The organism is Loktanella sp. SALINAS62 (assembly GCF_018263905.1).
Classification (GTDB): domain Bacteria; phylum Pseudomonadota; class Alphaproteobacteria; order Rhodobacterales; family Rhodobacteraceae; genus Loktanella.
Genome location: NZ_JAAFZU010000055.1, coordinates 1 through 57,671, shown reverse-complemented (window position 1 = coordinate 57,671; position 57,671 = coordinate 1). Strand labels below are relative to the sequence as shown.

At 60.7% G+C, this 57,671-nt stretch carries 53 protein-coding genes, 1 tRNA gene and 1 pseudogene (1 of these 55 running past the window's edge); 40 read left to right on the top strand and 15 right to left on the bottom strand.

Going from position 1 to position 57,671, the window contains the following annotated elements; genetic code table 11:
- From GZH79_RS14750 to rarD, 7 genes are all read left to right on the top strand, one after another.
- On the top strand, positions 1-1,080 hold the final stretch of the coding sequence (locus tag GZH79_RS14750; protein ID WP_211644532.1) for a sarcosine oxidase subunit alpha family protein. The gene continues 1,929 nt to the left of window position 1, outside the view; the window shows 1,080 of its 3,009 coding nt (coding positions 1,930-3,009); its start codon lies off the left edge, out of view; it ends in the stop codon at positions 1,078-1,080.
- Entirely contained in the window at positions 1,073-1,648 is a 576-nt protein-coding gene (locus tag GZH79_RS14745) for a sarcosine oxidase subunit gamma family protein (RefSeq protein ID WP_211644531.1), read from the top strand. The genes GZH79_RS14750 and GZH79_RS14745 overlap by 8 nt, the downstream gene beginning before the upstream one ends.
- A gap of 80 nt (positions 1,649-1,728) precedes the next feature.
- Complete coding sequence (locus GZH79_RS14740; protein ID WP_211644530.1) at positions 1,729-2,328, top strand: superoxide dismutase; 600 nt, start codon at positions 1,729-1,731, stop codon at positions 2,326-2,328.
- A gap of 74 nt (positions 2,329-2,402) precedes the next feature.
- Positions 2,403-3,371: a threonine/serine dehydratase gene (locus tag GZH79_RS14735; RefSeq protein ID WP_211644529.1), complete on the top strand. Its 969-nt coding sequence runs from the start codon at positions 2,403-2,405 to the stop codon at positions 3,369-3,371.
- A gap of 62 nt (positions 3,372-3,433) precedes the next feature.
- Complete coding sequence (locus tag GZH79_RS14730; protein WP_211644528.1) at positions 3,434-3,655, top strand: hypothetical protein; 222 nt, start codon at positions 3,434-3,436, stop codon at positions 3,653-3,655.
- Positions 3,648-4,100, top strand: a complete 453-nt coding sequence (locus GZH79_RS14725) for a host attachment family protein (RefSeq protein ID WP_211644527.1) — start codon at positions 3,648-3,650, stop codon at positions 4,098-4,100. Before GZH79_RS14730 ends, GZH79_RS14725 begins: the two co-directional genes overlap by 8 nt.
- Positions 4,101-4,208: 108 nt before the next feature.
- Positions 4,209-5,117, top strand: coding sequence for an EamA family transporter RarD (gene rarD, locus GZH79_RS14720; protein WP_211644526.1), 909 nt, complete (start codon positions 4,209-4,211; stop codon positions 5,115-5,117).
- Here the strand turns inward: rarD and GZH79_RS14715 are convergent.
- Positions 5,054-5,611 (bottom strand): TIGR00730 family Rossman fold protein, encoded by a 558-nt coding sequence (locus tag GZH79_RS14715; RefSeq protein ID WP_211644525.1) that lies wholly within the window; start codon positions 5,609-5,611, stop codon positions 5,054-5,056. The two genes, rarD and GZH79_RS14715, sit on opposite strands and share 64 nt — an antisense overlap.
- 97 nt (positions 5,612-5,708) lie before the next feature.
- On the opposite strand from GZH79_RS14715, the gene GZH79_RS14710 reads away from it, so the two are divergent.
- The 4 genes from GZH79_RS14710 to GZH79_RS14695 all read left to right on the top strand — a co-directional run bounded on the left by GZH79_RS14710 (position 5,709) and on the right by GZH79_RS14695 (position 10,501).
- On the top strand, positions 5,709-6,989 hold the full coding sequence (locus tag GZH79_RS14710; RefSeq protein WP_211644524.1) for a LysM peptidoglycan-binding domain-containing protein: 1,281 nt from the start codon (positions 5,709-5,711) through the stop codon (positions 6,987-6,989).
- Positions 6,990-7,037: 48 nt separating this feature from the next.
- Positions 7,038-8,864, top strand: coding sequence for an ABC transporter ATP-binding protein/permease (locus GZH79_RS14705; RefSeq protein ID WP_211644523.1), 1,827 nt, complete (start codon positions 7,038-7,040; stop codon positions 8,862-8,864).
- Positions 8,861-9,199 carry a hypothetical protein gene (locus GZH79_RS14700; RefSeq protein WP_211644522.1) on the top strand — a complete coding sequence of 113 codons (339 nt, stop codon included), beginning with the start codon at positions 8,861-8,863 and terminating at the stop codon, positions 9,197-9,199. Before GZH79_RS14705 ends, GZH79_RS14700 begins: the two co-directional genes overlap by 4 nt.
- Positions 9,200-9,292: 93 nt before the next feature.
- Positions 9,293-10,501: a multidrug effflux MFS transporter gene (locus tag GZH79_RS14695; RefSeq protein ID WP_211644521.1), complete on the top strand. Its 1,209-nt coding sequence runs from the start codon at positions 9,293-9,295 to the stop codon at positions 10,499-10,501.
- A 4-nt stretch (positions 10,502-10,505) separates the two neighbouring features.
- Here the strand turns inward: GZH79_RS14695 and GZH79_RS14690 are convergent, their stop codons facing one another.
- Positions 10,506-14,141 (bottom strand): efflux RND transporter permease subunit, encoded by a 3,636-nt coding sequence (locus tag GZH79_RS14690; protein ID WP_211644520.1) that lies wholly within the window; start codon positions 14,139-14,141, stop codon positions 10,506-10,508.
- The gene (locus GZH79_RS14685; protein ID WP_211644519.1) at positions 14,138-15,370 is read right to left on the bottom strand and encodes an efflux RND transporter periplasmic adaptor subunit; all 1,233 of its coding nucleotides are present in this window, start codon (positions 15,368-15,370) and stop codon (positions 14,138-14,140) included. Before GZH79_RS14685 ends, GZH79_RS14690 begins: the two co-directional genes overlap by 4 nt.
- Before the next feature lie 250 nt (positions 15,371-15,620).
- On the opposite strand from GZH79_RS14685, the gene GZH79_RS14680 reads away from it, so the two are divergent.
- Genes GZH79_RS14680 through der form a run of 3 tightly spaced genes read left to right on the top strand, consistent with a single transcriptional unit; the run spans position 15,621 to position 19,137 of the window.
- Complete coding sequence (locus tag GZH79_RS14680; protein WP_211644518.1) at positions 15,621-16,283, top strand: hypothetical protein; 663 nt, start codon at positions 15,621-15,623, stop codon at positions 16,281-16,283.
- 36 nt (positions 16,284-16,319) lie between these two features.
- Positions 16,320-17,621, top strand: a complete 1,302-nt coding sequence (locus tag GZH79_RS14675) for a PQQ-binding-like beta-propeller repeat protein (RefSeq protein WP_349291214.1) — start codon at positions 16,320-16,322, stop codon at positions 17,619-17,621.
- Positions 17,622-17,670: 49 nt separating this feature from the next.
- Positions 17,671-19,137: a ribosome biogenesis GTPase Der gene (gene der, locus GZH79_RS14670; protein WP_211644517.1), complete on the top strand. Its 1,467-nt coding sequence runs from the start codon at positions 17,671-17,673 to the stop codon at positions 19,135-19,137.
- On the opposite strand, the gene GZH79_RS14665 is transcribed toward der, so the two are convergent.
- Both GZH79_RS14665 and serS read right to left on the bottom strand, forming a co-directional pair.
- Positions 19,134-19,853: a hypothetical protein gene (locus GZH79_RS14665; protein WP_211644516.1), complete on the bottom strand. Its 720-nt coding sequence runs from the start codon at positions 19,851-19,853 to the stop codon at positions 19,134-19,136. The two genes, der and GZH79_RS14665, sit on opposite strands and share 4 nt — an antisense overlap.
- A 41-nt stretch (positions 19,854-19,894) precedes the next feature.
- Positions 19,895-21,187: a serine--tRNA ligase gene (gene serS, locus GZH79_RS14660; protein WP_211644515.1), complete on the bottom strand. Its 1,293-nt coding sequence runs from the start codon at positions 21,185-21,187 to the stop codon at positions 19,895-19,897.
- A 228-nt stretch (positions 21,188-21,415) separates the two neighbouring features.
- On the opposite strand from serS, the gene yajC reads away from it, so the two are divergent.
- Genes yajC through GZH79_RS14615 form a run of 9 tightly spaced genes read left to right on the top strand, consistent with a single transcriptional unit; the run spans position 21,416 to position 27,406 of the window.
- Complete coding sequence (yajC, locus tag GZH79_RS14655; RefSeq protein WP_211644514.1) at positions 21,416-21,697, top strand: preprotein translocase subunit YajC; 282 nt, start codon at positions 21,416-21,418, stop codon at positions 21,695-21,697.
- A 36-nt stretch (positions 21,698-21,733) separates the two neighbouring features.
- Positions 21,734-23,365, top strand: a complete 1,632-nt coding sequence (gene secD, locus GZH79_RS14650; RefSeq protein ID WP_211644513.1) for a protein translocase subunit SecD — start codon at positions 21,734-21,736, stop codon at positions 23,363-23,365.
- A gap of 4 nt (positions 23,366-23,369) precedes the next feature.
- The gene (secF, locus tag GZH79_RS14645; RefSeq protein ID WP_211644512.1) at positions 23,370-24,341 is read left to right on the top strand and encodes a protein translocase subunit SecF; all 972 of its coding nucleotides are present in this window, start codon (positions 23,370-23,372) and stop codon (positions 24,339-24,341) included.
- Positions 24,341-24,694: an Mth938-like domain-containing protein gene (locus tag GZH79_RS14640; protein WP_211644511.1), complete on the top strand. Its 354-nt coding sequence runs from the start codon at positions 24,341-24,343 to the stop codon at positions 24,692-24,694. Before secF ends, GZH79_RS14640 begins: the two co-directional genes overlap by 1 nt.
- 5 nt (positions 24,695-24,699) lie before the next feature.
- A complete protein-coding gene (gene ccmA / locus GZH79_RS14635) occupies positions 24,700-25,314 on the top strand; it encodes a heme ABC exporter ATP-binding protein CcmA (protein ID WP_211644510.1) in 615 nt (204 codons plus the stop codon).
- Positions 25,311-25,967 (top strand): heme exporter protein CcmB, encoded by a 657-nt coding sequence (gene ccmB, locus GZH79_RS14630; RefSeq protein WP_211644509.1) that lies wholly within the window; start codon positions 25,311-25,313, stop codon positions 25,965-25,967. The genes ccmA and ccmB overlap by 4 nt, the downstream gene beginning before the upstream one ends.
- Before the next feature lie 42 nt (positions 25,968-26,009).
- On the top strand, positions 26,010-26,741 hold the full coding sequence (ccmC, locus tag GZH79_RS14625; RefSeq protein WP_211644508.1) for a heme ABC transporter permease CcmC: 732 nt from the start codon (positions 26,010-26,012) through the stop codon (positions 26,739-26,741).
- A complete protein-coding gene (gene ccmD, locus GZH79_RS14620; RefSeq protein ID WP_211644507.1) occupies positions 26,734-26,874 on the top strand; it encodes a heme exporter protein CcmD in 141 nt (46 codons plus the stop codon). The genes ccmC and ccmD overlap by 8 nt, the downstream gene beginning before the upstream one ends.
- On the top strand, positions 26,867-27,406 hold the full coding sequence (locus tag GZH79_RS14615) for a DsbE family thiol:disulfide interchange protein (RefSeq protein WP_211644506.1): 540 nt from the start codon (positions 26,867-26,869) through the stop codon (positions 27,404-27,406). The genes ccmD and GZH79_RS14615 overlap by 8 nt, the downstream gene beginning before the upstream one ends.
- Positions 27,407-27,585: 179 nt before the next feature.
- Here GZH79_RS14615 and acnA read toward each other — a convergent pair whose 3' ends face one another.
- On the bottom strand, positions 27,586-30,363 hold the full coding sequence (gene acnA / locus GZH79_RS14610) for an aconitate hydratase AcnA (RefSeq protein WP_211644505.1): 2,778 nt from the start codon (positions 30,361-30,363) through the stop codon (positions 27,586-27,588).
- 229 nt (positions 30,364-30,592) lie between these two features.
- On the opposite strand from acnA, the gene GZH79_RS14605 reads away from it, so the two are divergent.
- Positions 30,593-31,288 (top strand): DUF1223 domain-containing protein, encoded by a 696-nt coding sequence (locus GZH79_RS14605; protein WP_211644504.1) that lies wholly within the window; start codon positions 30,593-30,595, stop codon positions 31,286-31,288.
- On the opposite strand, the gene GZH79_RS14600 is transcribed toward GZH79_RS14605, so the two are convergent.
- The 4 genes from GZH79_RS14600 to purB form a co-directional block, all read right to left on the bottom strand.
- Positions 31,285-32,166, bottom strand: coding sequence for a lysophospholipid acyltransferase family protein (locus GZH79_RS14600; protein ID WP_211644503.1), 882 nt, complete (start codon positions 32,164-32,166; stop codon positions 31,285-31,287). The two genes, GZH79_RS14605 and GZH79_RS14600, sit on opposite strands and share 4 nt — an antisense overlap.
- A gap of 39 nt (positions 32,167-32,205) precedes the next feature.
- Positions 32,206-33,252, bottom strand: a complete 1,047-nt coding sequence (locus tag GZH79_RS14595; RefSeq protein ID WP_211644502.1) for a FliG C-terminal domain-containing protein — start codon at positions 33,250-33,252, stop codon at positions 32,206-32,208.
- Between the two features lie 71 nt (positions 33,253-33,323).
- Complete coding sequence (locus GZH79_RS14590; RefSeq protein ID WP_211644501.1) at positions 33,324-33,479, bottom strand: hypothetical protein; 156 nt, start codon at positions 33,477-33,479, stop codon at positions 33,324-33,326.
- A gap of 69 nt (positions 33,480-33,548) precedes the next feature.
- Complete coding sequence (gene purB, locus GZH79_RS14585) at positions 33,549-34,856, bottom strand: adenylosuccinate lyase (RefSeq protein ID WP_211644500.1); 1,308 nt, start codon at positions 34,854-34,856, stop codon at positions 33,549-33,551.
- Between the two features lie 75 nt (positions 34,857-34,931).
- Between purB and GZH79_RS14580 the strand changes: the two genes are divergently transcribed.
- The gene (locus GZH79_RS14580) at positions 34,932-35,351 is read left to right on the top strand and encodes a DUF6314 family protein (protein WP_211644499.1); all 420 of its coding nucleotides are present in this window, start codon (positions 34,932-34,934) and stop codon (positions 35,349-35,351) included.
- 65 nt (positions 35,352-35,416) lie between these two features.
- Positions 35,417-36,016 (top strand): biotin transporter BioY, encoded by a 600-nt coding sequence (locus tag GZH79_RS14575; RefSeq protein ID WP_211644498.1) that lies wholly within the window; start codon positions 35,417-35,419, stop codon positions 36,014-36,016.
- Between the two features lie 76 nt (positions 36,017-36,092).
- Here GZH79_RS14575 and GZH79_RS14570 read toward each other — a convergent pair whose 3' ends face one another.
- The 4 genes from GZH79_RS14570 to GZH79_RS14555 all read right to left on the bottom strand — a co-directional run bounded on the left by GZH79_RS14570 (position 36,093) and on the right by GZH79_RS14555 (position 40,974).
- The gene (locus tag GZH79_RS14570) at positions 36,093-36,851 is read right to left on the bottom strand and encodes a GGDEF domain-containing protein (protein ID WP_211644497.1); all 759 of its coding nucleotides are present in this window, start codon (positions 36,849-36,851) and stop codon (positions 36,093-36,095) included.
- Positions 36,852-36,910: 59 nt separating this feature from the next.
- Positions 36,911-39,379, bottom strand: a complete 2,469-nt coding sequence (locus GZH79_RS14565; RefSeq protein WP_211644496.1) for a penicillin acylase family protein — start codon at positions 39,377-39,379, stop codon at positions 36,911-36,913.
- Between the two features lie 68 nt (positions 39,380-39,447).
- Positions 39,448-39,795, bottom strand: coding sequence for a DUF4345 family protein (locus GZH79_RS14560; RefSeq protein ID WP_211644495.1), 348 nt, complete (start codon positions 39,793-39,795; stop codon positions 39,448-39,450).
- 135 nt (positions 39,796-39,930) lie between these two features.
- Positions 39,931-40,974 (bottom strand): ABC transporter substrate-binding protein, encoded by a 1,044-nt coding sequence (locus tag GZH79_RS14555; RefSeq protein ID WP_211644494.1) that lies wholly within the window; start codon positions 40,972-40,974, stop codon positions 39,931-39,933.
- 317 nt (positions 40,975-41,291) lie between these two features.
- On the opposite strand from GZH79_RS14555, the gene GZH79_RS14550 reads away from it, so the two are divergent.
- From GZH79_RS14550 to GZH79_RS14495, 12 genes are all read left to right on the top strand, one after another.
- Positions 41,292-41,819, top strand: a complete 528-nt coding sequence (locus GZH79_RS14550; protein WP_211644493.1) for a DinB family protein — start codon at positions 41,292-41,294, stop codon at positions 41,817-41,819.
- A 97-nt stretch (positions 41,820-41,916) separates the two neighbouring features.
- Positions 41,917-42,900: an acryloyl-CoA reductase gene (acuI, locus tag GZH79_RS14545; RefSeq protein WP_211644492.1), complete on the top strand. Its 984-nt coding sequence runs from the start codon at positions 41,917-41,919 to the stop codon at positions 42,898-42,900.
- A gap of 93 nt (positions 42,901-42,993) precedes the next feature.
- On the top strand, positions 42,994-44,712 hold the full coding sequence (locus GZH79_RS14540; RefSeq protein ID WP_211644491.1) for a BCCT family transporter: 1,719 nt from the start codon (positions 42,994-42,996) through the stop codon (positions 44,710-44,712).
- Between the two features lie 125 nt (positions 44,713-44,837).
- The gene (locus GZH79_RS14535; RefSeq protein ID WP_211644490.1) at positions 44,838-46,478 is read left to right on the top strand and encodes a BCCT family transporter; all 1,641 of its coding nucleotides are present in this window, start codon (positions 44,838-44,840) and stop codon (positions 46,476-46,478) included.
- A gap of 91 nt (positions 46,479-46,569) precedes the next feature.
- Positions 46,570-47,994 (top strand): deoxyribodipyrimidine photo-lyase, encoded by a 1,425-nt coding sequence (locus tag GZH79_RS14530; protein ID WP_211644489.1) that lies wholly within the window; start codon positions 46,570-46,572, stop codon positions 47,992-47,994.
- A gap of 123 nt (positions 47,995-48,117) precedes the next feature.
- Entirely contained in the window at positions 48,118-49,323 is a 1,206-nt protein-coding gene (locus GZH79_RS14525) for a cyclopropane-fatty-acyl-phospholipid synthase family protein (RefSeq protein WP_211644488.1), read from the top strand.
- A 29-nt stretch (positions 49,324-49,352) separates the two neighbouring features.
- The gene (locus tag GZH79_RS14520) at positions 49,353-49,793 is read left to right on the top strand and encodes a TrgA family protein (RefSeq protein ID WP_211644487.1); all 441 of its coding nucleotides are present in this window, start codon (positions 49,353-49,355) and stop codon (positions 49,791-49,793) included.
- A 2-nt stretch (positions 49,794-49,795) separates the two neighbouring features.
- The gene (locus tag GZH79_RS14515) at positions 49,796-50,932 is read left to right on the top strand and encodes an NUDIX domain-containing protein (RefSeq protein ID WP_211644486.1); all 1,137 of its coding nucleotides are present in this window, start codon (positions 49,796-49,798) and stop codon (positions 50,930-50,932) included.
- A 32-nt stretch (positions 50,933-50,964) separates the two neighbouring features.
- Positions 50,965-51,993: a cysteine synthase A gene (locus GZH79_RS14510; RefSeq protein ID WP_211644485.1), complete on the top strand. Its 1,029-nt coding sequence runs from the start codon at positions 50,965-50,967 to the stop codon at positions 51,991-51,993.
- Between the two features lie 2 nt (positions 51,994-51,995).
- Complete coding sequence (locus tag GZH79_RS14505; RefSeq protein ID WP_211644484.1) at positions 51,996-54,479, top strand: DUF3772 domain-containing protein; 2,484 nt, start codon at positions 51,996-51,998, stop codon at positions 54,477-54,479.
- Complete coding sequence (locus tag GZH79_RS14500) at positions 54,476-55,198, top strand: alanyl-tRNA editing protein (protein ID WP_211644483.1); 723 nt, start codon at positions 54,476-54,478, stop codon at positions 55,196-55,198. Before GZH79_RS14505 ends, GZH79_RS14500 begins: the two co-directional genes overlap by 4 nt.
- A complete protein-coding gene (locus tag GZH79_RS14495) occupies positions 55,198-55,554 on the top strand; it encodes a hypothetical protein (protein ID WP_211644482.1) in 357 nt (118 codons plus the stop codon). Before GZH79_RS14500 ends, GZH79_RS14495 begins: the two co-directional genes overlap by 1 nt.
- Here GZH79_RS14495 and GZH79_RS14490 read toward each other — a convergent pair.
- Positions 55,551-56,660 carry an AI-2E family transporter gene (locus GZH79_RS14490; protein WP_211644481.1) on the bottom strand — a complete coding sequence of 370 codons (1,110 nt, stop codon included), beginning with the start codon at positions 56,658-56,660 and terminating at the stop codon, positions 55,551-55,553. The genes GZH79_RS14495 and GZH79_RS14490 overlap by 4 nt on opposite strands.
- Before the next feature lie 154 nt (positions 56,661-56,814).
- Here GZH79_RS14490 and GZH79_RS14485 point away from each other — a divergent pair.
- Positions 56,815-56,904, top strand: a tRNA-Ser gene (locus GZH79_RS14485).
- Between the two features lie 177 nt (positions 56,905-57,081).
- A pseudogene (locus GZH79_RS14480) lies at positions 57,082-57,671 on the top strand (integrase); the annotation flags it as partial.

The following is a 57,671-nucleotide window of genomic DNA, read 5'->3' as shown; positions in this document are numbered from 1 at the left end:
GCCGAAACCGTGCATGACGCCGTCATGCGTGAGGTCAAGAATACGCGCGAAAACATTGGGCTACTGGACGCCAGCACATTGGGAAAGCTGATCGTCAAGGGACCGGATGCGGGCAAGTTTCTGGACATGATGTATACCAACATGATGTCCAATCTTGCGGTTGGGAAATGCCGCTATGGCCTGATGTGCAGCGAAAACGGATTCCTGATGGACGACGGTGTCGTCGCCCGGATGGACGATGATACATGGCTTTGCCACACCACCACCGGCGGTGCGGACCGTATCCATGCCCACATGGAAGACTGGTTGCAGTGCGAATGGTGGGATTGGCAGGTCTATGTCGCCAACGTGACCGAACAATTTGCCCAATACGCCGTTGTGGGTCCCAAAGCGCGAACCTTGCTGGAAAAGCTGGGTGGCGATCTGGATCTGTCGAAAGACGGGCTGCCCTTCATGCAGTGGACCGAAGGCCGGTTGGGTGATTTCGACGCCCGCATTTTCCGTATCAGTTTCAGCGGCGAATTGTCGTTCGAAATCGCGGTGCCCGCGTCGCAGGGGGCGGCATTCTGGGATGCCTTGACCGCGGCAGGGCAGGATCTGGTTGTCATGCCATATGGCACCGAAGCGCTGCACATCATGCGCGCCGAAAAAGGGTTTATCATGATCGGGGACGAAACCGACGGTACGGTGATCCCGCAGGACCTGAACCTTGACTGGGCCATCAGCAAGAAAAAGACAGACTTTCTGGGCAAACGCGGCCAGTTGCGCGACCATATGCAAAGCCCGGATCGCTGGAAGCTGGTGGGTCTGGAAACGCTTGACGGGTCGGTGCTGGCCGACGGTGCCTATGCGCCGGACATCGGTGAAAACGACAACGCGCAGCGCAATACCCAAGGGCGCGTCACATCGACCTATCATTCGCCGACGCTGGGTCGGGGTATCGCCATGGGACTGGTGAAAAACGGCCCCAACCGCATGGGAGAGGTCATCGCCTTTACCAAGGACGGCGGCGGCACGCAGGAGGCGCGGATCGTCGATCCGGTGTTCTTCGACAAGGATGGAGAAAAGCAGAATGTCTGAACCGATCAGTGCCTTGCGCCAGCGCGAAACCAGCGGGTCGGTTCAGATCCGTGACACCGGGCTGCGCGGCATGATTACCCTGCGGGGTGATCTGTCACATGGCAAACTGGGCAGCACGCTGAAGCAGATCACCGGGCAAAAGATGCCGGGGCGCAATGCCGTGACGCTTGGTGCCGATACCGGGCTGGCGTGGATGTCGCCCGACGAATTGCTGGTGATGGTGCCCTATGCGGGCGTCCGCGACGCGCTTGACAAGATCGCCAAAACGATGGCGGGCCAGCATCATCTGGCCGTCGACGTGTCCGATGCGCGGTCTGTCATGCTGGTCGAAGGCCCATTTGCCCGTGAAGTCATCGCCAAACTTGCGCCGGTGGATCTGCACCCCGATGTCTGGCAGCCCGGCACGATCATCCGGTCGCGCCTGGGTCAGGTCGCAGCCGCGTTCTGGCTGCGCGACCCGCAGACAGTGGAAGTCATCTGTTTCCGGTCTGTCGCGGATTACGCGTTCGATCTGCTTGCCGCATCCGCCAAGGCCGGTCCGGTGGGGCATTTTCAGCGCGGAATATAAGCAGCCCCGACGGGTTGACCCCGCAGACAATCGCGCTCTTATTCCGTGAGTAGAATACCAGAATAACGAAGGGGACCAAAATGGCTTTCGAACTTCCTGATCTTCCGTATGCCCACGACGCGCTGGCGTCCAAAGGCATGTCCAAGGAAACGCTGGAATACCATCACGACAAGCATCACAACGCCTATGCCACAAAGACCGCCGATATGGTCAAGGGCAGCGAATGGGATGGCAAGTCGATCGAAGAGATCGTCAAGGGCACCTTTGACGCATCTTCCGTCACGCAGTCCGGTCTGTTCGACAACGCGTCGCAGTACTGGAACCACTGCCAGTTCTGGGAAATGATGTCACCCGGCGATTCGAAGATGCCGTCAGAGCTGGAAAAGGCGATCACGGACAGCTTTGGTTCGGTCGATGCGTTCAAGGACGAATTCAAGACCAAGGGCGGCGGTCAGTTCGGCTCTGGCTGGGTCTGGCTGGTCAAAGACACCGACGGCGGCCTGAAGGTCACCAACACCGCCAACGGCATCAACCCGCTGTGCTACAACCAGACAGCCCTGTTGGGCTGCGACGTGTGGGAACACGCCTATTATCTGGATCACCGCAACGCGCGTCCGGCCTATATCGATAACTTCCTGAACGAACTGGTCGATTGGGACAACGTCGCAGGCCGGATGTAATCCGCGACTGCGATTGATAAGACGGGGGCCCGTGCGATCCGCGCGGGCCCTTTTGCATTTAATGGACAGACCCAATGACCGGACCGACCCAGACCCAGATCGCACAGGCCGCAGCCGATACCCGCGATCTGCTGATCCGCACCCCCGTGTTGCCGCTGACCGCAACCCGCTGGGACGGCATCCTGCCGGACGCCGCCAGCATCACGGTCAAGCTGGAGCTGTTCCAGCAGGCGGGTAGTTTCAAGGCGCGGGGCGTCTTGCTGGGCATTCGGGCGCTGACACCCGCGCAGCGCGCCGCCGGTGTTGTGGCGGCATCCGGGGGCAATCATGCGTTGGCGGTCAGTTGGGCCGCACAGGCGGCAGGCGTCAGCGCCCGCATCGCCATGCCGCGCACCGTCGATCCGTTGCGCATCGACGGCTGCCGCGCACTGGGCGCTGATGTCAGCCTGCACGATGATATGGCCGCCGCTTTTGATGAAATGGACCGCGTCGTGGCCGACGATGGCCGCGCGATCCTGCATCCGTTCGAAGGCGCGCACATGACGCTTGGGGCCGCCGTGTGCGGGGCCGAATATCTGGAACAGGTGCCCCAACTGGATACGCTTGTGGTGCCGGTCGGCGGCGGTGGGCTGATCAGTGGCATGGCGGCGGCGGCCAAGGCGCACAACCCCGACATACAGGTCATCGGCGTCGAACCCGTGGGGGCCGACAGCATGACCCGGTCGCTGGCGGCGGGCCATCCCGTCCGTCTGGACCGGATCGACACCATTGCCGACAGCTTGAGCGCGCCGCGCGCCATGCCTGCGTCCTTTGCCGTGGCACAGGCCCATATCGACCGGATGGTGCATGTCACCGATGACCAGATGCGCGCGGGTATGCGCGATTACCTCAGCGTGTTGCGATTGCTGGCCGAACCCGCCTGTGCTGCATCATTGGCCGCCATCTGCGGGCCGCTGCGGCACGATCTGGCGGGGCGGCATGTCGGCATCATCGCCTGCGGATCGAACATATCCTTGCCGCGCTACCAGCAGCTTTTGGCATAGATTTCGGAACTTTTACGGGCGTTTTCCTGTTGGTCCTGTGCAACTGACAAAGAGGTAACACCGTGGCAGAGCGTGAAAAATCAAAAGACGGACGATCCGAAACCGAAGAATTGATCGGCAAACCCGGCGAAGCCCCCGATGGGGCCGGCACAGACGGCGGTGCGCTGCCCCGCCGCGTCGGCAAACGCGACGAAGAGGATCGGGTGCTGGACAGCCCCGATACCAAGACGGACGCGCGCAAATCGGACAAGATCGCCACAGGAACGGATACCCGCAATGACTAAGATCAAAAACGGTACGTGGGTTGTCGTGGCCGACGGTGAAAAGGCGCTTTTCCTTGAAAACGTCACCGACGGCGATGATCCAAATCTGGAAGTCATCCGCAAGGAAGAACAGGACAACCCCAAGGACATCGACCAGTCAGCCAACCGGCCCGGTCGTGTCGGTCAAAGCGTCGGCGAAGGCAAAAGCGCCTATGACGACACCGACTGGCATGAATTGGCCAAGGACCGGTTCGCCGCCGATCTGGCCGATATGCTGTACGAACGTGCCCACAAGGGCAAATTCGAAGAGATCGTGCTGGTCGCATCCCCAAGTGTACTTGGCGAATTACGTGGCAAGCTGCATCAGGAAGTCAGCGACAAGGTTGTGGGCGAGATCAGCAAGACACTGACCAACCACACGGTCCGCGATATCGAAAAAATCGTAAAGGCAGACCTCGCCGCGTGATCGCGACCGCACGACATGCAGACCGTCCCCCGCCGGGGGCGGTCTTTGCCTTGCGCGGGGGACGAATATAAGTCAGCCCTTGATCCATCGCTTTTCAGGGACACAAGCATGGTCAAGGGGATTGCCGCGCTGGTTGCGGCCTGTTCGATCTGGGGGCTTTCGCCCCTGTTTTACTGGATGCTGTCCGATGTTCCGGCGATCGAGGTGCTGTGCTACCGCACGCTGTGGTCCCTGATCTTTTTTGCGGGACTTCTTGCTGTGCGGGGGCGGCTGGGTCGTGTCGGGCACGCCTTGCGCCAGCCCCGGACGCTGCTGGTGCTGATCGCCGCCAGCGTGATGATATCGCTGAATTGGTTCGGTTTTATCTGGACGGTGTCAAAGGGCAACGGGCTGGAAGCGTCCTTGGGCTATTATATCTTTCCGTTGCTGTCCGTGGTGCTGGGGGCTGTGTTTTTCGGTGAACGACTGGTGCGGGCGCAGGCCGTCGCGGTGGCGCTGGCGGCAGTTGCCGTGATCGTCCTGACGTGGGGTTTGGGCGTGCCGCCGTGGATCGCGCTGTCGCTTGCGCTGACATTCGGCGCGTATGGGGTGCTGAAAAAAGGATTGAGCGTTGGACCCGTGACGTCGGTCACGGCAGAGGTTTTGATCATTGCGCCGCTTGCAATCGGCTGGCTGGTCTGGCGCGGCACCACATGGCCGGGGCAGGGCGCGGATTGGGACACCCATGCGCTGCTGATGTTGTCCGGACCGCTGACGGGGCTGCCGCTGGTCCTGTTTTCCTACGCCACGCAGCACGTCCGCCTGTCGACCGTGGGGATCGTGCAATATCTGAATCCGTCGCTGCAATTCGCCTGTGCTGTGCTGTTCTTTGGCAATGCGATCACGCAGTGGCATGCCATCGCCTTTCCGCTGATCTGGGCGGCGCTGGTGATCTATTCCTACACCGCCTACCGTCAGGACAGGGCACGCCGCAGGGCGGTGTCCAGTGCTGCGACGCTGTCGACGACGGTGACATAGGCGCGTGTGTCGTCCCCGGCAAAACCGCGACTGACCACATGATCGAGCAACGTCACCAACGGGTCCCAATAGCCTGCGATGTTCACCAGCAGGATCGGTTTGTCGTGCAGGCCCAGTTGGCGCCATGTCAGCACCTCAAAAAACTCGTCCAGCGATCCTGCACCACCGGGGAGCACCACAACGGCATCGGCGTTCATCAGCATGACCTTTTTGCGTTCGTGCATGGTTTCGGTCACAACGAATGTGTCCAGATCACGTTTGCCCACCTCCCGGTCCAGCAGGTGTTGCGGAATGACACCCATCGTCGCACCACCTGCAGCCTTTGCGCTGCGCGCGACCCGTCCCATCAGCCCCACATCCCCCGCGCCGTAAACCAGCCGCCAGCCCTGTGCAGCCAGTGATCGCCCGGTATCTTCGGCGGCTTGGGCGAATTTGGGATCGTTGCCGTCGCGGCTGCCACAATAGACACAGACGGCGCGCGATACTGTTACCATTTTACTCTCCTGATACCTGCCGGGCTTTGCCTGCGGCTCTGGGCTTGCTATTGTGCCACAGCCTGTGCGGACTGCGCAGAATTGGCAAGGACAGCAAATGGCAAGCAACAACGCGAAACGACTGGGCGGTGCGGCTGTGGCAGTTGCACTTGCGCTGCTGATTATTGCGTTCTTGCCGCCCCCTGCGCAAGATACGACGCCCCCGTTGGCCGACGAAGGATCAGGGGGTGATCCTGCACCGGGCGCTGGTGCCGACCCCGCAGACGGGATTGCTGCGCAAACGCCTGACGCCGATGATGCAGTGGCCACATCCGATGCGCCAAGGGTCGATACCTTTTTGCTGGGGCCAGACGGTCTGGCCGTCATCGCGGGCCGCGCGCGACCGGACACCGATGTGGCCCTGATGCTTGACGGGATAGAAATCGGTCGCGTCCGCACCGATGCCAGCGGCGCGTTTGCCGGAACCGCCGATATCGCTGCCGCCCCGGACACACGCGCCCTGACGTTCGAGGTCGACGGCGCCCCCGCAGGCGGTGACACCGTGCTGGTGCGCGCGGGTACCGGCGGCCCCGCTGTCACAGCAGACCCCGCCGCCACGCCCAAAACACCGGATGCGGGTGACGTGTTGGCCGATGCCACCGAATCGGATGCCCAGACGGATCAAACAGCACCCGATGACCCCGTGGCCGTGGTCACCGCGCCACAGGCGACCCCCACTGATACGCTGGATGCGCCCGACGCGGTGACAGGACAGGTCGATGTGGCGGACACGAACGCCCCGGTCGACACACCCGCCGCAGACCCCGCCGCCACGGATGCACCGGACGAACAGCAACCGGCCCCGAATATCATCGTCACGGCAGACGGTGTGCAGATCGCGTCCGTGGACCAGACCGCGCCGGACCGTGTGGCATTGGACGCCATCACCTATGACGATAGCGGAGAGGTGCAGTTGGCAGGCCGCGCCCCCGAACAGGGCAACCTGCGGGTCTATCTGGACAACGCGCCCGTCCGCGACGGGATCGCCACCGCCACCGGCAACTGGGAACTGACGATGCCCGACGTGGCGCCCGGCACCTATACCTTGCGGATTGATGAAATCGCGCCTGACGGCAGCGTTGCCAGCCGCGTCGAAACCCCGTTCCTGAAAGAAGCACCCGCCGACATCCGCGCCTTGCGTGACGGCGGGCCTGATGTGCAGCGGATTGCAATCAGCACGGTCCAGCCGGGCATGACGCTTTGGGGCATCGCCACGGATCGGTTGGGGGACGGATTCCTCTATGTCTCGATCTTTGAAGCGAACAAGGATCAGATCCGCGACCCCGATCTGATATATCCCGGACAGGTCTTTAGCGTGCCAATCGACGACGAAGGCTGACATTCCCGCGCTGGCTGACTAGGTAGAGCCGACCGCCAAAGGAATATCATGCGCCGCCTGACCAAAACCGACACCAATTTCGACCCCAACGCCCGTGTGCAGGGCATGAACGTCATACGTCGGGTCATTCCCTACCTGTGGCCCGATGGCGAAGGCGCGATCAAGCGGCGCGTCATTGCGGCCATTGCCGTGCTGTTGCTGGCCAAGGTGATCGCGGTCGGCACACCGTTTTTCTACAAGGCCGCCGTTGACAGCTTGTCGGGTGAAATGCGGGACGACGCGTGGCTGATCGGTCTGGGGGCCGTGGCGCTGACGGTGATCTACGGGGTCTCGCGGCTGGCGAACGTCGGTTTGCAGCAATTGCGCGACGTGATCTTTACGCCGGTCGGACAACGCGCGCTGCGCGCATTGGCGCTGGAAACATTTACCCACGTCCACCGCCTGTCGATGCGGTATCACATCACCCGCAAGACCGGCGGGCTGAGCCGGGTGATGGAACGCGGGGTCAAAGGCGTCGATTTCCTGCTGCGGTTCCTGCTGTTCAGCATCGGGCCGTTGCTGCTGGAATTGCTGATGATTTCGGTCGTGCTCTTTTTCCTGTTCGACGTCTGGTATCTGGTCGTCGTCGTCGGCACGATTGCTGTTTACGTGACTTTTACCTTTCGCGTGACCGAATGGCGGGTGAAAATCCGCAAGGTGATGAACGAACAGGATACCGACGCCAACCAAAAGGCGATCGACAGCCTGCTGAACTTTGAAACCGTCAAATACTTTGGCGCGGAATCACTCGAAGCTGGACGTTACGACAACGCCATGCGCCAGTACGAGGCTGCGGCGATCCGCACCAATCATTCGCTGGCATTTCTGAACTTTGGTCAATCGCTGATCATCACCACGGGTCTGGTGCTGGTCATGGTCATGGCGGCCATCGGTGCCGCAAACGGTGCGCTGACCGTGGGCGATTTTGTCATGGTCAACGCCTATATGATCCAGATTACGATGCCGCTGAACTTTCTTGGGACTGTTTACCGCGAAATCCGGCAGGCGTTGATCGACATGGGCGATATGTTCGACCTGCTTGAACAACCGGCAGAGGTGAACGACAAACCCGGTGCCGCGAAATTGCGCGTGACCGGCGGACATCTGGAATTGCGCAACGTCCATTTTGGCTACGATCCGGAACGTCCCATCCTCAAAGGTGTGGATCTGGATGTCAAACCGGGCCAGACCGTTGCGATCGTCGGATCGTCGGGGTCGGGCAAATCTACCATTGGCCGTTTGCTGTTCCGGTTTTATGACGTGACGGGCGGCGCCGTCCTGATCGACGGTCAGGATGTGCGCGACGTGACCCAGGACAGCCTGCATGCGCAGATCGGGGTCGTGCCGCAGGACACGGTGCTGTTCAACGATACGATTCACTACAACATCGCCTATGGTCGCCCCGACGCGTCGGAATCGGACATCCGCGAAGCCGCGCGCGCGGCCAAGATCCACGATTTCATCATGGACCTGCCGCAGGGCTATGACACGACGGTCGGTGAACGCGGGCTAAAGCTGTCGGGTGGTGAAAAGCAACGGGTCGGCATCGCGCGCACCTTGCTGAAAAACCCACCGATCCTGTTGCTGGACGAAGCGACCAGCGCGCTGGACACCGATACGGAACGCGAAATCCAGTCGGAATTGCGCGCGATGGGGCAGGGCCGCACGGTGCTGACCATCGCGCACCGTCTGTCCACCATTCAGGATGCAGACCTGATCGTCGTCCTTGAAAACGGAGAGATCGTCGAACAGGGCACCCACGACGGTCTGGTCGTGCAGAACGGGCGCTATGCCCATCTGTGGAACCGTCAGGCACAAGAAGAAGACGCGGCGTGAGCCGCAAGGATTACCCCGCAACGCCCGATGGCCGCTATTTTGTGTCAAAGGGCCGGTTGTGGCGCAAGACCGACCCGGCACTTGACGACAGCACCCGGCGCGCGGCGGTCAAACGTCTGATGCAGGCGCGCCGTGCGGTCGGGCTGGCCACGACAGACACGGACACCCGCGCTGCCCGTGCGGACGTGGATGCAGTCAAACACGAGCTGGGCGAACGCGGACCGGTCTGGTGGGACGACGGCGCCCCGGACGAAGGCGGGCTGCATCCCAAGAATTCCAGCTACGCCGATTGGTGGGCGGCACTGGATGTTGACGCCCGCGACAGGGGCGCATAGCGCAGCAGCGCACAGGCCAGTGTTGGATGACGCGGGATTGCCCAAGGCGCAAACCGGGCATATGCGGTCATTAACCAATCCAAAGGAATCCCGATGTCACTGTTGCGCGCCGCCCTTGTTCTGGGCCTGTTGTCGGCTGTTGGTCCATTCGCCATCGACATGTATTTGCCTGCTTTGCCGCAACTTGCCGCGTCGCTTGGCGTGAACGAAACGGCGGCGCAGATGACGCTGACCAGTTATTTCGTGGCCTTTGGTCTGGCGCAATTGTTCTATGGGCCGTGGTCGGATCAGGCCGGGCGCAAGGCGCCGCTGTTTGCAGGTCTTGCGGTTTTCGTGATCGGCGGGGCCATCTGTGCGCTGGCCGACAGCATCGGCACGCTGGTCGCCGGGCGCGCCATTCAGGGGATTGGCGGGGCGGTCCTGATGGTGGTGCCGCGCGCGATCATCCGCGACATGCACACCGGGGCTGCCGCGACCAAGATGATGGCACTGGTCATGCTGGTGATTTCCGTGTCACCGATGCTGGCACCTTTGGCCGGGGCAGGGATCATCGCCTTTGGTGACTGGCGCATGATCTTTTGGGTGCTGTGCGGTGCTGCTGCACTGTCGATCATCCTGACCGCAACGGCGCTGCCCGAAACGCTGCCCGCGGACCGGCGGGAAAAGGTCGATTTCGCCCACCTGCGCCGCGGGGCAAAGGTTTTGCTGACCGATCCGGTCTTTATGGGGCTGACCTTTATCGGCGGCTTTGGCATGGCAAGCTTTTTCGTCTTTATCGCCAGCGCGTCATTTGTCTATGTCGAACAGTTCGGCCTGACGCCGACGGGGTTCAGCCTGGCCTTTGCCATCAATGCCTTGGGTTTTTTCGCAGCCAGTCAGGCGGCCGGACCGCTGGGCGACCGGTTCGGCATGGTTCCGGTCATGCGTTCCGGCGTGATGGCCTTTGCCGGATTCACGCTGCTGCTGCTGGGCGTCACGCTGACGTTCGGGGCCGATCTGTATGTCATTGTCGCGCTGCTGTTTTGCGCGAATGCCGGTCTGGGCGTCGTCATCCCTGCAACCATGGTGATGGCGCTGGACGCGCACGGCCGCATCGCGGGGCTTGCGTCATCGCTGGGCGGCACGATGCAGATGCTGGCGGGCGGTGTGATGATCGCGGTGACTGGCCTGTTCTTTGACGGGACCGCCACGCCGATGGTTGCGGCGATTGCGCTTTGCGCCGTGATTGCACTGGGGCTGGCGTTGGTGACGCTGAACCGGATTACACCGGCCCCGGCCACGCCTGCGGCACCGATGGTATAGGCCGTCATTCAGCCGCCCGGATCGTCCCACTGACGGGGCGGACGGGCGGTTCGTCCTCTGTCCAGACGAATTCGGGTGATTTCACCCGCTTAGCAGCCCTGTTCAACGCCCAGTCCTGTCCGGCGCGGCTGCGTTTTCCGCCAATCACGCGTGACATCGCGCGGAACGACCAGACCGCATAGGTCGATGCCCAGACCCGCACCGCCAGCATCGCGGGCGTGAACACAAGCGTCAGCACCGTCGCAATCCCAAGACCGAACACCACAGCCGTTGCCAGTTGTTTCCACCACAGGGCGGTCGGGCTGTCGATCGTGTAGCCGCCATTCACAAAATCAAAGCTTAGTCCGAACATCATCGGCGCAAGCCCTGCCATCGTGGTGATCGTGGTCAGCAGGACGGGCCTGATGCGGTCCTCTGCCGTGCGGATAATGGCCGTGTTGCGCGGCATGTAGGCGGAATATTCCTGATAGGTGTCGATCAGGATGATGTTGTTGTTCACCACGATCCCTGCCAACGCCACGATCCCTGTACCCGTCATGATGATCGAAAATGGCTGGCCCATGACCAGCATGCCGACCAGCACGCCCGCGACCGACATAACCACCGCCAGCAACACCAGCACTGAATTGTAGACACTGTTGAACTGCGCCAGCAAAATGATGAACATCAGCCCCAACGCCCCGGTAAATGCGGTCTGCAAAAAGGCCGCGGATTCAGCCTGATCTTCCTGATCGCCTGTCCATTCCCAGCCGATGCCTGCGGGCAGGGGCGCGGTTTCCAACCATTGGGTCAACGTGGCGATGCGTTCGTTGGCCGTCAGCACGTCCAGTTTCAGCGCGCCCTGCGCCACCAGATATTGCAGGCTTTCGTCTGCATCATAGTTCGCCTGTGTAACGACCTGTGCTTTACCCTCGGGGTCGGTCAGGACCACCAGATCATCACCAATGTCAGCTTTGACGTCGAAATAGCGTTTCTGGTTCACCCGGTCGATTTGAGCCAGTTTCGGGACAGGCTGACGCGTGATGAAATTCGACAGTGGCACAAGCCCGTCGTTGGTCTGCACGCGTAGCGTATCTAGTGTGGACAGGTTGCGGTCCGCCTCTGGCAGACGGGCCCTGATCTCGATCTCTTCGTCAGAGCTATCGACAGGCATCGTGTCCAGCAGCAGCCCGCGCGTCACAAGCTGCACCATACCGCCGACGGCCTGCACATCCGCGCCAAAGCGCCCGGCGGCGCGGGTGTCCACGTCGATCTGCCAATCGATACCGGGCAGGGGCAGCGTGTCCTCGATCTGCGTAAGTCCGGGGGTCGTTTCGAACCGGGCGCGCGCAGTCTGGGCTGCGGCGCGCAGATCGTCCCAGTCGTCCCCGGTCAGACGCAGATGCACCGGTTTGCCCGATGCCGGACCACGGACCTGCACCAGAATATCTGTGCGAATGCCGGGGATCAGGTCCAGTTGTTCCTGAAGCTGTGCAAGCACCAGATCACCATCCAGATCGGGACGGTCGGCGCGGTCTTCCCACGGGATCGTTTCCAGTTGCACCTGACCGATGGTGTCACGCGGTGCGGATGCGCCGGACGCATCGGTGTTCAACCCGCCATCACCCGCAAAGGCAAACGCGTTGTCGATGCCGGGATGTGCCAGCACGACGGTTTCGACCTGACGGACCAGATCGTCCTTTTGGCTAAGCGACAGGTTGCCGCGTGCGCGCACGTAGACGATGGCCTGCTCTGGTTCGGAATCGACGAAGAATTCGACCCCGTTGTTGTTCTGTCCGAAATAGCTGAATGTCGCGATCACAAGACCCACAACCGCGCCAATCGTGACCAACGGCATGATCGGATTGGCCGTCAAGAACGCGATCAAATGGCCGAACGGCGATCGTTTGTAACCGGATTCGATTCGTGTCCTGCGGCGCGGCACATATACGGCGGCCATGGTGATCGACGTGGCGAACGCGCCCGAAACAAACAGCACCGCCCCCAGCAGGGTCGTCAGCGTCGTGCGGGCCAGCAGTGGATCACCGAACAGATAGCCCGGGTTCAGGGTCTGCATGGCCCCCACGAAAACCAGCATCAGCGCGAGCCCAAACAAAACCAGTCGCACGACCCAGGGCAGCGACCGTTTAAGCGCGTCAGACGCATTACCGAACATCCGCGAAAGCCGTCCGGTGACACCCCCCAGAACTGGCAGATACACCAGCGCCACCACCAGCGATGCCGACAGCACAAAAATCAACGTGGTCGGCAGCATTCCCATGAACTGCCCCGGCACGCCGGGCCAGAACAGCATCGGCAGAAACGCGCAAAGCGTCGTCGCGGTCGAAGAGATGATGGGCCAGAACATCCGCTTGGCCGATTCGGCATAGGCGGTCATCGGGCCGGCCCCGTCCTGCATCCGTTTGTCGGCGTATTCGACGACCACAATGGCCCCATCCACCAGCATTCCCACGGCAAGGATCAGGCCAAACATCACGATATTGGATACTGTGATGCCCATCAGTGCCAGCAGCGCGAAACACAGCAGAAATGATGTCGGAATCGCAAAACCGACCAGCAGCGCCGGGCGTGGCCCAAGCGCTGCAAGCACCACGATCATCACCAGTGCGATTGCGGTCAGGACCGATCCTTCGAGTTGGCTGACCATTGATGCCACATTGCGCGATTGGTCATTCGAGGTGCCGACCTGAATGGCGTTTTGCAACTCTGCAGGCCAGCTTGCACGTTCGGCGGCGATTTCATCTTTGACGCGCGCGGCGGTGTCGATCAGGTTGAAACCCTTGCGTTTCACGATCTGCAGCGCGACCGTGGTTTCGCCGTTGAAACGCGCGGTGCCGGTCCGGTCCTCGAACGTCAGGCGAATCTCGGTCAGATCACCCAGCGTGACGACGCTGTCGCCATTGCGCTTGACCACAAGGTCATAGACATCCTGCGCCTCGCTGAACGACGACGGGATCTTGACCGCGAATGAACCGCCCTCGGTTTCGATCTCGCCTGCGGGGATCAGCAGGTTGTTGTTTGTCACAGCGCCGATCAAATCGCCTGCGGTGATGTTGTAGGTTTCCAGCCGCAACGGATCGATCACGACTTCCAGCATTTCATCGCGTTGTCCGGCAAGCCCTGCTTCCAGCACGGCATCCATGCCTTCGAGCCGGTCCTGCAAATCCTTTGCCACCCGCAAAAGCGTGCGTTCGGGCACGTCGCCTGTCAGGTTGACGATCAGGATGGGAAATTCGGAAAAGTTGATTTCCGCGACGGTGTATTGCTCTGCACCGGCGGGAAAAGACGCTTCTGCCGCGTTCATGGCGTCGCGCACATCGGCCAGCACGGCGGTCTTGTCCCAGCCGAATTCGAATTCCAGCGCCACACCGGCATAGTTTTCGGCCGCCGTGGACGACATCGTTTTCAATCCGTCGATATCCGACAGTTCGGTTTCCATCGGCTTGACCAGCAAGGTTTCGGAATCCGCAGCCGAAATACCGGGAAACACGACCGACACGAAAATCGCCGGAATTTCGATGTCCGGCTCGCCTTCTTTCGGCAGGCTCAGGTAGGAAAAACCGCCGACAAGCAGGGACAATGCGATGAACGCAATGACCATGCGCGCCCGTGCGGCGGCCCAATCCACCAACCCGGTCATTGGGACGGGTCCACGTAGCTGGGTGCAATCGGCACCCCATCGACGACGTAATCCTGCCCCACGGTGATGATGTCTGCCGTGTCATCCAGTCCGGTCAGCCAGACGCCATCGCCCGTGTCGCGCAACAGCGTCACAGGGGTAAACACGGCCCTGTCGCCATCGCCCACCAGCCGCAGTCCCAGCGCACCATCGTTGTCGAGCGTCAGGGCCGACTGCGGCACCAGATGCGCGGTCCGGCCTTCGGTGGCGATGGTGATGTCTGCGGTTTCACCATCGCGGATTGCCAGATCGGGGTTCGGCACCGTCGCTTCAACGCGAAACGTGCGCGTCACAGGATCAGCCGCGCGGGCAATAAATGTCACGCGGCCCTGTGCCGTCACGCCCGACGCCAACGCGGCGCGAACAGGGGCATCCGGCGCGATGCGTGACACGTCCAGTTCAGGCACGAAACCCACCACCTTGATCGGGTCAAGCTGCACCACGACACCGCAGGGATCACCCGGACGCAGCAGGGTGCCCAGTTCGGCAGTATCGGTTTCCAGCAATCCGCCAAAGGGCGCGCGGATCGTCAGTCGTTCGATTTCACGGGTTGCGGCGTCAACGGCAGCGGCGGCGGATTCGATGCCAGCTTGGGCGGCGGTCAGCGATGATTTCGCCCGTTGGATCGCGGCGGTGGCCGATTGTGATGCCGCTTCGGCGCTGGCGACGCGGGTGTCGGACGCGAATCCGTCCACACTCAGACTGCGGGCGGCGTTTTCGGTAATGTCGGATTCGCGTCTGCGGGCTTCGGCCTCTGCCAATGCGGCTTCGGCTTCGGGAACGCGACTGCGGGCTTCGGAAAGACGTGCCTGCGCTTCGGCCAATGCGCTTGTGCGGGTGCCGGGGTCCAGCGTGCACAGGATATCGTCGGCTGAAACAAATTGTCCCTTGCGCTGTGGCGTGCCGATGATTTTACCGGTGGTTTCAGTGGCGACCGTGACCTGACGCGCGGCTTCGGTGCGACCACGCAGGACGACCGCATTTTCGATCACTTGCGCCGTCGAGCGGAGTGCGACGACGCGGATCGGGTCACGGGCAGTGACGTCGGTCGGCGATGTTTCGGTGCTTGCGATGGTATCTTGCGGTCCAGCCTCACGACCTGCGAATGCCATGAGGGTGTCGCGCTGCAGCACCAGAAAATACAACGAAGCAGCAACAGCTGTTGCAATAAGAATCGATATGATGCGCATTTTAATGTCCGGTATTCGTTGCACGGCGCAGGTTCCGCACAGATCGCATGACTTATCTAGGTCAAGGCCAGCGTCGACTCAAGTCCGTGACTTGGATGCACTACCCTGCGCATGTCGGGGTGCACTGAAAATGCGGCAGAAAGGCGCGGCGTCCAAGGCGTAGCCCTTGGCAAATCGGCGCGCATCACGGTATGAAGCGCAAAATTGCTGGATCGGCCATGCGTCTGGTCGATCACGAGGGGGCCAATACATGAGCGAGACCGACAGCTTCATCAACGAAGTCACCGAAGAGGTCCGCCGCGACCGGCTTTACGGCATGATGAAACGATATGGCTGGATCGCGGTGCTTGCCGTGATCCTGCTGGTCGGCGGTGCGGCATGGGTTGAATATACCCGCGCCCGCGATGCGGCCGCTGCACAGGCGACAGGCGATGCCGTATTGTCTGCACTGGAACAGAACGATCCCGCCGACCGCGCCGCAGCACTGGCCGCCATTGAACGCGACGGCGCCGCCGCATCCATCGTCGCATTGTTGACCGCGGCCACACAAGCCGAAGCCGACGACGCCGCCGCCGCCACACAGACGCTGCAGGACTTGGCGACCGATGGCGATGTGCCGCAAATCTATCGCGATCTGGCCGCGTTCAAGGCAGCTGTGATCGGGGGCGACATGGATGACGCGGCACGGCGTCAAACCTTTGAATCGCTGGCTGCACCGGGTCAGCCGTTCAGCCTGCTGGCACAGGAACAGCTTGCGCTGCTTGATCTTGCGGCGGGCGACCGTGACGTGGGCGTGGCAAAGCTGACCGCCATCATTCAGGATGCGGGCACAACGCGAGGCTTGCGTGACCGGGTGCAAACATTGATGGTTGCGCTTGGGGCGCCGCTTCCTGACGCAATACAGAGCCAATAAGCAGCTTAGCCAGCAAGAACCGAAGGGGCGGACGACGTGACAGCCAAGACACTTTGCGCCAGCCTGCTGGCTGTGATGACCCTAACCGCCTGCGGTGAAGACGATATCATTCTGCCCGGCGCGCGCGAACCGATCAGACCAGAAGCCGTCACCGTCAATCAGGCCCTGCCGATCAACCTGCCAGCGCCGCAGCCGCGATCCAGCTGGACGCACCGCAATGGCGACACCGACCATGCGACGCCGCAGGCCGTGTTGTCGGCAGCACCCTCACTGGCGTTTGCGGTGTCGATCGGGGCAGGCGACAGCACCCGCGCGCGCATCACGGCGGAACCCGTGGTTGCAGGCGGCGTCGTCTATACGATGGATGCGCAATCGCGGATCACCGCGACCACCACGGGCGGCGCGCCGGTCTGGTCGGTTGTGCTGACGCCGCCGTCGAACATCCCCAGCGACGTGTCGGGCGGCGGTTTGGCCTTTGGTGGCGGGCGATTGTATGTGACGACGGGTTTCGGCCAGTTGTTCGCGCTGGACCCGGCCACGGGCGGACAATTCTGGACGCAGGATCTGGACGCACCGGGCACATCCGCCCCAACGGTCTTTGGCGATCTGGTTTATGCTGTCAGCCGTGATGGCACCGGTTGGGCCATCGACACGGTGGACGGGCGCATCCGCTATCAGGTGGGGGGTGTGCCGTCGGTGTCGTCCTTTGCCGGCGGTGCCGGGCCTGCGGTGACATCCGATCTGGCGGTGTTTCCGTTTTCGTCCGGTCAGGTGATCGGGGTCTTCCCGCAGGGTGGTATCGAACGCTGGTCGCAGATCGTGTCCGGCGACCGCCTGGGTGAAGCCGTTTCTAATATTTCTGACATCGCCGGTGACCCGGTGATTGATGGCGACCGGGTTTACGTAGGCAATTTTTCGGGCCGCACGGCGGCCTTGGATGCAGCCACCGGCGATCGGATCTGGACGATCGAGGAAGGTGCCGTTGGTCCGGTCTGGCCTGCGGGCGGTTCGGTCTTTATGGTCAATGACCTGAACCAGTTGATCCGTCTGGATGCGGCGACGGGCGCGACGATCTGGCGGGTGGCTTTGCCGGACTTCGTCGATAACGGCGGATTTTTCCGCAGCAAACGCACCGTTTTTGCGCATTATGGTCCGGTCATGGCCAGCAACCGCCTGATTGTCGCATCGTCTGACGGACAGTTGCGGTCGTTCGATCCCCGGTCGGGCGCGCTGCTGTCATCCATCGCCATTCCCGGCGGTGCTGCATCGGCCCCCGCGCTTGCGAACGGTGTTCTGTATCTGGTCAGCAAAGACGGGCAACTGCTGGCTTTCCGTTGACGCAAGTCCGGTGTAAGACCCGGAGCTTGACCCAGCCGGAGCCTTTGCCATGACCTTTACCCTTGCCCTTGTGGGCCGCCCGAATGTTGGCAAATCGACGCTGTTCAACCGGCTGGTCGGTAAGAAACTGGCGTTGGTCGATGACCAGCCCGGTGTGACGCGCGATCTGCGCGAAGGTCCGGGGCGGATTGCGGATGTGAAATTCACCGTGATCGACACCGCCGGCCTGGAAGAAGCAACCGACGAATCGTTGCAGGGCCGGATGCGGCGTCTGACCGAACGTGCCGTGGAAATGGCCGATGTCTGCCTGTTCATGATCGACGCCCGGGCCGGTGTGCTGCCCGCCGACGAGGTGTTCGCGGAAATTCTGCGCCGCAAGAACGCGCATGTGATCCTTGCCGCCAACAAGGGCGAGGGCAAGGCCGCCGACGCCACCATCCTTGAAGCTTATGCGCTGGGTCTGGGTGAGCCGATCCGCATCTCCGCCGAACACGGCGAGGGCATGGGTGAGTTGATGGACGTCCTGCGTCCGCTGTCAGAAGAATTCGCCGCGCGCGCGCAGGCCGATGCGCCCGAAACGGACGTCGATGTCGACGACGATGCGGCCGAAGACGATGACGCCGTGCGGACGCCCACCCGGTCACGCCCGTTGCAGATTGCCGTGGTGGGCCGTCCGAATGCGGGCAAATCCACGCTGATCAACAAGATCCTTGGTGAGGACCGCCTGCTGACCGGGCCAGAAGCCGGGATCACCCGTGACGCCATTTCGGTCCAGACCGATTGGGGTGGGGTGCCCATGCGGATTTTCGACACCGCCGGTATGCGCAAAAAGGCGCGGATTTCCGAAAAGCTTGAAAAGCTGTCGGTCAGTGACGGTCTGCGTGCGGTGAAATTTGCCGAGGTCGTGATCGTGTTGCTGGATGTGGATATTCCGTTCGAACAGCAGGATTTGCGGATCGCGGACCTTGCGGAACGTGAAGGCCGCGCCGTGGTGATCGGCGTCAACAAGTGGGACACCGAAGACGACAAGCAAGACAAGCTGCGCGAGTTGAAAGAAGAATTTGGACGGCTGTTGCCGCAGCTTCGCGGTGCGCCCCTTGTCACGGTGTCTGCCAAGACGGGCAAAGGGCTGGACCGGCTGCAAGAGGCCGTGATGAAGGTCTACGAGACATGGAACCGCCGCGTGACCACAGCGCAGTTGAACCGTTGGCTGACGGGAATGCTGGAACAGCACCCGCCCCCCGCACCGGGCGGCAAGCGGATCAAGATGCGCTACGCCACACAGGTCAAGACGCGGCCGCCGGGGTTCGTCGTGATGACATCGCATCCCGATCTCGTGCCGGCGAGCTATAATCGTTATCTGGTCAACGGTTTGCGAGAAGATTTTGACATGCCGGGCACGCCGATCCGGCTGACGCTGCGCGATCAGGGCGACAAGAACCCTTATAAGGATCGCAAATCGTCGCAACCGTCGCGGTTGTCAAAGCACAAGAAAAAGCCCGGCAGCGACCGCTAATCCCTGGTCGGTATCGGGCGTGTCGGTGTGTAGATCGCCATCACGCACAGCAGCACGGCAATCCCCGATACCGCCGTCGCCGTGACCATGAAATTGGTCACGCCATTGGCCGCGCAGATGCCTGCCAGCGCCCAGATCACAGCAATCAGATAGGCTGGGGACGGCACCATAAAATAGACCGCTACCGTCGGCAAAAGCGCTGTCAGGATACCGATGTAGGCCCAGCCATAAGCGCCGAATACGATATCGTAACCCGCCAACACCGTGCCCAGCGAGACAAAGCTGGCGGCGGTCAGCCAGCCTGCATACAGCCCCACGGGCGCCCGCAGATAAAGCCTGTCCTGCGATGGGCTGCGCACCAGCGCGACGATGGCGAGGATCAGCATGATCCAGATCGTGACGGTCGCCCAGACGGGGCTTTGATTGGCAATCCACAACCACGGCACGCCGACTGCCAGATTGCCGCAAAGCGGCCAGCGCACCGCTTGCCATGCAGGGTCTTGTGGGCGTTTCAAAACGCCATAACCGGCTGAGATCAAAAGCCAGACATAGATCAGCCCCCAGATCGCAAACGCATAGCCCGCAGGCTGGATGGGTGGATCCACTTGCGGCACAGGCAGTTGCGACGCGTCAAAACCGCTGAAGGATACAAAAAGCGGCGACGCCGCAAAAGCGGCGGTCAGGATCAGCGTCAGAAGGGCGAGTGTTTTGTTCATGCCATCCAACGTTGCGTCCTGCCACTTAGTTTCTGCGTTCGTCAGCTTAATTGACCAGTCGCGGTAATGTGCGTTTTTCCGCCCAGATAAGGGTGCAGGACTGCTGGCAGGATCACGGAACCGTCAGCTTGCTGGCCATTTTCGACGACTGCAATCAATGTCCGACCGACGGCCAGTCCTGACCCGTTGAGCGTGTGCACGAACTCCGGCTTGCCACCGTCCTGGGGTTTGAACCGGGCGTTCATGCGGCGTGCCTGATAGGCGCCGCAGGTCGAAACGCTTGAAATCTCGCGGTAGGCGTTCTGGCCGGGCAGCCACACTTCGATATCGTGGGTGCGGCGCGCACCGGCCCCCATGTCACCCGCACACAAGACCACGGTGCGATAGGGCAGGTCCAGCTTGTCCAGGATCGCTTCGGCACAGCGCGTCATGCGGTCGTGTTCCGCTTCGCTTTGGTCGGGGTGGGTGATGCTGACCATTTCGACCTTTTCGAACTGGTGCTGACGCAACATGCCACTGGTATCACGTCCGGCGCTGCCGGCTTCGGACCGGAAACACAGGGTATGTGCCACGTAGCGATGGGGCAGGGTCGCCGCATCGACAGTTGTGTCGTTGACCGTGTTGGTCAGCGGCACCTCTGCCGTGGGGATCAGCCACCAGCCGTTTGTGGTCTGATAGCTGTCTTCTCCGAATTTGGGCAGTTGGCCGGTGCCGACCATCATGTCCTCGCGGACCATGACGGGCACGTTTGCTTCTGTCAGGGCGTGTTCGTCGATGTGGGTGTCCAGCATGAATTGTGCCAGTGCCCGGTGCAGGCGGGCCGTGGCCCCGGTCAGCATCACGAAACGGCTGCCCGACAGTTTGGCGGCTGTTTCAAAATCCATGCCCGCAGCGACGCCGGGAATGTCATAGTGTTCCAGCGCGGCAAAATCGAAATTCCGCGGCGACCCGACACGGCGCAATTCGACGTTGTCGGTTTCATCGACGCCGTCAGGCACGTCGTCATAGGGCAGGTTCGGCAATTCCAGCAGGCGCTGCGTCAGCTTGGCGTCCAGATCCTTGGCGGTGGCGTTCAGGTCGGCAATCTGTGCCTTGGCATCGGCCATCTGGGCACGCAGGCGCTGGAATTCATCTTCGTCGCCCTTGGCCTTTGCGGCACCGACCTGTTTTGCGGCGGCGTTGGCGGCGGCTTGTGCATCCTCTGCCGCCTTGATCGCCTGACGGCGCTGACTGTCGAGTGCCAGAATCGCCTCGGCCTGGGCATCCATCCCGCGCCGGGACAGCGCCGCGTCAAATCCAGCGGGGTCGTCACGGATCAGGCGAATATCATGCATGGCGGGTCCTTACGCAGTTGTTGCGCGCGGTATGCCCGATCAGGGGCGCTGGGTGAAGGGGTTGTCGGTGATTTGCGCATGTTGGTGGTGGTCCGCCTTGGCGTTTGCCATCCGCCTGACTATATCGCTGCTGCACGTCCGGGGGATGGTTGCCATTCGGCAACCCCGCTTCTAGTGTGCCGCGACTTTGAACCGGGCGCCCTGCGCCGCCACCCTGAGGAGCCCGCCATGGAAGGCATCGCATCCATCGTCCCGCTGTTTTTGATTTTCGGGATCATGTATTTCCTGTTGATCCGCCCGCAGCAAAAGAAACTGAAAGAACACGCCGCGATGGTGGCAGCCCTGCGGCGTGGCGATCAGGTCATCACCCAAGGCGGGATCGTCGGCAAAGTGACCGCCGTGCGCGAAGCTGAAAAAGAGCTGGAAGTCGAAATTGCATCCGGCGTCAAGGTGCGCGTGATCCAATCGACCATCGCGACGGTCATCAACAAGACCGAACCGGCGAAATAAGCCCTGACGACATAAAGGGGCCAAGGGGGCCTTTAAATGCTGCACATCTCGCCGTTTCGGCAAGCGTTGATCTGGCTGACAGTCACGGTCGGGCTTTTGCTGGCCCTTCCGAACCTGTTTTACGACCGCGTGGAACGTTACAACGATCAGGTGACAACCGGGGCGGACGCGTCCGGCTGGCCGTCGTTCCTGCCGTCCAATCTGGTTAATCTGGGCCTGGACCTGCGCGGTGGTGCGCATCTGCTGGCGCAGGTCAATACCGCCGATGTCTATGCCAGCATCATGGATGCCACATGGCCCGAAGTGCGCGATGCGCTGGCTGCCGAACGCGATACAGTCGGTTTCGTGACCCGCGAAAACAGCGCGCCTCATCGTCTGATCGTGCGTGTGTCCGATGCCGCTGGTGCGGCCCGTGCGGCGGAAATCGTGCGCGGTCTGGCCCGCCCGATCCAATCGCTGACCGGGGCGGGGTCCACCGACATCGTGGTTTCGCAAAACGGCCCGGTGCTGACGATCTCGCTGTCTGATGCGGAAAAGCAGGCTGTCGATGATCGCACCATGCAGCAAAGTCTTGAAATCATCCGCCGTCGTATCGACGAGGTCGGGACCCGCGAACCGGTGATCCAGCGTCAGGGCGACGACCGCATCCTGATTCAGGTGCCGGGCGTCGGGTCCAGTGCCGAAATCATCGCCCTGATCGGCACCACGGCACAACTGACGTTCCAACAGGTCATTGGTCCGGTCAGCGAACCGGATGCAACCGCGGGCGTCGGTCAGGAAATCCTGCCGTCACTTGATGAACCCGGTCTGTCCTACATTCTGGACAGTGCACCGGTGGTGACAGGCGAAGAGCTTGTCGATGCACAGCCTGCATTCGACCAGAATGGCCGCCCCGCGGTCAATTTCCGGTTCAACGTATCGGGCGCGCGCAAATTCGGTGATTACACGCTGGACCACATCGGCACACAGTTCGCCATCGTCCTTGACGAAGAAGTCATCAGCGCCCCGGTCATCCAATCACATATCCCCGGCGGATCGGGCATCATCACGGGCAATTTCACGGTCGAGGAATCGACCAACCTGGCGGTTTTATTGCGGGCAGGTGCCCTGCCGGCCTCGTTGGATTTTCTGGAAGAACGGACCATTGGACCGCAGCTGGGTCAGGATAGCATCGACGCAGGGAAACGCGCGGCCGTGGTCGGCGGATTGCTGGTCGTTGTGTTCATGGGCTTGACCTATGGCCTGTTCGGCATTTTTGCAAACATCGCGCTGGTCGTGAACCTTGCGCTGATATTTGGCATCCTGTCGCTGATCGGCGCGACCCTGACGTTGCCGGGGATCGCAGGGATCGTGTTGACGGTCGGCATGGCGGTCGACGCCAACGTGCTGGTTTTCGAACGCATCCGCGAAGAGCTGAAAACAGCCAAAGGCCCCGCCCGCGCGATTGAACTGGGGTATGAACGGGCGCTGTCCGCAATTATCGATGCCAACATCACGACCCTGATCACGGCGGGCATCCTGTACTGGCTGGGGTCTGGTCCGGTGCGCGGCTTTGCCGTGACCCTGGGTCTGGGGATCGTCACGTCCGTATTCACCGCGATTTTCGTCACACGCGCGCTAATCGTGCTGTGGTTCTCGCGCAAGCGTCCCAAGACAATCGAGGTCTGATTCCATGCGTATGCGCCTGATCCCCGACAATACGAACATCAACTTTTTCAAGTACGCGGGTGTCACCTTTGGTGGCAGTCTGGTGATGCTGGCCGCGTCCGTTGTGGTTTATCTGATGTTCGGTCTGAACTATGGTATCGACTTTCGCGGCGGGACGACGATCCGCACCGAAAGCACGCAAATGGTCGATGTCAGCGCCTATCGCAGTACGCTGGATGCGCTGGAACTGGGCGACGTCAGCATTACAGAAGTGTACGACCCCGGATTTCGGGACGACCAGAACGTAGCGTCGGTCCGTATTCAGGCCCAGGACGGTGCGGAAAGCGTGACAGCGGAAACCATCGATACCATCCGCATCGCGCTGCAACAGGTCGCGCCCGATATCGAATTTACCTCTGTCGAAAGCGTGGGGCCAACCGTGTCGGGCGAATTGATCCGGTCCGCGATCCTTGCCGTGCTGGGGGCGCTGACTGCGATCATCATCTATGTCTGGCTGCGGTTCGAATGGCAGTTCGCTGTCGGTGGCATCGTGGCCTTGGTGCATGATATCGGCCTGACAATCGGGTTGTTCTCGTTGCTGCAGATCCGGTTCGACCTTGCCATCATTGCGGCACTTTTGACGATCGTGGGCTATTCCATCAACGATACCGTGGTCGTATTTGACCGCGTCCGCGAAAACCTGCGCAAATACAAGGTCATGCCGCTGGTCGACGTGTTGAACATATCCGCCAACGAAACGCTCAGCCGGACCATGATGACGTCAGGCACGACGTTGCTGGCGCTGCTGGCTTTGCTGGCGCTGGGTGGTGACGTGATCCGCGGTTTCGTCTTTGCCATCACATGGGGTATCGTTGTCGGCACCTATTCGTCGGTCTATATTGCCAAGAACGTCGTGTTGATGCTGGGCGTCAAACGCGACTGGTCGAAAAAGAATCCCGCAACCGGAGGGCGTTACGCCGACGCCGAGGATAACTGATGCGCCTGACCGAAATCACATATGACAAATCCAAGCCGATCGATGGCTACGGCCCGGGGTTTTTCCGGATCGGCGGACAGGTGATCGAAGGTCCAGTGACGGTTTTGCCATCGGGTATCGCCACATGGGGCGGGTTCGACGATATCGACATGCTGCTGGAACAGGCGGACAGCATCGACGTGCTGTTCGTCGGCACCGGGGCAGAGGTTGCACATGCGCCCAAGGCATTCCGCACCGCATTGGAAGAGGCGGGCATCGGCATTGATGTCATGGCATCGCCTGCCGCGTGCCGCACGTTCAACGTGCTGCTAAGCGAAGGGCGTCGCGTCGCCCTTGCGCTGATCCCGGTCTGACCGCGATGCTGCAGGTCACGGACCTGCGCTGCGCGCGTGGCGGTGTGCCCGTACTGGAACGTATCAGCTTTACCTTGCAGCCGGGGGACGCACTGATCCTGCGTGGCCCCAACGGTGTGGGCAAAACCACCCTGCTGCGAACCTTGGCGGGCCTGCAACCCGCTTTGTCCGGTACCTATGATTATGCCGAAGGGGCGGGCGCATATGCCAGCCACGCCGATGGGATCAAATTGGCGCTGACGGTCCGCGAAAACCTGACATTCTGGGCGCAGGTCCATGGCCGTAGCGTGCCAGACAGTGCCTATGACACGTTCGATCTGGGTGATCTGCGCGACCGGATGGCGGGCACGCTTTCGGCGGGACAAAAACGGCGCGTCGGTCTGGCCCGGCTGGCGGTTATCGGACGTCGTGTGCTGTTTCTGGACGAACCGACGGTCAGCCTTGACGGATTTTCGGTGCGGATGTTTGCGGACTGGATGCGCGATCATCATCTGGGGCAGGGTGGCTGTGCCGTCATCGCCACACACATCGATCTGGGATTGGATGCGCCGACGCTGGACCTGACACCGCATATCGCGGCCGCGGATGCGGACGGCGGGTCGGACGAGGCGTTTTTGTGATTGCCCTGTTGCTGCGTGATCTGCGGTTGTCTATCCGTGCGGGCGGTGGGTTCGGGCTGGGACTTGCGTTTTTTTTGATTGTCGTCGTGCTGGTGCCCTTTGGCGTGGGCCCCGACCGCGCCGTTTTGACCCCCATCGCGCCCGGTATTTTGTGGGTTGCGGCGTTGCTGGCGGCCCTGTTGTCGCTGGACCGAATCTTTGCGCTGGATTTCGAGGACGGATCGCTGCCGTTGCTGGCCACCGCACCGATCCCGCTGGAAGGCGTGGCACTGGTCAAGGCCGTGTCGCACTGGATCACGACCGGGTTGCCGCTGACCTTTGCGGCACCCTTGCTTGGGTTTTTTCTGAACATGGCACCAGAGGCTTATCTGTGGCTGCTGGCGTCGCTCGCGCTTGGCACGCCTGCGCTGTCGATGATCGGCACATTCGGGGCGGCGCTGACGGTTGGTCTGCGCAGGGGCGGTCTGCTGCTGTCGCTTTTGGTGCTACCGCTTTATATCCCGACACTCATCTTTGGTGCCGAGGCGGTGCGCCGTGGTGCCGATGCCACCGGTGCCATCGCCCCCCTGATGCTGTCCGGCGCGATCACACTGGGGTGTCTGGCCTTGCTACCCTTTGCCACGGCGGCCACTTTGCGGATCAATCTGCGGTGAATAGGGATTGAGAGCGCGCGCCGCTGCCTTTAGGAAAATCACATGTCGATATGGGAATATGCCAATCCGAAACGGTTCATGGAATGGACGGCCCCGGTCGTGCCGTGGGCCTTTGGTATTGCGGGCGTGCTGACGCTGGGCGGTCTGTTCTGGGGTTTTTTCCTGACCCCAGAGGCGGACAAGTTCGGATCGACCGTCAAAATCATTTATCTGCACGTGCCTGCGGCGCTGATGGCGATCAACGCATGGTTCATGATGCTGGTCGCATCGCTGATCTGGGTGATCCGCCGCCATCATGTCAGCGCGCTGGCGGCCCGTGCGGCGGCCCCCGTGGGCATGGTGATGACCGTGATTGCACTGGTCACCGGTGCGATCTGGGGGATGCCCACATGGGGCACCTATTGGGTCTGGGACCCGCGCCTGACCAGTTTCATGATCCTGTTCCTGTTCTATCTGGGCTACATCGCCCTGTGGGAAGCGATTGACGATCCCGATACGGCTGCCGATCTGACATCGGTGCTGTGCATCGTCGGGTCGATTTTCGCCATTTTGTCGCGCTATGCGGTCCGGTTCTGGAATCAGGGCCTGCATCAGGGGACGTCCGTGCCTGTCGTCACCGGTGGGCGCACCATTTCGGATGTGTATTTCTGGCCGCTGGTCGCCTGTATGGTGGGCTTTGGCGTGCTGTTCATCGCGCTTGTGCTGATGCGAACCCGCACTGAAATCCGCGTCCGCCGTATCCGCGCCCTAGCTGCGAGGGCTGCACGTGCCTGAATTGGGAAGCTATGCCATCTATGTGGTGTCGTCCTATGTGGCCAGTCTGGTCCTGCTGGCGGCGATCATCGGGCTGACCGTTCTGCGGTCGCGCCGGATCAAACGCCAATTGCAGGAGATCGAACGTGGCTAAGCTGTCGCCCCTGATGATCGTGCCACCCGTGATTTTCGCGGGGCTGGCGGCGTTGTTCTACGGCGGGTTGATGCGTGACAACGCCGGAGAGATCCCATCGACCTTTATCGGTCAGCCTGCGCCGCTGGTCCCTGACGAATCGGTCCCCGGCACTGAACTGTTGACGGGCGCCAATCTGGCTGCGGGTGACGTGACCATCGTGAATTTCTGGGCCAGCTGGTGCCCGCCGTGCCGCGCCGAACATCCGACATTGCAAGCACTGTCGGACGCCGGATACCGGGTCGCGGGCATCAATTTTCGTGACATGGCCGACGATGCTGCAAGCTATCTGGCTGACGAAGGCGACCCGTTCTTTGCCACCGGGTTCGATCCGCGCGGACGGCGGGCGATTGACTGGGGCGTCACCGCGCCACCCGAAACATTCATCGTGGGCGCGGACGGCACCGTCCTGTTCCGCTTTATCGGCCCGTTGATCGGGTCCGATTATGAGCAGCGGTTTGTGCCGATGCTGAACGCGGCAACTGACGGTTAGCAGCCCCGCTAGCGTGGTTCGTGGCAATTTTTTTGACAACGCGGTCTATCGGCAGCGGCTGCATCTGTGCGTCGGCTTGACCCAATGTCATGGGCCGGGATCAAACCGTTGATGTCGGTACACGTCAAAAGGGCCGCGCATGACTGCGCGGCCCTTTTCAATGTCACAGGTCTGACGGATCAGGCGACCTTGGCAAGGTTGCGCAGCACATAGTGCAGTACGCCGCCGTGTTCGACGTATTCGATCTCGATCGCCGTATCGATACGGCACTTGATCTGGATGTCCTTGGTCGTGCCATCGGCATAGGTAATCTGCGCGGTGCAGACCTGCTGCGGCTTGACGTCGGCCAAACCTTCGATGGTAACGGTTTCTTCGCCGGTCAGGTTCAGCGTCGTGCGGGTGTCGCCGCCGGTGAATTCGAACGGCACCACGCCAAATCCCACAAGGTTGGACCGGTGGATGCGTTCAAAGTTTTCAGCGATGACCGCCTTGACGCCCAAAAGTGCGGTGCCCTTGGCCGCCCAGTCGCGGCTGGACCCGGCCCCGTATTGTTCGCCCGCAATCACCACCAGCGGGTTGCCCTGATCCTGATAGGCCATCGCCGCATCAAAGATAGAGGTCTGCGCGCCGTCGGGCCCTTTGGTATAGCCGCCTTCGACACCGTCCAGCATTTCGTTCCGGATACGGATGTTGGCGAATGTGCCGCGCATCATCACCTCGTGGTTGCCGCGCCGCGATCCGTAAGAGTTGAATTCGCGCACCGGCACCTGACGTTCGATCAGATACTGGCCTGCGGGGCTGCTTTCCTTGAACGATCCGGCGGGACTGATGTGGTCGGTCGTGACCATGTCGCCCAGCAATGCCAGCACCTTGGCGTCCTTGACGTCCGCGATGCGGCCGGCGTCTTTGGACATGCCCTGGAAATAGGGCGGGTTCTGCACATAGGTCGATTGCGGCGGCCAGTTGTAGGTTTCACTGTCCGTCACCTCGACGGCCTGCCATTTTTCATCGCCCTTGAACACGTCGGCGTATTTGGACTGGAACGCTTCGCGGGTGACGGTCTTTTCGACCAGCTCTGCGATCTCCTTTTGGCTGGGCCAGATGTCTTTGAGATAGACATCGTTGCCGTCCTTGTCCTTGCCCAGGCTGTCGCGCGTGATGTCGACGTTCATGTCACCGACCAGCGCATAGGCGACAACCAGCGGTGGCGACGCAAGATAGTTGGCGCGCACATCGGGGCTGATCCGACCTTCAAAGTTGCGGTTGCCGGACAGGACCGACACGCCGATGATGTCGTAATCGTTGATCGCCTTGCTGATTTCGGGTTCCAGCGGGCCAGAGTTACCGATGCAGGTGGTGCAGCCGTAGCCGACCAGATCGAAATCCAGCGCATCCAGATCTTCTTGGAGGCCCGCCGCTTCCAGATAGGCGGACACGACCTGCGATCCCGGCGCAAGCGAGGTTTTGACCCACGGTTTGCGGGTCAGGCCCAATGCGCGTGCCTTGCGGGCCACCAGACCCGCGCCGATCATCACATAAGGGTTCGACGTGTTGGTGCAGGACGTGATCGACGCGATCACGATACTGCCGTCGTGGATCTGGTAGTTTTCGCCATGTGGGTTGTTGACGTAGCCGCGCGAATGGTGGCCTTCGTCGCCGGGGATGTTTTGGGGTTCGGGCTGACCGCCTTCGCCTTCCCAGCGAATTTCGGACGTGACGGTGGCGTCCTTGCCGCTGCGTATGCCTTTGACGTATTCCCCGAACGCGCCGGCTGCCAGGTCCAGATTGATGTGGTCCTGCGGACGCTTGGGGCCAGAAATCGCGGGCACGACGGTGCCCATATCCAGTGCCAGCGTGTCGGTATAGACAGGGTCGTAATCGGCGTGCCGCCAGAACCCGTTTTCCTTGGCGTAGGCTTCGACCAGCGCGATACGGTCTTCTTCACGGCCCGTCAGGCGCAGGTATTTCAGCGTTTCGTTGTCGATCGGGAAATAACCGCAGGTCGCCCCATATTCGGGTGCCATGTTGCCGATGGTGGCGCGGTCCGCCAGAGGCAGGTTGTCCAGACCGGGGCCGTAGAATTCCACGAATTTGCCGACCACGCCCTTTTCGCGCAGCATTTCGACGACTTTCAGCACCAGATCGGTCGCGGTGGTGCCTTCGGTCATCTCTCCGGTCAGTTTGAAACCGACGACTTCGGGGATCAGCATGGACACAGGCTGGCCCAGCATCGCGGCTTCTGCTTCGATCCCGCCGACGCCCCAGCCCAGAACGGCCAGACCATTGACCATCGTGGTGTGGCTGTCGGTGCCGACCAGCGTGTCAGGATAGGCGATTTCGGTGCCGTGCTGATCGGTGTCGGTCCAGACGGTCTGCGCCAGATATTCAAGGTTGACCTGATGGCAGATCCCGGTGCCCGGCGGCACAACGCGAAAGTTGTTAAACGCCTTTTGGCCCCATTTCAGGAACTGATAGCGTTCCATGTTCCGTTCGTATTCGCGGTCCACGTTCATCTGAAACGCGCGGGGGTTGCCGAATTCGTCGATCATCACCGAATGGTCGATCACCAGATCGACAGGGTTCAGCGGGTTGATCTGCTGTGCATCACCGCCCAGTGCGACGATCCCGTCGCGCATCGCGGCAAGGTCGACGACGGCAGGCACGCCTGTGAAATCCTGCATCAATACGCGGGCAGGGCGATAGGCAATTTCAATCGGGTTCTTGCCGCCCTGTTCGGCCCATGTGGCAAATGCCTTGATATCATCGGTCGTGACGGTCTTGCCGTCCTCGAACCGCAGCATGTTTTCCAACACGACCTTCAGCGCTGCGGGAAGCTTGGAAAAATCGCCAAGCCCCGCGTCTGTCGCGGCGTCGATGGAATAATAATCGACCGAACGGTCGCCCACGGTCAATGTCTTGCGGGTCTTTGCGGTATCTGTGCCGACGGTGACGGTCATGATGTCCCTTCCAGAATTTGCGTTTGATGCAATACTTAGTTCGGGTTTTGCAGCAGGCGAGCCGGGGGATCAAGTGCCTGCACGCATTTTTGTATACATTGGCATACAGAAAGTGAACTGTGACCCGAAGGTCGCGCAAAACGGTGTCTTTGCGAACGTCGCAATTGGTTGATTGGTTATTTCAAGGCAGAGGCGTTACCCCGTCCACGATCCCAGATGGAGCCGGATGATGCGTCACACACTTGCCGTTCTAGCATGCAGCATCGGGTTTGCCGGGGCCGCGACGGCCCAGCATACCGGAACGGTGGTTGAACTCTATACCTCTCAGGGATGTTCCAGCTGCCCGCCCGCCGATCACCTGTTGGCGCAGCTTGCCGATCACGACGGGGTTATCGCATTGGCCCTGCACGTTGATTACTGGGATTATATCGGTTGGGCGGACGATCTGGCGCAACCCGCCTTTACCGACCGGCAGCGCGGCTATGCGCACAAATGGAATGCGCCGAACCTTTATACACCGCAGATGGTGATTGCGGGCACCGAAGACGTGGTCGGCAGCGATACGGCAGATGTGATGATGCATCTGGCGCGCCATCAGGCAACGCCATATCCCGTTGTGGTCGATGCCGTCTGGCGCGGTGACGGGCTATTCATCGCGGCCCACGCTGAAGGGGCGGTGCCGGACCGCGCCACGGTGCAGATCGTGACATTGGAACCGTCCGTCACGCGTGACATCACGCGCGGTGAAAACGCCGGAAAAACGATCGAATACCGCAATGTGGTGACCGATTGGACCGTTGCCGGGGATTGGATGACTGCCGACGCTTTGGATATGTCGGTGCCGCTGGAACGCGCCGGTCCGATCGTGGTGATCGTGCAGGATGGAACGGACGGGCCGATTTTGGGTGCGGTGAAACTGCCCTAAGGGCCGGGTTTCCAGCGACGATGGACCCAAAACCACTGGCCCGGGTGGCGTGCAATCCGCTGTTCAAGGCTGTAGGTCGCGCGCTGCATCATGGCGAGGGGTGCGTCATGGGGGATGGGTGCATCGACTTCGACCTTGAATGACAGACCGTCGGGTTGCCGGATGCCGAAATAGGGCACGAGCAAAGCATCGAACCGCAATGCCATGTCCGCTGCCGACAGCGACGTCAGCGCGTCATGTCCCAGAAATGGGATTGCGGTGCCTTCGGTCACGTGGACGTCAAACAGCAATGTGCCCATGCCGCCGGTCTTGATATGGCGGGCAAAACCCATGGTGCCGCGCTTGCCTTGGGCAAACACCGGGCCGCCCCAACTGGTCATCGTCTTGCGGTAATGGGCATCGACGTAGCCGTTTGACATCGGGCGATACAACCCGCCGATGGTCAGGCCTGATTGCGTCAGGACGTGCCGGGGCGCTTCGAAATTGCCAAAATGCCCGGTCACGAAAATGATCGGGCGCCCGTCTGATGCGGCCTGCGCAACCGCATCGACACCGTCCCCCGTGGGGCGTGTGTTCTGCAATCGGGCGGCCAGTTCCGTATGGGAATAGTTTTCAATCAGCGTGCGGCCAAAATTATCGCAGACCATGTCAGCGATCCGGGTGCGATTCTGGGCCGAAAGGTCGGGCCGGATCATGGCAAGGTTGCGCATGGCGCGCCGTTTGTATCCCGCCAGTGGCCCCAACGCGCGGCTGACCAGCCGCCCCATCAGTGGCACACGGCGTTCATACGGCAGCCGCATCGCGCCAGCCAGAACACTGCGCAGCGCGGCGTCCTGCAGTTTTTCGCTCAAACTGCCGTGGGTGGTTGGGTCGGTCATCCCGTGTGGTTAGACGGCAACCCCCGTTTTGAAAAGGGGTTAGGCAGGTTCGGACGGGATCATCGTGATGCGGCCATCGTCGGCCTGCGCCCTGATCGCCGCGCTGACGGCATTCATGGCAGCATCCCCCACGTCAGGGGTGATTTCGCCGGTTTCTTCCATCGTGTCGCGGATCTGGCCAGCCATGCGTTGCGACAGGCTTCCCAGAATAAATTCAGCAACTGCGGCCGCCGGGCCAGCCTGTTGCGTGGCAAAAAACATTGCCGCGGCCAGTTCGGCGGGGTCCACATCGCGCAGGCACATGGGAATATCCGCAGGCTTTATCCGGGTTGGGATGTCATTGAAGGTAAAGATGGATTTGCGGATATCTGCCGCAAACAGTTTGTCATCGTTATCCAATCCGTCCAGCAAGGCGTCGCGCGTGACGCTGGGGCTGTTGTTCAGGATCGCACCCATCCGGCGGTCGGGTGGCGCGGCAAAGGCGGTTACGGTCACGGTGCTGTAGCTATTGATCAGGGCGTGTCCGATCCGGGTGACGGTGGCAGGCGCGATATGTTCCGTCTGTTTTATGCCCACCGCCAGCGCACGGGCGCGATCACCGGGCAATTTGCCCAAAAGATCAGCGGCACGCGCAACCGGCATCTTGGCCAGCAACACAGCACCGATTTGCAGGCCTTCGGATGTCAGCACGCGCAGAATTGTGTCGTTATCCAGATTTTTAAGTCGGACCCAGGGATCGGTTTCCTGCCTGCCTGTCACACGGTCGCGGATGCGGGTGGCGATATCCGGGGACAGCTGATCCGACAGGGCATCAAGTGCGGCGATCACGCCGCCGGGCGCGCTAAGCCCCACGGCATCCAGCAGATCAGCGAATTCAGCGGCAACCGCGTTGACCGTGTCCCGGTCGACCAGCCGTATATGCCCCAGTTCGGCAGTCAAATCTTCCTGAATGCGCGCGGGAAGGTCGGACAACGACAGTTTGCCACCGTCGCTAATCAGCAAGTGAACAATGATCGCGGCCTTCCTGCGCCGTGTCAGGTGCGGGATCGGGGGCAAATTGGGGCTGATGTCAGGATCATGGCGCATGACCCCAGCCTAAGGGGCAAAACGTGAACGCACCGTAAAGCGGTCCGGTGCGTTCACGCAATATCAGGTCGTCAGCTCGTGGAAACCGGGACGCAGGTTCCGGTTTCGTGGTCAATTGTTGCGCCTTCGGGACAGGTCATGGCGGTCTGGCTGCTGCTGCAGCCCGCTGCGACCGCAGCCGCCGGGGTCACCAAAAGCGTGGCAAGGATCATAAGTCGTGCAAGCATCGTGGTTCCTTTCCGGTTGAATGTTCCGGAAAGATACCACCTGTTTGACCTTACGTCACCTGCGACCGATCAGCCCTTGCCAAAGACGCGGGCAAAGATCGTATCGACGTGTTTGGTGTGATAACCAAGGTCGAATTTGTCGCGGATCTCTTGTTCGGATAGAACCTGAGTTACCTCTGGGTCAGCCAGCAATTCGGTCTGGAAATCACGGCCTTCTTCCCAGACTTTCATCGCGTTGCGCTGCACAAGGCGGTAAGCGTCCTCGCGGCTGGTGCCGGCCTGCGTCAGGGCCAGCAAGACTCGCTGCGACATGACAAGGCCACGGAATTTGTTCATGTTATCCAGCATGTTCTGCGGATAAATCACCAGTTTTTCAATCAGGCCCGCCAGACGGTGCAGCGCGAAATCCAGCGTGATTGTCGTGTCCGGCCCGATGGCGCGTTCGACGGATGAATGGCTGATATCGCGTTCGTGCCACAGCGTCACGTTTTCCAGTGCCGGTGTCACTGACATGCGCACCAGACGGGCCAAGCCTGTCAGGTTTTCGGTCAGCACCGGGTTGCGCTTGTGCGGCATGGCAGAGCTGCCTTTTTGCCCCTTGGAGAAAAACTCTTCGGCTTCCAGCACTTCGGTCCGCTGCATATGACGCACTTCGGTGGCGATGTTTTCGATGCTGGATGCAATGACGCCCAGCGTGGCAAAGAACATGGCGTGACGGTCGCGGGGGATGACCTGCGTGCTGATCGGTTCCGGCGTCAGGCCCATCTTGGCGCAGACGTGTTCTTCGACGGCGGGGTCGATATTGGCAAACGTGCCGACCGCACCGGAAATCGCGCCAGTGGCGATTTCAGCGCGTGCGGCGACAAGACGGCTGCGCCCGCGGTCCATTTCGGCGTAAAAGCGGGCAAAGGTCAGGCCCATCGTCGTGGGTTCAGCGTGAATCCCGTGCGACCGCCCGATCCGCACCGTATCCTTGTGTTCCACCGCGCGCGATTTCAGCGCGGCCAACACCCGGTCCATACCGTCCAGCAGCAGATCGGCGGCGCGGGTCAACTGAACGTTCAGCGTGGTGTCCAGCACGTCCGACGATGTCATGCCCTGATGGACGAACCGCGCGTCTTCGGCCCCGATGTGTTCGGCCAGATGGGTCAGGAATGCGATGACGTCGTGTTTCGTGACGGCCTCGATCTCGTCGATGCGGGCGACGTCGAATGTCACGTCGCGGGCTTTCCAGACCGCGTCGGCATTGGCGCGGGGGATGACACCCAGATCGGCCATCGCGTCACAGGCATGTGCCTCGATTTCATACCAGATTCGGTATTTCGTGGCGGGTTCCCAGATGGCAACCATATCGGGACGGGAATAGCGCGGGATCATAGGGGCGGGCCTTTCGGGTTGGCAGCAGGATCGCGCGCGTCATACTGCGGGGCGTCGGGAATGGAAAGGTAAGCGATGACGCTGGGGCAAGCCGATTTTGCAGGGACATGGCAGATCACGCGCCGGATCGTGGATCGGCACGGGGCGCAGTCGGGGCAGTTCGACGGTCTTGCAGATCTGACACCCCAGGCTGCGGCGGGGCTGCAGTACCGCGAAGACGGGACACTGACGCTGGACGCGGGTGGCACGTTTCGCGCAAGCCGGGCGTATGTGTGGCAGTTTACGTCAGACCGCGTGTTGGTGAAGTTCGACGACGGGCGCGACTTTCACAGTTTTGTCCCGACGGGGCAGGCGGCGGGAACAGATCACCCATGCGGTCAAGATTATTATCGTGTGACTTATGATTTTCGCGATTGGCCGGTCTGGCGTGCGGTCTGGACGGTCACTGGCCCGGCCAAGGATTACACGATGACCAGCCTTTATACACGGCGCTGAGGCCTTGCGACTTTGCGATCGCTGGGTCAAACATAGTCAAACCATATCGAACAGGAGGAAGGCGCATGGCGCTGACAATGACGGACAAGGTGCTGGGCGAAACCTTTGGCGCGACCGAAGGCACAGCACTGCGGATGAAACAGGCGGCGATGGTCGTCGCAGGCATCGCAATTCTGGCCATCGCAGCCAAGATCAGCGTGCCGATGTGGCCAGTGCCGATCACCATGGGGACGTTTGCCGTGCTCACGTTGGGCGCCGCTTACGGCCCGCGTCTGGGTCTTGTGACGATCATGGGTTACATGATTCTGGGCGCCATCGGTCTGGATGTCTTTGCAGGCACCGGCGCGGATGCATCCGGTCTGACCTATATGATGGGCGGCACCGGCGGCTATTTGGTCGGCTACGTGATTGCGACGATGATTCTGGGTCTGGCGGCGCGCGCCGGTTACGACCGCTCTGTCAAAGGCATGGTGGCTGCACTGGTCGCCGGCAACGTGGCGATCTACGTGCCGGGTGTGTTGTGGTTGGGCGTGCTTTATGGCTGGGACCAGCCGATCGTGGCATGGGGTCTGACACCTTTCCTGATCGGTGACGCAGTCAAACTGGTGCTGGCCGCACTGTTGGTGCCCGCTGTGTGGAAGCTGGTCGCGAACGCGCGCGGCTGATTCAGCTTTACCCGTCGAATTTAAGGGCGTCGCGCATTGTGCGGCGCCTTTTTTCATCTGTGGGGACGGTTGGCAGTCAGGCAGAGCGTGCGATCTGCATGCTGCAGTCTGCCAGCATCAGTCGTGCGCCGCCCAGCTTTTTTGCCGCATAAAGCGCCTTGTCGGCTTCGCGCATGGTCAGCGCAGATGGTCGGGCAGGGACAAACGCCGCGGCCCCTGCCGACAGAAAGACGACCAAATCCTGACCACCATCCATCTGGTTGAATCCGACACCGCCGCAAATCAACTGTTCTACGCGCGCAAGCTGGCTGTCTGGATCGTCGCCTGTCAAAAGAATCCCGAATTCGTCGCCGCCCAGTCGCGCCACGGTCAGATCTGGCGAAATCAATGGGGCAAGCTGGGCTGCAATCGCCTGTAGCGCGCGGTCACCTGTCGCATGGCCCAGTGTGTCGTTGATCAACTTGAACGCGTCGCCGTCCAGCAACAACAAGTATCCTGACCTGTTGCGTTTGGCTTCGTCTGCCATGGCAGATAGAAACGCGCGCCTGTTCGACAGGCCGGTCAGCGCATCCGAATCCGCCAGTTCGCGCAACCGCTGACGGCTTTGCACTGCGACGGCAAACCCGCATAGCGCAAACACTACAAACGGCAGACTGGTGATGACGGTCAACGCCAGTCGTGGCCAGAATGCGTAAATGATCGTTCCAAACAGCAGAAATTCCGTAGCCAAGGATGCGGCATGGATCAGAATCGAGATCAGGATGGATTTCAGCGCGATGTCATAACCGCCGGTGGGGGCCAACCACCGGGCAACAAACAGAAAGTTTTTTTCCAAGTGCCTGCGCATCGCGGGATGCTAATGCGCAATCGTTAGCGATGTATTAATGCGCGCGGCTACTCGCTTTCCTGCGGTTGCAGCATCATGACGCCCAAGGCCGCCGCGCGGGCCAGATCAGGGTCAAGCGACATCGGGATGTATTCGCCACGGCGCCACAGCTCGCCCAGATTGTCGTAGTAGCGCGACAGAAAATGGCCTGATTGTCCGGTGGCAGTCACAAAGACCGAACTGTCCGGGTCCGCGAAATCGTAAACCCCACGATAACCTGCGGCATGGACATTGCGGAACGGGTTGGGGCCTTCGCCTGCGGTGCGGCCACGCATCAGTGTATTGTCACCGCCCGATGTGGACTGACGGATGTTGACGAACCATTGCAGCACCGGCACGTCGCCCAGCACGGGATGATCGTGGGTCGCCTGATGCATGTCGCCCCAGCGCAATGTTTCCAGGTTTTTGCCAAAGGATTCGTCGATCCATTGCAATGCGTCGTCCAGCGCCATCCTTGCGATATCGGTGCAGGTTTCTGTCGGGGCGGATTGAATCACGTCACACCAGACCGATGCGCCATCCACGTCGCGGAATACGCGTTCGATAAAGACCGGATCGGGATGCGTATATTGGGTTTCCAGCGGCCCAAGGTCGTCCTGGATCAGGCGGGTCTGCAGCGCGCGCAACCACGCGGCATAGATCAAGGGTTCGGGCAGATGTTCATTCATCTCGCCGTTCCAGTTGGCCAGCAGCTCAAGTGCGATCTGACGACGGCGCTGGGGTGTTCCGTCGGGGGCGGCCTCGCCGGTGAACCACAAATCCGCCCCGATCAGCGGAAGCAAAGAGCGGGCGGTGAAACTGACGGTGTCAAGCTGTGCCTCGATGAAGCTGTCGCGCGTGTGGACCTGACGGCTTTGCATCAGGCGTCGCCAGCGGTTGATGCGCTGCGTATCGCCCCATTTGAAACTGACATGATTGGGAAAGGGGCGGTCGACGGTCTTGTTGTTGGTATTGCCAAGAATACCGCCTTCGGGGGCGATGAATTCGGGGTTGTCTGCATAGGGCATGCGGCCCTGCCAACGGTTTTCGGCAACATAGCCATAACTGGGCATTCGGCCCTGACTGCGGTGCATCGGATCGCGGCGCGGGATCGCACCGATGGTTTTCAGCGCCACATCGGTCCGGTCTGCCAACGTCAGGTTCTGTGCGGGTGCCAGATAGCCTTCTGCCGCGTCGATCGCGCCTTCGACCGTGCGCGCGGCCATCATGCGCATAGCAGCGGTGACAGAGGTATCTTCGCCGGATAGTGCTGTCCACGACAACGCCGCCACATGACCGGCGGGGGTAACCGCGCCCAGATCGAACACATCGCCGGGCAGGACGGGGCCATTTTCAGTCCAGCGCAGTTTCAGCGTGATCGCGGGGGCGTCCTTGATCCGGACGATGCTTTCACGGGTTCTGAAATCGGCCCAGCCGTCGGGTGTGCGGTACTGATTTGGATTGTCGGGATTCACTTGTTCCAGATGCACATCCTGATCGTCGACGTAGGCCGTCGTGACCCCCCAGCCGATATCGGAACTGCGCCCGGTCAGCACGACAGGCAAACCGGGAATGGTCGCCCCGATGACGTCGCCCGATTGCAGCTGCAAGCGTGTCAGATACCAGATCGTCGGCGCGGTCAGTCCCAGATGCGGATCGTTCGCCAGCAAGGTCGATCCCGCCGCCGACCGCGACAGACCGGCGGCCCATGCGTTCGATGCGCCCGACAATTCATGTGATTTCAGCGGCGACAGGGCGGGGTCCAACGTGTCGGCGCTGGCGGTATAGCGCGGCACATCGTCGATCATCGCGCTGTATTCGGGCAGTGCCGCGATGCCGGATGACGGATCGTCGGGCAATATATCTTGCAGCCGCTCGGGCGACACCATCAGCGATGTGCGCGCGCGCAGCACCTCGTAATCGGCTTGACCGGACAGTTGCAGCGCCATGATTTTCAGGATCGCGATGCTGTCAGCAGGCTGCCAGGGTGCGACAGCATGGTTGAACACCCACATTTCAGGCGCACCCCGCCCGCGTGATCCCGCGTTGATTTCATCCAGCCACGCGTTCACACCGTCAGCATAGGCATCAAGTGCGGTCCGTGTCGCGGTGTCCTGGGCCGCGACCGACGACACCGCAAGACCGTAAAGATCAAGCCGCCGTATCAGGTTGTCGATGCTGACGGTGCGCTGGCCGAACAATTCCGACAGGCGGCCCTGTGCGGTCCGCCGCAACATCGTCATCTGCCATAGCCGGTCCTGCGCGTGGACATATCCCAGCGCAAAATATGTGTCGGCATCGGTTTCGCCAAAAATATGGGGCACGGCGGCGTTGTCGCGCACGACTTCAACCGGCGCTGACACGCCCTGCACGACAAAGGTTCCGTCATGATCGGGCAAGGAGCGGGACGCAAAATACCACACAAGCGTCACGGTCGCCACGCTCAGCACAAACAGCGCTGTCGTCAAGCGTAGTAGCCACCGGAATATGATCGCCATGCCTGTCCCTTAGCCGTCGGTTTATGGCGGACTGTCTAACCAGTCCTGCCGACCAAGACCAGCGGGGTTCACAGGTTGATGATAATGGCCGTCACGCCGACCACAGCTTCTACCGCGAAGAAAATCCATTTGTTCTTGCTGGGGCCGTCCAGAATGATGGATGTCATCCGACCGACCGCGCCGCCCGTCCATGCAAAACCGATGGCGGCATAGGCGCCCGGCAGACCCGTCAGCAGCGCACCGACCCCCAGCCCCACGAACAACGCACCGGACGCTGCGCGCACTTCGGACAGGCCCATGGTGCTGTTGTTTTTGGTGGCGGTTTCCAGCACGTCCATCGTGTAGCGTGGCGCCAGCCAGCCAATCGCACCGAACCCGATGGATACGAGCGCGATCAGGATATTGAGGATGTCCATAGGGTTGTCCTTTGATTGTTCGGGGGACCAAAGCAGTTTTGCCCGTTATTGTTCCGATGACGACTCTATTTTAGCAAATCTACGCAAAAGGGCGGCCCACTGGACCGCCCCGCGTTTTGATGTATCCCGCGTGGATCAGAACCCGGCCTTGATCAGCTCGAACGTTTCCGCCTGACGTTCGCGCATTTCATTGCTCATCGGCAGTTGGGCCAGAACCGGGACAGAGATTTCTTCCAGACCAGACGCGGCAAGGTCTTCTTCGCTGACCTGTGCGTTCAATGCGACCTTGTTGGACGATCCAAAGCCTGCATCAAGCAAAGGCATGACAGATGAATCGGCCAGCATCGCGTTGATGTAGTCGTAAGCCTTGTCATCTGATCCGGGTCCATCCTCCAAATTCACATAGCCGCACAGCCAAAGCGATGATCCTTCGGCAGCCTGACGCTGAAACGCGATCGGGCGGCCTTCTTCGACCATTGTGGGATAGGTTTCGTTCCATGCCCAGCTGACCAGCACTTCGCCAGAGGACAAAAGCTGCGACAGTTCGGCCGGATCGGTCCAATAGGTCCGCAGGTTCGGATGCACTGCGCGCAGCCAGTCAGACGCTGCTTCGAACTGTGCGTCGGTGGCGTTCTGCCAGTTGTCGACACCGGTTGCGAGGTAGGCCAGCGCATAGGCATCGTCGACGTTGTCAGGCAGCGTCATCCGTCCTGCATAGGCAGGGTTCTGGAACACGTTCAGCGATGCGACGTCTTCTGCAGGAACCTCTTCAGGATTATAGGCGATGGCCGTTGATCCAAAATCCGTCGGGACAAAGTAAACGCCGGCATCCGCAGCCACGTTTTCGCCGGTCAGGTTGCTGTCCAGATCATCCCACGCGTCGATCCTGCTGGTGTCCCATTCTTCCAGAATGCCACTTTCGGCCCATTTGGTCACAGAACCTGCACAGATGTGTGCGACATCGGCCTGAAAACCGGACCGGATTTTCTGAAACGCTTCGTCTTCGTCGCCGAAAAAGCTGAAGGTCGGGCTGTCGCCGTGCGTGTCGATATAGGCTTGATGGAATTCCGGAACTTCGAAACCCGGATAATCGAAGACAAGCAGGTCACTGTCTTGCGCTGCAACGGTTGTTGCAGTGGCGACAAGGGCGGCAGAGCCAAGAAGTCGAGCGATAGTCATTTGGTAACTCCTGTTGAACCTTTGAATTGAAGCGACGCTAAAACCTAGACCCTGAAACGGCAAGAGACATCGGGGGCCTGCGGGGTTTCGCGCCGCACCGCCGCTGGATGCGCCTGAATTGTCGTTCTTGGGGTTTGTCAAATTGTAAGGGATCGGCCATCATTCAAGCGACGGCGCCGGATTGGCGCGCATTTTGCAATCAATTTGCCCGCAAAAGGAGCATCCATGGCATCACGCCCGAACCAGTCCACCGACATGCCTCTTTCAGCGGTGCCAAACCCGATTCCAGACCAATGGATCGCAACAGGTCGAATGGCATGATCGATCGCGCCTATTGCCGGATGATGGCCCGTTACAATGCGTGGCAAAACAAAAGCCTATGGTCGGTTCTTGAGGCGATACCAGACGCCGATCTGCACGCCGATGTGGGGCTGATGCACGGATCGATCCTTGGCACGCTGAACCACCTGCTCTGGCTTGACCGGATGTGGTTGCACCGCTTTGCCGCGCAGCCTGTGCCAGATGCCGCAATGGACGCCACGGCGACGATGACGGCGGATAAAACCGCCTGGTGGACCGCGCGGTTTCGGACCGACGGCGGACTGCGGATGTGGGCCGATACCTTGGCCAGCGTCGATCTGAGCGGTGACATGGCGTTCTATTCGTTGACCCGCCATGATGACATGATCGCCCCCAGATCGGTCTGCGTCATGCACATGTTCAATCAGCAGACCCATTACCGCGCGATGGTCATGGGCGCGCTGACAAAAGCGGGCCATGACAGTTACGACGCCAATCTGTTCGGATTGGTCGATCACGATCTGTTTCCGGGTGCGCCCGGCTGACACACCTTTTTCCGTCGCGCGCTGTCGTGCGGCGCCATTGAAGAACACCAACAACAACGCGTGGCGCAACAGCCGCGCAACGTCAGGGAGCGATGCGATGTTTGATGCGATTGTGGTCAAGAAAAACGCAGAGGGGCAGACGCATGCCGCGGTGGAACAGCTATCGCTGGATGATCTGCCCGCAGGCGACGTGACGGTCGCCGTTGAATATTCAACGCTGAACTACAAGGACGGGTTGTGTCTGGGGCCGGGCGGCGGGCTGGTGCGCAATTACCCCCATGTTCCGGGGATCGATTTTGCAGGCACTGTCGAATCCAGCGAACACGAATGTTATAAGCCGGGCGACCGGGTCGTGTTGACCGGCTGGCGCGTCGGAGAGGCGCATTGGGGCGGTTACGCGCAAAAAGCGCGGGTCAAGGCGGAATGGCTGGTGCCGCTGCCTGACGGGCTGGATACCCGGCACGCCATGGCCATCGGCACCGCCGGGTTCACGGCAATGCTGGCTGTGATGGCGCTGGAAGACCACGGAATAAAGGACGGCCCGGTATTGGTCACGGGCGCATCGGGCGGTGTGGGATCGGTCGCCACAGCGATTCTGTCGCATCTTGGGCATGACGTGGCGGCCGTGACCGGCAGGCCGGACTCTGCGGATTATCTGCGCGGATTGGGTGCCACTGAAATCATCGACCGCGCAGAACTGGCCGAAACGATCAAACGCTCGCTGGAAGGCGAACGCTGGGGCGGCTGTATTGACGCGGTGGGCGGTGACATGCTGGCGCGCGTGCTGGGCCAGATGCAATACGGCGCATCGGTTGCGGCTGTCGGGCTGGCAGGCGGCGCGGGGCTGCCCGCAACGGTCATTCCGTTCCTGCTGCGCGGTGTGAACCTGCTGGGCATCGATTCCGTGATGCAGCCCTATGAAAACCGACTGCGGGCATGGCAGCGCATTGCAAAGGATCTGCCGCTGGAAAAGCTGGACGCGATGATCCAGCCCGCAACGCTGTCCGATCTGCCGCAGTTGGGGGCAGACATTCTGAAGGGTCAGGTGCGCGGACGTGTCGTTGTCGATGTAAACGCCTGATCTCTGTCCGATGTCGCTCACAGCAAGTGGAAGCGACAGCTATATTTGACGTAAAATCGGTGCATGTTGCCCCGGGCTACAGGAGGAACGCCAATGGCGCTTAAGCCAATTTTCACCGATTTGCCGATCAAGGTCGCCAAGCGCGGTTTCTATTCGGGTTTCAATCTGGATGTGACGCTGTCGTCGAAAATCATCATCGGATTACTGGTGATCTGGGCCGTGGCGTTTCCCGCAAACGCAGGCCGTGTGCTGGGGGATTTCAACAGTTTCATCCTGACCAACTTTGCAACCTGGTATGTCGGCGTGATGCTGTTTTTCGTGGTCGTCTGTGTCGGTCTGGCGGTCTGGCCAAGCGCGGGCCGCTTGAAACTGGGCCTGCCAGACGATGTGCCAGAATTTGATAACTTTTCGTGGTTTTCCATGATGTTCGGCGCCGGAATTGGTGTGGGCATGCTGACGTGGGCCGTGGCCGAACCGATCTATCATTTCAACACCAACCCCGACGTCATTTCAGGCGCTGCAACCGCAGCCGGTGCCGATAACGCCATGAACGCGTTCAAATGGTCCTATCTGCACTGGGGTCTAACGGCGTGGTCGGCCTATGCGATTGCGGGTCTGGGGCTTGCGTTCTTTGCCTATCGCCGGTCGCTGCCGCTGACGATCCGGTCGTCGCTGACGCCCCTGTTTGGCGCGCGCCTGTCCGGACCGCTGGGCCATCTGATTGACGCCGTGGCCGTGGTCGCCACCATTCTGGGTGTGGCACAGACGCTGGGCTTCGGTGTGAACCAGTTTATCGACGGGTTGGCGCGGATCGGGTTCGGTGACTGGCTGATGCAGACCGATGCCGAAGGCGCTGTGACCCCATCGGTCATGGGAATTCTGGTCGCGATCTTTATCATCATGGGTGCATCCACGCTGTCGGCCCTGTCGGGCGTGGGCAAGGGGATCAAGTGGCTGTCGAACATCAACATGGTGCTGTCGATCTTCCTTTTGGGGTTCCTGATGATTTTCGGGGCGACGTTTTTTGGTGCACAGGCGTTTTTCGTCGGCATCTGGGATTACCTGATCGCACTGCCAGGCATGATGGTGACCGTCTACAGTGACGACGGGACGGAAACCGGTGCGGCGCTGGCGAGCTGGCAGGGGGGATGGACGGTTTTCTACTGGGCGTGGTGGGTTGCTTTCGCACCGTTCGTCGGGCTGTTTCTGGCGCGTATCTCGAAGGGGCGCACGATCCGCGAATTCGTTCTGGGGGCGATCCTAGTGCCGTCGCTGATGTGTTTTGTCTGGTTTGCATGGGCCGGTGGCACCGCCATCGACCTTGAACAAAGTGGGCAAGCGGGCGGTGCGATCTTTAACGCAACCGATGGCGGCAAGATCTTTGCGATGACCGATGCGCTGATCGGAAACCCGATCCTGCAATACGGTATGGCGGTGATCATCGTGATCTTGTTGATGACCTATCTGGTGACCTCTGCCGATTCTGCCGTTCTGATCGTGAACACGATCAACGCCGCAGGTGACGAAGGCCCAAAGGCACGTCCGCACATCATTTTCTGGGGTGTCGCACTGGGGGCTGTTGTGGCGGCGTTGCTGATCATCGGCGGGATTGGTGCGATCCAGACCGCGATGGTGATCGGCGCATTGCCGTTTTCGGTGGTCATGGTGCTGATGGCCGTCTCGCTGATCAAGGCGATCTACTACGACAGCCGCCGTGTTCAGGCCGGGATGCCAACGACCGCAGAACCGAACGTAGAAGGATTGCAGCATCAGGTTGGGGCTGAACAAGAGCGACCCGCAACCACGATTTGACCGTCTTGCGGGGGCCGCTGTGACCACGGCGGCCCCCGCACACAAACATCGCCCGACGCGTTCGGTTTGTCATTCCGACGCAACTTATGTTAGCGTTAGCGAAACCAACGACAAAAGGAAGCTGCATGACAGAGGTCACCGGGCAGGGCATACCAGAGCCTGAAGGAGCGGTCGGTACGATTGAAACCGACTATGATATCGGACAGGACAACATCGAAGGGTCGGTGGGCAATTTCGGGTTCGATATCCACAACCCCGTTTTTGGCGTATCGGCAATCGCCGTCGTCGCGTTCGTCTTTTATACGCTCGCGCTGCCGGAACAGTCAGGGTCGGTCTTTAGCTGGTTGTTCACCGCAGTCACAGGCACGTTTGATTGGTTCTTCTTGTTGTCAGCCAACTTTTTTGTCCTGTTTTGTCTGTTCCTGATCGTGTCGCCTTTGGGCAAGGTGCGGCTGGGTGGCGCCGAAGCGACTGCGGATTATACCTATGTCGGCTGGTTCGCCATGCTGTTTGCCGCTGGGATGGGCATCGGCCTGATGTTCTACGGCGTGTCAGAACCGCTGACGCATTTTTCCACATCGCTGGGTGGGCCTGCGTCTGAAGGCGGGCTTCGCACGGACTGGTCGCCGCTTGCAGGTGCCGTCGACGATACGGAATCCGCAATCAGGCTAAGCATGGCATCGACCATTTTCCACTGGGGTCTGCACCCTTGGGGGATCTATGCGATCGTCGGTCTGGCGCTGGCGCTGTTCAGCTACAACAAGGGGCTGCCGCTGACGATCCGGTCGGCGTTCTATCCGCTGTTGGGCGAACGTGTCTGGGGCTGGCCCGGTCATGTCATCGACATCATCGCGGTCTTTGCCACTCTGTTCGGTCTGGCGACATCCTTGGGGTTCGGCGCCACACAGGCCACTGCCGGTCTGAATGCTTTGTTCGGCATCCCGACAGGCAGCGTGACAGAGGTTATTCTGATCACCTTTATCACGGCCATCGCGCTGGTTTCGGTGATGCGCGGGCTTGATGGCGGGGTAAAGATCCTGTCCGAAATCAACATGGGTCTGGCCGGGTTGCTGTTGTTCTTTACCTTGCTTGTGGGTCCAACCGTGGCGCTGATCGTATTGTTTGCGGATTCGTTGCTGGCCTATTTCACGTATTTGCCAGCGCTGTCGAACCCGTTTGGTCGGACTGATACAAACTTTTTGCAGGGCTGGACGTCGTTCTACTGGGCGTGGTGGATCAGCTGGTCGCCGTTCGTCGGCATGTTCATCGCACGGGTCAGCCGTGGCCGTACCGTGCGCGAATTCATTACCTGCGTGCTTTTGATTCCTAGCCTTGTCTGCGTGTTGTGGATGTCGGTCTTTGGTGGCACCGCGATTTTGCAGGTGGTCAACGATGGCTACACAGCAGCACAAGACGCGGAATTGCCGGTTCAGTTGTTTGCCATGCTGGACGCACTGCCGTTGGCGCAGATCACAAGCTTTATCGGGATCGTGCTGGTCATCGTGTTCTTTGTGACCTCGTCGGATTCGGGGTCGCTGGTGATTGATACAATCACGGCGGGGGGCAAGATCGACGCACCCGTGCCGCAGCGTGTGTTCTGGTGCATTTTCGAAGGCGCCGTGGCCATCGTGCTGCTTTTGTCGGCAGGCGGTCTGGCATCGCTGCAATCCATGGTCATTTCGACCGGGTTGCCGTTCACCATCGTCCTGCTGTTCATGTGCTATGCGATCTACAAGGGACTGAAAAGCGAACCAAAACCCGCCTAACGGTCTGGACGCGCGTTAAAAGGGCCCCGCACTATGGGGCCCTTTTGCGTTTGCGCTTGAACACCGGCGCGGCGCACTAGATTGGACATCTATGACTGACACATCCCCTATACTGCTTTGGTTTCGCCGCGATCTGCGACTGTCCGATCATCCCGCGTTGGCACAGGCCTGTGACAGTGGGCGGCCAGTCATCCCGGTGTTCATCAACGACGATGTGGTCGCCGCAACAGGTGCGGCCGCGCGGATGCGGTGGGGGCTGTCCATCGCCGCCCATGCAGACGCCTTGATGAACAAAGAAAGTCGTCTGATCTTGCGTCGGGGAAACCCGGTTGATGTCCTGCGTCAGCTGATCCGGGACACCGGCGCGGGGGCGGTGTGGTGGTCGCGGCTGTATGATCCCGACTGCATCGCGCGCGACAGGACCGTCAAACAAGCGCTGAAGGACGATGGGATTGATGCCCGCAGTTTTGACGGACATTTGCTGTTCGAACCCTGGACCGTGGAAACAGGCACAGGCGGTTTCTACAAGGTGTTTACACCGATGTGGAGGAACGTGCGCGACCGGGAACTGCCCGGCACACGCGCCGCACCGGACCAACTGACGACGCCCACGGACTGGCCCGAAAGCGATGCACTGTCGGATTGGGACATGGATGCCGCAATGAACCGCGGCGCCGATGTGCTGCGCCCGTGGTGCGTCGTGGGCGAAGACGCGGCGCGCCAGCGACTGGCCACTTTTGTTCAGCACCAGATGTCGGACTATCAAAAAAACCGTGATGTGCCGTCGAAAAAGGATGGCACGTCGGGTCTGTCCGAAAACCTGACCTATGGCGAAATCAGCCCGCTGGCCTGCTGGCATGCGGGGCAGCGCCAGTTGCAGGACGGGTCCAAGGACGCGGAAACGTTTCTGAAAGAACTGGTCTGGCGCGAATTTGCATATCACCTGATCTATCATACCCCGCGCATTGCGACCGATAACTGGCGCGAAGACTGGAACGGCTTTGACTGGAACACCGATGAACGCCGTGCAGAGGTGATTGCGTGGAAACAGGGGCGCACCGGTATCCGTTTCGTCGATGCCGCCATGCGCGAGATGTATGTCACCGGCACCATGCATAACCGGGGCCGCATGATCGTTGCGAGCTATCTGACCAAGCATCTGCTGTGTCATTGGCGGATTGGACAAAAATGGTTTCAGGATCACCTGATCGACTGGGACCCGGCCAGCAACGCGATGGGCTGGCAATGGTCCGCCGGGTCCGGGCCGGATGCGACGCCGTATTTTCGGGTATTCAACCCCGTCACGCAGTTGGACAAGTTCGACAAGGACCGCCACTACGTAAAAGCGTGGCTGGCAGAAGACTATGCTGCGCCATCGGACACGGCGTGCGCCTATTTCGACGCGATTCCGCGCCGCTGGGGCATGTCTCCCGATGACGCATATCCCGATCCGATCGTGTCCGCAGACGCAGGCCGCAAGGCCGCACTGGACGCTTACAGCACGTTCAAGGACTGAATTGCTGCGTCATCATGGCCATCCGCGCAACTATTCCGGCAGGCTGTCGTGACTTCCGTGAACAAAACGCTAAAGTCCGCGAAATCCTGACAGGATGGACATAATCTTGAGGACCGACCACGCATGATCCTGACCACAACCGAAGGGCAATCCGGCCTTCCGCGCTATTTTCAATCCGTGTTCAACATGCTCAAGCTGAAACGCGGGCGGCTGGATGTGATCTTGCCGGACGGGCGGCATTTCCGGACCGAAGGCACCGATCCCGGTCATGTGGCAGAAGTGCAGATTCACAACCCGGACGTGTTTGCACGCACCGTGCGCGAAGGCGATCTGGGATTGTGCGATGCCTATCTTGACGGCTGGTGGAGCACGCCGGATCTTCAGGCGTTCATGGATCTTGTGCATGACGACGCCGAAGACATGTACGACGGGTTTCCGGGGCAATTTTTTGTGCGCAGCTTTGAACGTCTGCGGTTCTGGTTGCAGCGCAATTCCAAAAAGCAGGCCCGCAAGAACATCGAATTTCATTACGATCTGGGCAATGATTTCTACCAGCTCTGGCTGGACGACACGATGACCTATTCCAGCGCGCTGTTTAAGACCGGACAAGAGGATCTGGAGACTGCGCAGATCCAGAAATATGCATCCATGGTCGATCAGATGGGTGTGCAGCCCGGTGACCATGTGCTGGAAATCGGCTGTGGCTGGGGTGGTTTCGCCGAATACGCGGCCAGCCAACGCGGCCTGTCTGTGACCTGCCTGACAATCAGTACAGAACAGTTCAACTACGCCGTGGACCGCATTGAAAAGGCTGGGTTATCCGACAAGGTAACGATAAAGCTACAGGATTACCGCGACGAAAAAGGCAGCTACGACGGCATCGCCAGTATCGAAATGTTCGAAGCGGTGGGCGAACAATATTGGCCCGTCTACTTTGAAACCGTCCGTAACCGATTGAAACCAGGCAAGAATGCGACGCTGCAGATCATCACCGTGGCTGATCGTCGCTGGAAGATCTACAAGCGCGGCCCTGATTTCATTCAGAAATATATCTTTCCCGGTGGGATGTTGCCCAGTCCGTCAGCCTTGCGTTCAGTGGTCGGTAACGCGGGCCTGTCAGTCGTCAAATCCGTTGAATTCGGCCATAGCTACGACCTGACGCTGCGCCGCTGGCACGACACATTCAATGCCAAATGGGATCAGGTCGCGGCACTGGGCTTTGATGACCGTTTCCGGCGCATGTGGAACTTTTATCTGACCTCTTGTGCTGCGACTTTTGCCAGTGAAAACTGCGACGTGACACAGATTACAATTACCCGTCCGGTCTGACCGATCGGCACACGCACCAAAGGACAGTTATGCCAACAGCCGGAAACCTGACGGGTGCGATCCTTTATGCCATTCTGGGGGGCGTAGTGGCCTATCTGACGTTGCCACTGTTTGTCGAAGGTGACGCGCCGGACTTTTGGTATCCGCTGTGTATCGTGTCAGGACTTATCTGCGGCTGGTCTGTCATGGGTAACCGGGTCGGTCAGGGCTATAGCGTTGCCGTCGGCACCGCAGTAACCGCTGCCGGCGCGCTTGCGTTCTGGGCGCTGCTGTTAACGTCGATCACCCGGATGATCCAAAAGTCGATGCGTGGCCAATACGACGGACCGACAGATGCCGTGATTGCGACGTTCGGCATTATGGGCGATTACGCGTTGCTGTTTGCCACACCGGTCATCATCGGAACCTTGGTTGCGGGCGGTCTGATCGCGGGCCTTGTGACAGAGGCGGTCGGCCGCCGGTATCGCTGATCATGCGCTTGTTCGTCTATGGCACCCTGCGCGACGCAGAATTGCGCGACGCGGTCGCCGGGCCGGGCGGGTCCGTCAGCCCTGCGATGTTGCGCGGATATGCGGTGAAACCACTGGCCGACAGCGTTGTGCCGCTGATTGTGCCGCAACGCGACGCCGTTGCACCCGGTCTGGTCTGGGACGGGCTGACCACGGCGCAGGCTGACCGCCTTGCCCTGTACGAAGGCGCATATGACTACAGCCTGATCACCGTGACGGTGACCGACGCCGATGGCGGTGACATGGAAGCGATGATGTGGCTGCCACCGGCAGACGCGCGGGCAGGGGATGGAGACTGGTCGTTCGATCACTGGCAGACGCATTACGCAGAAACCTCTGTTCTGGCCGCGACCGCGTTGTTTCAGATGCAGCCGCCCCCATCGCCGCAGGATTTGCGGTGGCAGTTTCCGATGATCCAGAAACGGGCATGGACGCAGACGCGGGCCAGCGGGCAGGGTGGCCCTGCAACGCTGCGCCATCGCGCCGGTGTTGATGATGTGACCGTGACGCAGCGCAAGCCTGCGGTGGGTGATTTCTTTCGCCTGCAGGGCTTTTCCGTCACGCACAGGCGGTTTGACGGCGCGATGCAGGGACCATTGCCGCGCGAGGTTTTTGTCGGGGTCGAGGCGGTTCTTGTCCTGCCGTATGATCCGCTGCGGGAAAAACTGGTGCTGGTCGAACAGATACGCATGGGTGCGCTGGAACGCGGCGATCCGAACCCGTGGATTCTGGAACCTGTCGCAGGGATGATCGACGCCTTCGAAACACCAGAACAGGCCGCCCTGCGCGAAACACGTGAAGAGGCAGGACTGGACGTCAGGCTGCGTCACGTCACGTCCTGCTATCCTTCGCCCGGCAACGCGACCGATTACTTTCATTGCTACATCGGATTGGCTGATATTGCCGATGAAACGCCATGGTCGGGTGGGCTGGCCGCCGAACACGAAGACCTGCGCGTGCATGTGGTGACGCTGGACCACGCGCTTGATCTGGTCGCAACCGGAGAGGTCAATGTCGCCCCCGCCGTGATGCTGATCTACTGGCTTGCGATCAACAGGGCCGCGTTGCGGGTTGAGTTCGACGGTGGCATCGCTAGTTAGGGAAGCGTAACACCGCGCGAAAGGCTGCAGCCATGACCATCAAGACCGATCTTGCCGACACCGTTGGAAACACCCCCCTGATCAAGCTGCACGGCCCGTCCGAAGCGACTGGCTGCACAATTCTGGGCAAGGCGGAATTCATGAACCCCGGCCAGTCGGTCAAGGACCGCGCGGCGCTTTACATCATTCGTGACGCTGTCGCCAAAGGTTTGCTGAAACCCGGCGGCACCATCGTCGAAGGGACGGCAGGCAATACCGGCATCGGTCTGGCGCTGGTCGGTGCGTCGATGGGGTTCAAAACTGTCATCGTGATCCCCGAAACGCAGTCCGAAGAAAAAAAGGACATGCTGCGATTGGCGGGCGCGCAACTGGTGCAGGTGCCTGCGGTGCCGTATAAAAACGCGAACAACTATGTGAAATATTCCGGTCGTCTGGCCGAACAGATGGCCCGCGACAGCAACGAAGGCGTCATCTGGGCCAACCAGTTCGACAACGTCGCCAATCGGCAGGCCCATGTCGAAATGACCGGCCCGGAAATCTGGGAACAGACCGGTGGCCGCGTGGATGGGTTCACCTGTGCCGTCGGGACCGGCGGCACGTTGGCGGGCGTGGCAGAGGTGCTGCAGCCCAAGGGCGTCAAGATCGCGCTGTCCGACCCCGAAGGGGCGGGTTTGTTCAAGATCTATACCGGCGAGGAAAACCCCGGTGACAGCATCACCGAAGGTATCGGGCAGGGGCGCATCACGGCCAACCTCGAAGGGTTCACGCCTGATTTCAGCTACCGTATCACCGACGCCGAAGCCCTGCCGATCGTGTTCGATCTGTTGCAAAGCGAAGGACTGTGTCTGGGTGGATCGTCCGGCGTCAATGTCGCCGGCGCCATGCGGCTGGCGCGCGATCTGGGACCGGGGCATACGATTGTGACGATCCTGTGCGACTACGGCACCCGCTACCAGTCAAAGGTCTGGAACCCGGATTTCCTGAAATCAAAGAACCTGCCAGTGCCCGACTGGCTGGACAAAGGCCCGCAATCCATTCCCGGCGTGTTCGAGGACGTTTGACCATGCTGCACCGACTGGCCGCAGTGATCCTTGCGGTCGGCCTTGGCGCATCGACCCCGGCCGTTGCACAGATATCGCTGGACAGTCTGACGGGCGGCGCTGCGGCGCCAGCAGAAGATACGGCAGACAGCGGGGCCACCGAACCAGAGGCCGATGCCGATGCGCTGGCACAGGCGACGTCTGAATTTGCGGCAGCGGTGCCGGATCTGGACGACTGGCGCGCGCTGGCCGACCGGGTCGAAGAAGAGTTGAACGACGGCGAAACCACCAACGCCATGCTGAGCGCGGCGCGCGACGATATTTTCGCGTGGCGGCAGCGCTTTTTGGACCTGACATCCTTGAACGCGGGCCGCATTGGTACGGTGCAGGCGCAGATCGACGCGCTGACCCCGACGGCGCCGGATGCAACCGTGTCGCCCGCGATTGCCGCACGACTGGATGAACTGAACGCCCAACTTGACGCGCTGCTTGCGCCCGGTTTGCTGGCGTCAGAAGCCTATGCCCGCGCCAATGGCCTGATATCCGAAATCGACAGCGAATTACGGCAGGCCGACACCAACCGGCTGTGGTCACGTGATGCGTCACCCTTGTTGCCCAGCAGTTGGGCGCTGGGGGCGGACGCCATAGACGTCGCACTGAACCGGGTCATGCGGCGCTATGAAACGCGGATGTCGGGCGGGGGCACCAGCGGTCTTTGGGCGAACCTGCCGGCCGGGATCATCGCCCTGCTTGCGGCGCTTGTTCTGCTGGTCCGGTCGCCCCGCTGGCTGTTGCTTGCCCAGACAAAGGTCGAAAACTCTGAGGCGCGGGGCCGCGCGATCTGGGCGCTTTTGCTATCGGTCCTGCAGATCGGTCTGCCTGTCTTGGGGATGTCGCTGCTGTTCGTCGCACTGCGCCAGTTCGGCATTTTACCGCGATCCGGCACGTCCGTCACCTCTGCGGTCTATACGGCTGGTGTGCTGATCATCGTGACGCGCTGGCTGAACGTGCAACTGTTTCCCAAAGGCACCTTTAACGGTCCGCTGGGCTATCCCGCGGATGTGCGTCGCAAGGTACGGCGGACCGGCGTGGCGGTGGGGGTCATGCTTGCGGCGTTGCTGATTGTCGCCGCCCTGCTGCTGGATGCCAATGTCGCGTCGGTGCCACGGTCCGTCGTGATCTTGCCGGTCATCATGCTTGCAAGCCTGTTTTTGTGGCGGCTGGGGGCGCTGCTGCGCCATTCCCCCATGGCCGATAGTGGAGAGACGGGAACTGGTCGTGTCCGGCATGTTGTCGGGTTGATCTATATGATCGTGGCGATCGCAACGCCCGTTTTGTCTGCACTGGGATATGCGCAGGCGGGGCGTGCCCTGTTCGCGCCGGCGGTGATGACCCTTGCGGTTCTTGGTGGCTTTATCGTGCTGCAGCAGGCGATCACACGCATCTATGCGCCCGACGACAGCGAAAGCAGCTCGCTTATTCCGATTCTTGTGGGGATGGTCCTGTTCATCGTGCTGATGCCTGTGACTGCGCTTGTCTGGGGGGCCAGTGTTGCCGATCTGATCGAGGTCTGGACCCGGTTTCGTGCGGGGTTCCAGATTGGTGAAACGGTTATTTCCCCGACCGATTTCCTGACCTTTGCCATTATCTTTGCCGTGGGGTTCATCCTGACGCGGTTTGTGCAGCGGTCGTTGAAAGGCACCGTTCTGCCACGCACAAAACTGGATCTGGGCGGCCAGAACGCTGTGGTGTCGGGCTTGGGTTATATCGGCATCACGCTGTCGGCGCTGATCGCCATTACCCTGGCTGGCATCGACCTGAGCAGCCTTGCCATCGTGGCGGGTGCGCTGTCGGTCGGGATCGGTTTCGGTTTGCAGACAATCGTGCAGAACTTTGTATCCGGTATCATTCTGCTGATCGAACGCCCCATTGCCGAAGGCGATATGATCGAAGTCAACGGTCAGGTCGGTTTTGTCCGCGACATTTCTGTCCGGTCGACAAGGATCGAAACATTCGACCGAACCGACGTCATCATTCCGAACGCTGATCTGGTCAGCGGGCAGGTCACGAACTGGACTCGTGGCAACATGGTCGGGCGTCTGATCCTGCCGGTTGGCGTCGCCTATGGGTCAGATGTCGAATTGGTCCGCAAGCTCTTGTTAGAGATCGGTAACGATCATCCGCTTGTGATTGCTGACCCGGAACCGCAGGCGCTGTTCGTGGCCTTTGGTGCGTCGTCGCTGGATTTCGAATTGCGTGTCATCCTGCGCGATGTGAACTGGAAAATGATCGTGACCGACGAAATGAACCGCGGCATCAATGCGAAACTGGCAGAGGCTGGGATCGAAATTCCGTTCCCGCAAACCGACGTCTGGCTGCGTGAACCGAAAAAGGGACAAAGCCAGTCGGAAACCGCGCCGCCGCCGCATCCTGACGATCCTGGTGCCATGCTGACGGCCGACGATCTGGATGTGGATGCCGACCCCGACATGGGACAGCCCACATGACCGATCACCTGTTCGTATCGGACGCCTATGCCCGCGACGCAGTGGGACAGGTCACGGAATTGACGCAGGAAGGCGGGATCGTGTTGAACGCCAGCCTGTTCTATCCGACGGGTGGCGGGCAGCCCGGCGATTCAGGCCGACTGCAGTGGAACGGTGGCAATCTGATGATTGGCACAACGATCAAGGGGCGCGGCGCCGACATCATCCTTGTGCCCGCAGAACCCGTACCATTGCCGCCCGTTGGAACAATCGTGACGCAGGTGCTGGATTGGGAACGCCGCCACCGCATGATGCGTATGCATACCGCGCTGCACCTGCTGTCTGTCGTCATTGGGAAACCCGTCACCGGTGGCCAGATCGGGGAATCGAAAAGCCGTCTGGATTTCGACATGGAAGACGCGCCTTCCAACAAGGATCATCTGGACGATGAACTGAACGCCCTTGTGGCCGCTGACCTGCCAGTGACATCCGAATGGATCACCGGGGCGGAACTGGATGCGCGGCCTGCCTTGGTCAAGACGTTGTCGGTGCAGCCGCCGCGTGACGCGGATCACATCCGACTGGTGCGGATCGGGCTGGGTGACGATTGCATCGATCTGCAGCCCTGTGGCGGCACCCATGTGCGCAGCACTCTGGAAATCGGCCGGTTGCGGATCGGCAAGATCGAAAAGAAAGGCCGCCAGAACCGGCGCGTTTATCTGCATCTGGAAGACAGCTGATGTTTCGGTTTCTGATCATGTTCAGCGCCGGCCTGTGTCTGTGCCTGTCTGCGGTGCTGATGTTTGCGCCCGGCGCCTATGTTGGGTTGTATCTGGACGGCGCTGCGCCCGGTGGTGCGTTCATGGGACGCCGGGCCGCCCCTGTGCTGTTCGGTGTGGCTATCATCGTGTTCACGCTGCGCGACGTGCCGGCCGGGACGCATCGGCGGACAGTGGCGCTTGCAATGGCTGCGATGTGGGGTGGGATCGGCCTGACGGGGTTGTGGGAAAATGGGGTGGGTCAAGCCAACGCCAACGCCATGATTGCGGCGCTTTTTGAATTGATGCTTGCCGTCGCTTTTGTGCGGGCGCGTTAAGGGTTTTCCAGCGTGGTTTCCGCCTCTGGCAGGCCTTCGCGGGACAACAGGATCGCAAAAGGCCGCAGGGCCGCGACATGGCTACACACGACAAGCAGCATCACCATGATCGGCACCGACAGGAACATGCCAGGCACGCCCCAGACAGCGCCCCAGAACGCAAGGCTGAGCAATATCCCGAAACTGGAAAGGCGCAACGCGCGGCCCATCAGCATCGGGTCGATGATGGACCCGTTCACGAACTGGATCGTTCCCGCAATCACAAAGATCAGCGCCGTCATCCAAGGATCACCAAGCTGGATATACGCGGCCAGCACCACCAGACCCGTGGCGATGATCGACCCAATATTGGGGATAAAGTTCAAAACGAAAGTCATGATCCCCAGCGGCACGGCGATTTCCAGACCAAAGGCCCGTGCCAGCGCATAGGTCATTACGCCAGTCGCCAGTGAAATGATCGTCTTGACCAGCAGGTAATAGTTCACCCGCCGGATGATCGACGCGATGATGCGCCCGACGCGACGGGCCTGCACCGGATCGCCCGTGAAATTCAAAAGCTTGGTCTGAAACCAGACCCGTTCCGCGAACAGAAAGCCGACGAACAGGATTACAAGCACGGTCGCCTGTGTCAGACTGGTGGCACCGCCCGCAGCGCCGCGCAGATAAGCCGACACCTCGATCGAGCTGACGGAATTGCGCACTGCCGCTTCGACGTCGTCGCCCGCCCATGCAAACAGCGCCGCAATCGCGTCAGGCGCACGTTCTGCATAGGCCAGCATCGTGATCAGCACGGTGTTGACCTGCGCCACGACAATGGATGTCAGGGTCAACAGTGCCGTGGCGATCAGCAGCACGGCGGCAAGGCTGGCCAGCCAGTTGGGAATGCGGAACGGGCCGACCCGCAGGCGAGCGATGAAATTGATCACATCAGATGTCAGCGAAAACACGATGATCGCGCTGGCCAGCGAAATCAGAATGAACCGCGCCTGTACCAGCAGGAACAACACCACGGCGAATGCGATGATGACCAGGGCCGCCGTTTGCACGCGCGCCATTTCCGACGGGCGGTCGGCGGATTTTTCGATCGGGTTTGGTGTGTGTTTCATCAGGCGGGGCGGCTTTTATGGTCGGTGCAGTGCGGGGCAATCATCATGCGGTAAACTATGTCTGGCAGCGTCCGTCGATACAATGCCCACACAGCATATTCATCGCCGCATGGGGCTTGCACGCCCCGAAAACCCTCGCTAAGTAGCCCGCAACGGACAGGTGGCCGAGTGGTCGAAGGCGCACGCCTGGAAAGTGTGTAGGCGGGAGACCGTCTCCAGGGTTCGAATCCCTGTCTGTCCGCCACAAAGCATCTCTGCTAAATTATTTTTTTATTTAATTTCAGAGCCTTGAACTTCTTTTGCAGCGCATTGGCAAGATCTCCCCCTTGATCTGCTACCCATTTTGCACCACATTCTGCTACCCATGTGCTCGGAGTGTGTGATGTCGAACGGTCTCCTTTTGCGCGGCAGGACGTATTATTTGAAGCGTCGGGTGCCGTCGCGGTTTGCGGGTGTGGAGCCGCGCGATGTCATCTGGGAAAGCCTGAAGACGGATTCGCGCGCGATTGCGTTGTCGAAGGCGCAGCGGGTGTGGTCGGGATATCTTGACGGCTGGGAAGCGCTGCTTGCGGGACGCGATGGCGATGCGGAGGCGCGCTTTCGGGTGGCGCGCGATCTGGCTGCGCGACGGGGCTACGCTTTTCTGACAGCTGACGCCGTTGCGGATCTGGATTTGATCGACGTGCTTCGCAGGGTCGAGGCGACCCAGTCAGCATCGGGTGACGCGATCCCGGACGTGGCCGAAGCAGTTCTGGGCGGGACGGAAGACCCGGGCCTGATGTTGTCCGGGCTTGTAGCGCATACTGAAGATATCGCTTCGCATGATAACCGGTTCAAAAGCACGCAGCAGATGCGGTTGTGGCGGAACCCGCGGATCCGCGCGGTCCGCAACCTGATTGCGGTCATTGGTGGAGATCGTCGTGTCGTGGATGTCGGCGCGGCTGAAGCGATTCAGCACCGCAAATGGTGGCAGGACAAGCTCAAGGGTGGAAAGCTGAAGGCCGCCTCAGC

Coding starts and splice junctions, on each gene's coding strand:
- GZH79_RS14515 (WP_211644486.1), top strand. CDS start 49,796: ATGCGCTTGTTCGTCTATGGCACCCTGCGCGACGCAGAATTGCGCGAC.
- GZH79_RS14530 (WP_211644489.1), top strand. CDS start 46,570: ATGACTGACACATCCCCTATACTGCTTTGGTTTCGCCGCGATCTGCGA.
- GZH79_RS14550 (WP_211644493.1), top strand. CDS start 41,292: ATGATCGATCGCGCCTATTGCCGGATGATGGCCCGTTACAATGCGTGG.
- acuI (WP_211644492.1), top strand. CDS start 41,917: ATGTTTGATGCGATTGTGGTCAAGAAAAACGCAGAGGGGCAGACGCAT.
- rarD (WP_211644526.1), top strand. CDS start 4,209: ATGGTCAAGGGGATTGCCGCGCTGGTTGCGGCCTGTTCGATCTGGGGG.
- GZH79_RS14745 (WP_211644531.1), top strand. CDS start 1,073: ATGTCTGAACCGATCAGTGCCTTGCGCCAGCGCGAAACCAGCGGGTCG.
- GZH79_RS14525 (WP_211644488.1), top strand. CDS start 48,118: ATGATCCTGACCACAACCGAAGGGCAATCCGGCCTTCCGCGCTATTTT.
- secD (WP_211644513.1), top strand. CDS start 21,734: ATGCTGCACATCTCGCCGTTTCGGCAAGCGTTGATCTGGCTGACAGTC.
- GZH79_RS14590 (WP_211644501.1), bottom strand. CDS start 33,479: ATGCTTGCACGACTTATGATCCTTGCCACGCTTTTGGTGACCCCGGCG.
- GZH79_RS14505 (WP_211644484.1), top strand. CDS start 51,996: ATGCTGCACCGACTGGCCGCAGTGATCCTTGCGGTCGGCCTTGGCGCA.
- purB (WP_211644500.1), bottom strand. CDS start 34,856: ATGATCCCGCGCTATTCCCGTCCCGATATGGTTGCCATCTGGGAACCC.
- GZH79_RS14580 (WP_211644499.1), top strand. CDS start 34,932: ATGACGCTGGGGCAAGCCGATTTTGCAGGGACATGGCAGATCACGCGC.
- GZH79_RS14710 (WP_211644524.1), top strand. CDS start 5,709: ATGGCAAGCAACAACGCGAAACGACTGGGCGGTGCGGCTGTGGCAGTT.
- GZH79_RS14510 (WP_211644485.1), top strand. CDS start 50,965: ATGACCATCAAGACCGATCTTGCCGACACCGTTGGAAACACCCCCCTG.
- GZH79_RS14705 (WP_211644523.1), top strand. CDS start 7,038: ATGCGCCGCCTGACCAAAACCGACACCAATTTCGACCCCAACGCCCGT.
- GZH79_RS14690 (WP_211644520.1), bottom strand. CDS start 14,141: ATGACCGGGTTGGTGGATTGGGCCGCCGCACGGGCGCGCATGGTCATT.
- GZH79_RS14685 (WP_211644519.1), bottom strand. CDS start 15,370: ATGCGCATCATATCGATTCTTATTGCAACAGCTGTTGCTGCTTCGTTG.
- acnA (WP_211644505.1), bottom strand. CDS start 30,363: ATGACCGTCACCGTCGGCACAGATACCGCAAAGACCCGCAAGACATTG.
- ccmA (WP_211644510.1), top strand. CDS start 24,700: ATGCTGCAGGTCACGGACCTGCGCTGCGCGCGTGGCGGTGTGCCCGTA.
- GZH79_RS14500 (WP_211644483.1), top strand. CDS start 54,476: ATGACCGATCACCTGTTCGTATCGGACGCCTATGCCCGCGACGCAGTG.
- GZH79_RS14740 (WP_211644530.1), top strand. CDS start 1,729: ATGGCTTTCGAACTTCCTGATCTTCCGTATGCCCACGACGCGCTGGCG.
- ccmC (WP_211644508.1), top strand. CDS start 26,010: ATGTCGATATGGGAATATGCCAATCCGAAACGGTTCATGGAATGGACG.
- yajC (WP_211644514.1), top strand. CDS start 21,416: ATGGAAGGCATCGCATCCATCGTCCCGCTGTTTTTGATTTTCGGGATC.
- secF (WP_211644512.1), top strand. CDS start 23,370: ATGCGTATGCGCCTGATCCCCGACAATACGAACATCAACTTTTTCAAG.
- GZH79_RS14595 (WP_211644502.1), bottom strand. CDS start 33,252: ATGCGCCATGATCCTGACATCAGCCCCAATTTGCCCCCGATCCCGCAC.
- GZH79_RS14715 (WP_211644525.1), bottom strand. CDS start 5,611: ATGGTAACAGTATCGCGCGCCGTCTGTGTCTATTGTGGCAGCCGCGAC.
- GZH79_RS14605 (WP_211644504.1), top strand. CDS start 30,593: ATGCGTCACACACTTGCCGTTCTAGCATGCAGCATCGGGTTTGCCGGG.
- GZH79_RS14575 (WP_211644498.1), top strand. CDS start 35,417: ATGGCGCTGACAATGACGGACAAGGTGCTGGGCGAAACCTTTGGCGCG.
- GZH79_RS14540 (WP_211644491.1), top strand. CDS start 42,994: ATGGCGCTTAAGCCAATTTTCACCGATTTGCCGATCAAGGTCGCCAAG.
- GZH79_RS14560 (WP_211644495.1), bottom strand. CDS start 39,795: ATGGACATCCTCAATATCCTGATCGCGCTCGTATCCATCGGGTTCGGT.
- GZH79_RS14495 (WP_211644482.1), top strand. CDS start 55,198: ATGTTTCGGTTTCTGATCATGTTCAGCGCCGGCCTGTGTCTGTGCCTG.
- serS (WP_211644515.1), bottom strand. CDS start 21,187: ATGCATGATATTCGCCTGATCCGTGACGACCCCGCTGGATTTGACGCG.
- GZH79_RS14680 (WP_211644518.1), top strand. CDS start 15,621: ATGAGCGAGACCGACAGCTTCATCAACGAAGTCACCGAAGAGGTCCGC.
- GZH79_RS14735 (WP_211644529.1), top strand. CDS start 2,403: ATGACCGGACCGACCCAGACCCAGATCGCACAGGCCGCAGCCGATACC.
- GZH79_RS14555 (WP_211644494.1), bottom strand. CDS start 40,974: ATGACTATCGCTCGACTTCTTGGCTCTGCCGCCCTTGTCGCCACTGCA.
- GZH79_RS14695 (WP_211644521.1), top strand. CDS start 9,293: ATGTCACTGTTGCGCGCCGCCCTTGTTCTGGGCCTGTTGTCGGCTGTT.
- der (WP_211644517.1), top strand. CDS start 17,671: ATGACCTTTACCCTTGCCCTTGTGGGCCGCCCGAATGTTGGCAAATCG.
- GZH79_RS14600 (WP_211644503.1), bottom strand. CDS start 32,166: ATGACCGACCCAACCACCCACGGCAGTTTGAGCGAAAAACTGCAGGAC.
- GZH79_RS14520 (WP_211644487.1), top strand. CDS start 49,353: ATGCCAACAGCCGGAAACCTGACGGGTGCGATCCTTTATGCCATTCTG.
- GZH79_RS14565 (WP_211644496.1), bottom strand. CDS start 39,379: ATGGCGATCATATTCCGGTGGCTACTACGCTTGACGACAGCGCTGTTT.
- GZH79_RS14665 (WP_211644516.1), bottom strand. CDS start 19,853: ATGAACAAAACACTCGCCCTTCTGACGCTGATCCTGACCGCCGCTTTT.
- GZH79_RS14490 (WP_211644481.1), bottom strand. CDS start 56,660: ATGAAACACACACCAAACCCGATCGAAAAATCCGCCGACCGCCCGTCG.
- GZH79_RS14725 (WP_211644527.1), top strand. CDS start 3,648: ATGACTAAGATCAAAAACGGTACGTGGGTTGTCGTGGCCGACGGTGAA.
- GZH79_RS14640 (WP_211644511.1), top strand. CDS start 24,341: ATGCGCCTGACCGAAATCACATATGACAAATCCAAGCCGATCGATGGC.
- GZH79_RS14535 (WP_211644490.1), top strand. CDS start 44,838: ATGACAGAGGTCACCGGGCAGGGCATACCAGAGCCTGAAGGAGCGGTC.